The sequence below is a fragment of the Streptomyces sp. NBC_01689 genome, assembly GCF_036250675.1.
Classification (GTDB): domain Bacteria; phylum Actinomycetota; class Actinomycetes; order Streptomycetales; family Streptomycetaceae; genus Streptomyces.
The window spans coordinates 8,952,996-9,010,462 of sequence record NZ_CP109592.1 but is presented as its reverse complement, the minus strand read 5'-3'; the positions used below and the strand labels follow the sequence as shown (position 1 = coordinate 9,010,462).

Sequence of the window (57,467 nt, the reverse complement as noted above, 5' to 3'; positions counted from 1 at the left end):
CCTTCCGTCTCCGGACCCGTCAGGCGGGGACCTCGAAGACCGTTTCGAGACCGTCCTCTTCGTCCCACTGTTCTCCGGTCTTCACGAAACCGAATCCGGCGATGGTGGCGAGGGACGCGACGTTGTCCGGGCTGATCGACACCCGCGCCGTCCTGACGGCGGGTTCGGCGGCGGCACGGCGCAACAGCCCCGACAGGATGGCCCGGGCGAAGCCCTGGCGCCGGTACTCGGGATCCACGGAGTACCCGATCTCCACCATGCCCGCGTCGTCCGGCGGCCCGTGGTAGCCCGCGTACCCGATCACCTTTCCTTCCGGTTCGGCGACCACGGCCCGCGTGATCCACTCCGCGCTGCCCGGGTCCGCGGTCACCTGCTCGGTCCGCAGCCTCCAGAGCCCGCGCGCCTCTTCCGTCACGAAATACGGGGTGAGGGCGATCCCCGCTTCCGCGCCGGCCCGCGAGAGATCACCGTCCGACAGCGCGGTCATGGCCGCGCGCGTCAACTTCACGAAGCGCGGGTTCCTCGCGGGGGGCGTCTCACGGTCCACTTGAAAGGTCATGGGACCGATGGTCACCGCGACCCCTCCTGGTCTGTCCACTCATTTTCGTTCCGCCGCGGCGGTACAACAGCGGTGCACCGGCCGGTTCGCACCGGGCGACGCGTGGTGGCGGTGACGGCCGGCGGGTCGAGCGAAGTGCCGTTCCGGCGTCGATCCGCATGCCGGGGAGGCGAGCGGCGTGGGCCGGCGGTGAGCGGCGGCAGCGAGCGGTGCGCGGCGGCGGTGCCGACGCACGGGAATCACGGGGCGCGTCGCCCGGAGGCCTTCCTCGTTCGCCGGGACGCGCCACAGGTAACGTGCGCGCCTGGGATACCCGGGGCCTTGAGGGGTATGCGGCGGGAGACGGAAGCGGGCACACATGGACGAATCATCCGGGGGCTCCGGCGAGGGACGGCCCTGCGCCGCCCCGGAGTTGGAGACCTCCCTCGCGTTGGACGGCGACGGCTCCCGGATCGCCGAGGCCCGGCATGTCGCGGCCGCGTTCCTCGCGAAGGCGGGGGACGAGTGCGGGATACCGGTGGCGGCGGACACGGTGCAGATCGTGCAGCTCATCGTCAGCGAACTCGTCACCAACGCACGCAAGTACGCTCCCGGACCGGCTCTGCTGCACCTGCGCATCGCCGGTCCCTTCCTGCGGGTGGAGCTCTGGGACAGCGATCCCGTCCTGCCCGCCGCGAAGGCTCCGGACGCGTCCCGGGTCGGTCAGCACGGCCTGGAGATCGTCGCGGCCCTCGCCCACACCGTCACCATGGAACAGACGCCCGTCGGCAAGCGCATCACCGCCGAGGTCCCGCTCGGCCCGCAGCGCCCGTGACCGGCCGTCGGACGGCGCCGCGCCCGACCGCGTCGCCGGCCCGGGAGGCCGACGCGCAGCGCCCGGTGGTCCGGTCACCTCACATCGCGTCGGCTTCGACGAGCGCGGACGCTCCGGGGCGCGGACGCAGGATGCCCGCCGTGCAGGCCGCGACCGCGCAGAAGGCCACCGGGAGGAAGAAGGTGACGTTCAGCGGGACGAGCCCGGCCAGCGGTCCGATGACGGCGGGACCGGCGAGCATGCCGAGGTAACCGAGGCCCGCGACCCGCGACACGTTCGCTCCGGCGGCGTCCCGGTCCGCGTGGCCCGCCGCGCTGAAGAGCTGGGGCACGCAGCCCGACAGCCCGACCCCGAACACGGCCCAGCCGACGAGTGCCACCGGGACCCGGTCGGAGAGCGCGGCCGCGGTGAGCCCGACGGCCGCGGCGGACGCTCCGTACCGCAGGACGGCGACGGGGCCGAAGCGCCCGGCGACCCGGTCGGCGAGCAGACGTCCGACCGTCATCGCGGTGGCGAAGGCGCCGTACGCGAGGGCGGCGGTGGCCGGGGGCGCGTCGAGGACCCGGCGGAGGTGGAGCGTGCTCCAGTCGTTCGCCACGCCTTCGCACAGCATGATCATCAGTGCCAGCGCCGCCAGCATCCAGATGTGCCGGGGAGTCCGGCGCCCCGGGCTCGGGGCGGCCTGCGCGGACCCCGCGGCCGGCTCGCGGCCGGACGGGAGCAGTGCCGGGGCGGCGAGCGCGGAGACCACCAGGCCCAGGGCCGCGACCGTGAGGAGCGTGGCGGCGGGGCTCCAGCCCCAGCTGAGCGTGCGGGCGCCGAGCAGCGCCGCGAGGACCCCGCCGACGGAGAAGGTGGCGTGGAAGGCGGACATGACCGGGCGTCCGTACGCATGCTCCACCTGGACGGCGTGGGCGTTCATGCTCACGTCGAGACAGCCGTTGCCGACGCCGAGCGCCAGCAGCGCGGCGCCGAGGGACCAGACGTTCCCCGCGAGGCCCGGCAGGGCGACCATGGCGCTGCACAGGGCCGCGCTGAGCGGCACGACCTTACGGGCCCCGAACCGGTCGGCCAGTGGTCCGACGGCCTGCATGCCCGCGAAGGCTCCCGCGCCGAGCAGCAGCAGGAGCCACCCCAGGGTGGCGTGGCCGATGCCGACACGCTGTTCGACGCTGGGGATGTGCACGATCCACATGCCCAGGAGGAAGCCGTTGAGGACGAAGTAGGCGACGGTGGCCAGCCGGGCGGCCCGCAGTTGTCTTTCCATGATTCAAACATAACGAACAGTTCTAACTTTCGAAAGCTTGCTTTTCGAACATTCAAAATGTTCAATGTCACCATGGCTACTGACCGACTGAGGCAGATCACCGAGGCCGTGCGTGAGGCGGGTCGAGCGGGCGTCGCGGAACTGGCCGAGCTGACCGGCGCATCGGAGATGACGATCCGTCGCGACCTGGAGGTCCTGGCAGCACAGGGCGTGCTGGAGCGCTACCGCGGCGGTGCGCGCAGTCTGCTGCTGCGCGGCGACGAACCGCCGTTCGCGCTCCGCTCCCAGGACGGACTGGAGGCCAAGCGGCGGATCGCCACCGAGGCCGCCCGGCTGATCGCGGACGGCGAGTCCGTGGTGGTCGACAGCGGTACGACCTGCCTGGAGGTGGCCCGCGCCCTCAAGGACCGGCGGCTCACGGTGATGCCCCTGTCGTTGCACGCGGTCAACGCGCTGACGGACGGCCCCCAGTTGACCCTGCTCGTGCCGGGCGGCAGGCCGCGGCAGGGAGAGCTGGCGCTCACCGGCCCGCTGACGGAGGCGTCACTGTCGGCCCTCCGCTTCGACACCGCCGTCATCGGATGCTGCGGGCTGACCGCCGAGGACGGCCTGACCGCCTACGACCTGGACGACGCCGCCGTCAAGCGTGCCGCGATGGCCTCCGCACGGCGTGTCATCGCCGTGACCGAGGGATCGAAACTGTCCCGCACCGCCCTGGCCCACGTCGCGCCGGCCTCGACCCTGCACGCGGTCGTCACCGACCAGGACGCCCCCGAGGACCAGATCGACGCCCTGACCGCACAAGGCGTGACGGTACGTCAGGTGTGAGCGGGGACAGGGGACTTCGGGACCAGCGGGTCGTCCGCGTCACGGGGTGCCCGTACCGCACACCGTCCGCGCCACCGACGCGAGGGGAAGTGCGCCGCGTCGGTCACCGGGGACGGGCCGCGCCTCCTGGCAGCAGCTCGGACCCGAGACCGTCCGCCTCGGTGCGACGGCCGAACCAGTCCAGTATCAGGACCGTCGCGTCGTCCTTGAGACTGTCCTGACAGGCTTCCAGCACCGCCCCGGTGAGGCTCCGGACGGCTTCCCGCGGGTGCAGCGCGCGCGTGTCCCGGACGACCGAAGCCAGGTCGACAGCCGAGGCACCCCGCTCCTGCATCCCGTCGGTGACCAGCACCAGACGGTCCCCGGGGAGCAACTGCATCTCCTGCACACGGTAGTCGGTGGGCGCGGCGACGCCGAAGGGCAGATTGACGAGGAGTTTGACCTCTTCGACGACGCCGTCGCGCAGCCGCAGCGGCCGGGGGTGGCCCGCGTTGACCAGTTCGGCCAGCCCGGTTTCGAGGTCGACGCAGAGCAGTTGTCCGGTGGCCAGGCCACGACTGTGGCTCAACAGGGCCTCGTGGGCATGTCTGGCCTGCTCCAGGGCGTCGCAGCCGCTGCGCCGGGCCCGCCGCAACGCGCCGACCAGCAAGGTGGCCAGCAGGGCGGAGTCCGTGTCGTGGCCCATGGCGTCGGTGATCGACAGGTGCAAGGTGTCGCGGTCGAGCGTGTAGTCGTAGGTGTCGCCACCGATGTCGTCGGCCGGGACCAGCCCGGCGGCCAGGGTGAACTGGGCCGCCTCGCAGCAGGGGGCCGAAGGCAGCAGCTGATGCTGGATCTCCGCCGCCAGGCTGGTCTCGGTGGTGCGGCGGCCCAGGTGGTAGAGGTCGGTGAAGCGGCCGTCCGTGACGATGATGTACGCGAGCGCGTGTGCCGCGTCGCGGACCTGTCGCAGCACGGTCTCGTCGGCGCCCGGCAGGGTCACCTCCAGCACACCGATGCGGTCACCTCGGTTGCTCACCGGAGTGATCACGCGCTGCGCGCCCCGGCCGTCCGGCTCCACGTGCTGACGCTGGCTCCGCAGGACCCCGTCGTAGACGCTGCCCCGCAGGTCGATCGGGCCGCCGTCGTCGGCGGCTTCACCGCCGGTCGCGACGAGACGTACCAGCCGTCGGCCGATGAGGTCCACGAACAGAAAGGACACCCGTTCGGCGCCGAGCCGCTTCCGCAGGTCGTGCGCCACCACGTCGACGGACTCGCCGGGCGGGGCCGCTTCCGCCGCGGCGAGCAGCTCGCCAAGTTCCAGATCTCCATCCTTCACGACAACCTCCCGTCGGTTGCCGCATCTTGTGCCCCGAGTCGGCGCGACCTCACCTGATCGCGCCGTTCTTCCTGTTCAGGGCGGTGCGGACGCGACGTGCGGAGATCCGGGCAGCCCGTTTGCCGAACGAGCGCTCCCCGCCGGTCCGCCGCCGGTTCCGTCGCGGCTCAGCCGGACGGCGCGACCGGGGACCGCATGCCGAGCCACTGCTCGGCGCCCCAGGCCTCGAACCGTTCCACCTCGGTGAACCCAAGCCTCGCGGCCAGCCGCATCGAGCCGATGTTGGCGGTCTGGGTGGTGAGCACCACCGGCTGGGCGGGAAGCGCACGGGCGAACCAGTCCAGTGCCGCCCTGCACGCCTCGGCCGCGTACCCGCGTCCCCACGCCTTCGGCAGGAACAGATAACCGAGGTCGGCCCTGCCCGCGGCAGCCGGGCGCCGGTGCCCCGTCGCCCTCCTGAGCAGGATCTGGCCGATCATCGCACCGTCGAGTTCGACGACGAAGCTCCCGGGCCACCGCTCGGGCACCTCGGCCGTCCGCCGCTCGACCTCGGCCCGCGGTGGAGGGCCGCCGAGGAAGGTGTGCACCTCCGGCGAGGCGAGGAGTTCGACGAACGGCGGGCGGTCCCGGGGCTCGGACCCTCGCAGCACGAGCCTCTCGGTCCTGATCGGTTCGGGCGGCCACGTCACGGGTCCCAGATCATCCATCCGCGCACGCTAACAGGCGGCTGGGCCGCCCGCGGCCCGGGTGCCTGAGGCGGTCGGGAGCTTCCCAGATCCGGGCCCGTGCACGGAGCCGGACGCCCGCCGGACGGACCGGGCCGGCGACCGGCCGGTACCTGAGCGACGCCTCGTCCGCTCGCCTCGCACGCTCGCCACCCGCGCACCCCGCCGGTGCACCACGTCGGGCCGTCCCGGAGATCGCTCCGGGACGGCCCGTTGTCCCGTGACCGGCGTCCGCCGCCCGCGTCGGCGGCGCGGCATGACCCGCGGGGGGATCAGGCCTCGGTGCCGTCCTCCGGGGCGAGCAGCACGGCGGTCCGGCTCGCGTGCGCGACGGCGTCGCTGACGCGGGGGTTGAAGAGGGCTTCGACGGATCCGCGGTGATGGGGGTTCAGCACGATGAGGTCGGCGGCGAACTCCTCCGCCGCCTCGGAGATGGCGGTGGCGATCTGGGTGGTCAGTGCGTGGACGAGAGCGGCGTCCGCCTTGACCCCCTTGTCGCGCAGGGCGGCCAGGGACTCGTCGACGATCGCCTTCGCCTGGGCGTCGTCCTCGAGCGGGACGACGGCCGCGAGGGTCGCCGCGGAGGCCGCGACGTGCACGACCCGGACCTGGGCGTCCGTCAGCCGGGCCAGGTCACCGGCCAGGCGTACGGCGGAGAGCCGGGTGGGGCTGGGATCGACGGCGACCAGGATGCGCTGGAACATGGGATCTTCTTTCCCGTTCTGGAAGATACGGACGATCTTCGCTGTGATCTGTGACGCCGGAGCACCGGTGTCACAGAGATCAACGTCCGGCACGCCGCGAGCCTTCCCGATTCACCCGAGAGGTGTTCCGTCGCCCGTGGTGGTCCGCTGCCGGTCCCCCGGTGCCGGGCGGCACCCCGACACCGTCCTGGCCGCCGTCGGTGCGCTTCACTCGACCGGCGACAGGACCCGGGCCAGCCAGCCGTCGCGTGTCCGGCGCGCTTCGGCCGAGACGTGCGCCCGCGGAGACAGCGCGTCGAACCCGTGGCAGCCGCCCGCCCAGACGTGCAGCTCCGCCTGGCCGCCGGACTCCCAGATCCGGGTCGCGTAGGTGACGACCTCGTCGCGGAACACCTCGGCCGAACCGGCGTCGACGTAGGTGGTCGGGAGCCCGGACAGGTCCTCGGCCACCGCGGGTGAGACATGGCCCGGGACCTCCGCGCCGGGGAGTCCGCCGAGGAGCGAGCGCCAGCCGAACTCGTTCATCTCACGCGTCCAGACACCGGGGCCACCAGAGTACTGGTGACTCGACGCGGTGTCGTTGCGATGGTCGAGCATGGGACAGACGAGCATCTGGGCGGCGACCGCCGGGACGCCCCGGTCGCGTGCCATCAGTGTGACGCCCGCCGCGAGTCCGCCTCCGGCACTGACGCCCGCCACCACGATGCGGGAGCGGTCGACGCCCAGTTCCTCGGCGTGCTCCTCGACCCACAGGAGGCTCCGGTAGCAGTCGCCGACCGGCGTCGTGCCGCCGGCTTCGGGTGCCAGCCGGTACTCCACGGAGACGACGACGGCGCCGAACCGGTCGAGCCACTCCAGCGGTATGTCGATCTGTGAGAAGCGGTCTCCCATGACCATCCCGCCGCCGTGCATCCACAGGACACAGGGCGCCCCCGCGGCCGGCCGGTCACGGGCCGCACCGGCGGCAGCGTCGGCACCGGACGGGCTGAAGACCGACAGGGTGATCCGTGCACCGCCCTCTCCGTCCACGGTGATCTCGCGATGGTCGATCCGGCGTCCTTCGAGGAGGGCTTCGACCGGCGCCGACGGCAACTGCCGTAGCTGGGCGAGCAGTTCGTCGTCGAGGTGGGTCATGAGCGGCATGTCGGCGAGCAGTGCCCGCAGTTCGGGGTCCAGAGCCGGTCGTACGGAGGTCACAGGAGGGCCTTTCGTCAGGGTGTACCGGAGGTTCGTGAAAGGGGGCCGGGCGCCGGGCCGGTGCCCGCGGGGGCCGGGCCCGGTACCGCGCGGTGGGATCTCAGAAGGCGGCCTTGCCACGGACCGGTACGTGGTCGGTGTACTCGGGCTCCTGGGCCAGCATCCCCTCGATCCGGCGCACGATGGCCTGCGCCGCCTCGCCCGCGAAGATCCGGTGGTGGTCCTCCTCGCTGGTCCAGCCCTCCGTGACATGGACGACATCGGGGTCGGACGCGGAACGACAGACGAGGTAGACGACGCAGTACTCGCTCGCGCCGGGGTTGCCGTCACTCAGGCCGGTCAGCAGGAGGTCGGTCAGCTCCCCACCCGTTCCCGGCTTCGCGGTCAGGGTGGCGCTGAATCCGTAGGGGGCGTTCATGACTGCCTTCTCTCATGGACGATGGATGACGGGCTGTTGTCCTCAGGTGGAGGTCGTGCCCTCCCCTCGGGATTCCAGTGGTTCCATTGAATCGCCCTGAGCTGCCGAAATGGTAGAACGATCGCTTCTCCTACTTGCACGATCCTCTCGCACACGGGAAGGCCGAGCCTCGTGTGTGCTGCAATGAGGGCATGTACCTCGACGAGCTCCGAACCCTGCTGGACCGGCATGTGCGGCCCGACTGGACCACGGCCATCGACGGTGTCCTCATCTCGAAGGTCGAGCGGTCCGACCCGCCGGCACCCTCGATGTCCGGCACGGTGCTGGCGGTCATCGCCCAGGGCGCCAAGCGCCTCGCGCTGGGGGACCGGATGTTCGAGTACCGGGCCGGGCAGTACCTCGTCGCGTCGGTGGACCTGCCGGTCACCGGTCAGTTCGTCGGGGCCTCCCCGGAACGTCCGGCACTGGGGTTCGGCCTGACGCTGGATCCGTCCGCCGTCGCCGAACTGCTGCTGCAGGCAGGGTCGGCGGACGCGCCCCGCTCCGGCGGGGGCGCCCTGCCGGGCATCGCCGTCAGCGACGCCCCGGACCCGCTGCTCGACGCGGTGGTCCGGCTGCTGCGCCTGCTCGACGAGCCGCGTGACCGTACGGTGCTCGCCCCGATGGTCAAGCGCGAGATCCTGTGGCGCCTCATCACCGGCGAGCAGGGCGGCATCGTGCGCCAACTCGGGCTCGCCGACAGCAGTCTCAGCCACGTCGCGCGGGCCGTACGCTGGATCCGCGAACACTACGCGCAGCCGTTCCGGGTCGAGGACGTGGCCCAGCTGTCGGGGATGAGCGTCTCCGCGTTCTACCGCAACTTCCAGGCGGTGACCGCGATGAGCCCCATCCGGTTCCAGAAGCAGATCAGGCTGCAGGAGGCCCGGCTGCTGCTGGCCGTCCATCCCCACGACATCACCGGGGTCGGCCATCGCGTCGGGTACGACAGCCCGTCACAGTTCAGCCGGGAATACCGCCGCCAGTTCGGTGCTCCCCCGAGCCAGGACGCCGCCCGTCTGCATCACAGCGCGGGCACCACCGCGGGTGTCCTCCCCTGACCGCCCTCGCGACGGCGCTCACCGCCGGCCGCCGTCCCCGGTCCCGTTCACGCACGGGCAATGGGGCCGGGCGGTCAGGTCCGGTCAACTCCCCCTTGGCCACTCCCCCTTGGTCACTCCCACTCGGTCACTCCCACTCGGTCACTCCCTCTCGGTCACTCCCCCTTGCTCACCGCCGCGTCGAGCAGCGGACCGAGCTCCTCGGACACCACGGTCAGCGCGCGTACGTCCCGTTCGGCGCGGGCCACGAGAATCGCCCCCTCCAAGGCGCTGATCATGAGGGTGGCGAGGGCGCCGGCCCGCCCCACGGGCACGCCCATGTCCACCAGGGCGCGTGACACCGCGCCGGCCCAGGCCGAGAACGCGTCGGCCGCGGCCTCCCGGGTGGAGACGGCGGACTCCGCGCGGTCCACCGTGGCCGCGGCCACCGGGCAGCCGCCCGCGAAGCCGGCGGTCCGGTACTCCTCGGTCCACTGGCCGACCATCCCGGCGAACAGACCGCTGGGCGTCGGGTCGGGCAGCGCTGCGAGGAAGCGCGCGACACGGTTGCCGGCGTACCGGCCCGCCCAGCCCACGGCCTCGTTGACGAGCTGCTCCTTGCCCCCCGGGAAGTAGTGCTGGAGCGACCCCCGCGGCGCCCGGGCTCGCGCGGCGACCTCCCGCATCCCCGCGGCGGCGACGCCTTCGCGCCGGATGAGCTGGGCCGCGCTGAAGACCATCCGCTCCCGCGGCCCCCGTTCGGGCACCGTTGCCATCCCCGACCTCCGCCACCGTTCCGTGAACCGACCGGAGACCACACTATGACCGCCGTCATAGAACCGGCTACTATGACCGCCGTCATAGTCCTTGACGCCGACGGTGCGCCGAGGTGTCGGCCGGCTCGGCGCCCGCGGCGGCCCGACGACGCCCACGGCGGCTCGGCGCCCGCGGCGGCCCCTGCGCGGTGGAACGGAAGCGGTGACGCATGGTGTACACGGGATTCGTCGGCCTCGGGGTCATGGGACAGCCGATGGCGCTCAACCTCGCCCGCGCGGGGACCCCTCTCGTCGTCTGGAACCGCACCGCGGCCGCCTGCGATCCCCTGCGCTCGGCCGGCGCCGAGGTCGCGGCAGGTCCCGGTGAGGTGTTCGACCGGGCCGACACCGTCATCCTCATGCTGGCCGACGAGACCGCCGTCGACGCGGTACTGGCGCGCGGGACGGCCGACTTCGCCGCGCGCGTCGCCGGGCACACCGTCGTGCACATGGGCACGGTGTCACCGCAGTACTCGGCGGGCCTGCGGGACGACATCAGGTCCGCGGGCGGACGGTACGTCGAGGCCCCGGTGTCCGGCTCCCGGGTCCCCGCGGAGCAGGGGCAGTTGGTGGTCATGCTGGCCGGTGACGACGAGGACGTGACGGCCGTGCGCCCACTGCTCGCGCCCCTGTGCCGCGAGCAGTTCGACTGCGGCTCCGTCCCCGACGCGCTGCTGATGAAGTTCTCGGTGAACCTGTTCCTGATCACCCTGGTCACCGGTCTGACCGAGGCCTTCCACTTCGCCGACCGGCACGGGCTCGACCAACGCCTGCTCCGGAACGTCCTGGACGCGGGCCCGATGGCCAGCGCCGTGTCGCGCGTCAAGGCACCGAAGCTGCTCGCCCGGGACTTCGCCGTCCAGGCCGCGGCCACGGACGTCCTCAAGAACAACCGGCTGATCGCCGAGGCCGCCCGGCAGGCCGGTCTGGCCTCCCCGCTCCTCGACATCTGCCACACGCTCTTCGGCGAGACGGTCGCCCAAGGCCACGGCGGCGAGGACATGGTGGCGGTCCTGCACGCGCTGGAGAGCCGGACCGACGGCGCGCCCGGGCACGGTTCAGCGGGCGGCCGGCTCGGAGACCGGCCGCGCCCCGAGCCCAAGGGAGCGGTCTCCTCACACCCACGCTGACGCGCGGCCCCTGGCCACCACCGGAGGGGAGTCGACGGGCTCACCAAGACACCGAGGGCACCAAGACACCGAGGGCACCGAGGGCACCGAGCGGGGTCTCTCCCCCGGTACGCGCCCCGACCGTTACCAGGTCACCGGCAACGAGCGCGGTCCGTAGACAATCGCGTCCCGGTGGTAGAGGAGTTCCTCCGCCGGTGCGGCCTGCCGCAGTCCGGGCAGGCGCCGGAGCAGCGTGGCGAGGATGATCTGGAGCTCGACCCTCGCCAGCGTCTGGCCCAGGCACTGGTGGACTCCGTGCCCGAAGGCCAGGTGCCGCCGCGCGTCCCGGGTCACGTCGAACTCCGAGGGGCAGGTGCCGCCCTCGGTCGCGAACACCGCCGGGTCACGGTTGGCGGTGGACAGCATGCAGATCACGCCGTCACCCGCCTCGATCGTGACCCCGCCCACCTCGACGGAGCGCGTCGCCGCACGGCCCAGGCCGAGATGAATGATGGTGAGGTGGCGCAGGAGCTCCTCGACGGCCCCGCGGACGCGCTCCGGATTCTCGCGCAGGAGCGCGGCCTGCCCCGGGTCGCGCAGCAGCGCGAGCACACTGATGGCCGCCATGTTCGCGGTGCTCTCGTGACCGGTGACGAGCAGCAGGAATCCGAGGGACGCCGTCTCCTGGGGCGTGAGGTCGTCACGTACCACCAGGCGGCTGAGGATGTCGTCCGCCGGACGGAGACGTTTCCTGTGGGCCAACTCGACCAGGTACTTATTGAGTTGGGCGTGCGCCTGCTCGGCGCGCCGGCGGCTCGTCCGGGTGTCGAGCAGGGTGCGGCTGAGGGACTGGAACAGTTCGTGATCCTCGTAGGGCACTCCCAGCATCAGACAGATGACCGACGAGGGGACGGGCAGGGCGAAGTCGGCGACGAGGTCGGCCGAGGCGCGTCCGGCGGTCATGCGGTCCACGGCCCCGTCGACGATGCGCTGGATCGCGGGACGCAGTTCCTCGATGCGCTTGACCAGGAAGTCCTTGGTCACCATGCGGCGCAGACGGGCGTGTTCGGGGTCGTCCATGCGGATGAAGCTGGGCTTCGCGGTCGCCAGTTCTCGCTGCCCGGCGGAGAGGAACGGGAAGCCGGGGGCGCGCGCGTCGGCGCTGAAGCGGGGGTCGGAGAGAACGGCGCGCACCTCCTCGTGGCCGGTGACCAGCCAGCACCTGGCGCCGTTCGGCAGAAGGGCACGGGTGACGGCGGCGTCCCGGGCGGCGGCCGTGTAGGCCGGGGGCGGGTCGAACGGACACCTTCCGTACGGGGCGGGGAGGTCGAGAGCGGATGCGGGTGCGGGTACGGGTACGGGTACGGGTGCGGGTGCGGTGGTGGTCATGGTCGGGTCCGGCTCCTGGTCGGGGTCATGGGGTGTCCCTGAGGGTGAGGGCACCGCCGCGGCACGGGCGTCCGGTACCGGTGTCGTCGGCGGGGGTGCCAAGGACGCCGAGGGTGGTGCACATGGCGGCGGTCTGTCCGGCGAGGATCAGCAGCTCGACCAGTTGCTCCGGACCCAGGAAGCGCGTGAGCCGCTGCCAAAGAGCTTCTGGTACTGCGGTGTTGGCGGCGAGCAGGTCGCAGGTCTCCAGCAGGGCGAGCTCCTCCTCCGGCCAGGGATGGGTGTCCTGGTCCGCCGCGACGGCCCTGATCTCCCCCGTCGTCAGTCCGGCCCGTGCCGCCTGCGTGCGGTGACGCTCGTGGACGAAGGTCCCGCCGAGCCGGTGGGCGGTGCGCAGGACGACCAGCTCGCGTCGGCGGTCGCCCAGCGTGCCCTCGTGGGTGAGCACCCGGGCGAGGGAGAGCCACGCGTGGGCCAGGGCGGGGTGATGGGCGAGGGTGCCGAAGAGGTTGACCCGGCCGGCACCGTCCTTCTGGGAGTCCGCCAGGAGGGCGCGGAGCGGAGCGGGCCACTCGGACGGCGGGAGGGGCGGGACGCGGGGCGCACCGGGCGCCCGGCCGTCCAGGGGTGACCGCTTCATGAGCATGCCCTTCCCATGGTTCGTACGGAGTCGGAGGACGTGGGGATTCCGGCGGCGGCCGGAGTACGCCGGTGGTCACGGCGCGCACCGGTGGACGCGGTGCGCCCGGACGCGTGCGGTGTGTCGCGGTGCCGTCGTCTCACCATCGGCAGAGGACCACTCCCGCGCTGGCCCCGCTCGCGAAGCCGAACATGCCCACCAGATCGCCGCGTCGCAGGCGGCCGCTCTCCAGTGCGGTGGCCAGCTGGAGCGGGATGGTGTTGGTCGCCACGTTGCCGTGGGCGGGGAAGGTGGCGAGGATCCGGCCGGGGTCCACTCCCACCCATGCGCAGACGACCCGGGTGAACGGCACCGAGGGCTGGTGCACGCAGACGAGGTCGAGATCGGCGCTCTCGACCCCGAACTCCTCCAGCGCCCCGCGCACCTTGGCGGGCAGTCCCTCGAACGAGTCGACCAACTGGGCGGAGTCGATGCGGAGTCGGCCGAGAGTGCGGTGCTGCGCGTAAGGGTTGGGCAGCGTCGCGGCCCGCCAGCCCCAGGAGTTGGCGAAGAAGCGCGTGCCGAGGATGCCGGGCCGGTCGCTCGCCGCCACCAGCAGGGCGGAGCCCATGTCGCCGGTGCTGAGGCTCGGCAGCGCGGTCAGGACCTCCGCCGGGTCGTCGACCTCCCAGCGACTCTCGCGAGTGCTGACCTCGGCGGTGGTCACCAGCACCCTGCGGTACCGGCCGCCCCGGATGAACGCGTCGGCGACCTCCAGGGCGTTGAGGACGCCGTTGCAGGCGTTCTTCAGGTCGAGCACGGGACACCCGAGACCCAGTTTGTCGGCGACGACATGGGCGGTGGCGGGCTCCTCCATGTCGGCGAGGATGCCCGCGTAGAGGAGCAGGTCGAAGTCGGCCGGATCGGTGTCCGTGTCCGCGAGCAGCCGCTGCGCCGCGCGGACTGCCAGGTCGGAGGGCTGTTCGTGGTCCGGGGCCACGGTGCGCTCGGCCAGCCCGTACATGCGCTGGAGCACTCCCCGGGACAACGGGATCGTGGGGCTGGCCGCCCGGAACCGGTCCTCCACGGCGGCCACGCTCTGCCGTCCCTCCGGGATGTGGACGGTCACGTGGACGATGCTGCTGTGCACGGTCATCGAATACGGTCCTCCGATCGGGCCTCGGTGAAAAGCGGCAGTCGGCCCTCGGTGCGGGCCGGTACGACGTCATGCCCGTCGATCCCGGAGGACCGGCTCAGCGCGACGTGGACGCGCCGGGGTCCTTGAGTTCGGGGCCGGTCGGCGCGGTGGAGCGACCTCGCGGGATCCCCTTCCGGGTCGCCTCCCGGCCGACACCGGCCGGGGTGATCAGCCCCCGGCCGGTGATCGGAACCTCTCTCTGACGGGACGTCATGCGTGGCCCTCACGGGCTCGCTTGGCGTTCAGTGCGGCGACGAGCCCGCCCACGGTGCTGTGCGCGGCCGCCTCGTCCTCCTCCACCCGGATGCCCAGCCGCTGCTGGAGGACGAGGGCGAATTCGGCGAGCGCCAGGGAGTCGAGGTCGAAGCTCTCCAGGGTGGCGTCCGGATGGATGCTCTCAGGGCGGACCTCGAACTTCTGGGTCAGGACGGCGGTGACGGCGGCCTGGACAGGGGACATGGAGATTCCTTTCGACACCACCGGCGGCGGTGGCGGAGACGAGGACAACGAGAGCTGCGGGAAGGGGACTTCGAGGGAAGAGGGGGCAGGAGGTCGAGGCGGCGACGGCCGTCACCGGCGGAGCGACGCCGTCACGGCGCGGCGCCGCACGGCAGGGAGCTCCGGCCGCACCGGCGCGGCCGACCCTCAGGCCGGTCCGGCACCGGACGCGGTCAGCGGTACGCGCCCTCAGCCGTCGACCGGGTGACCAGGACGCGCCGAGCCGCCGACGGGATCGCCGAGGGAGCTTCGGTGCGAGGGAATTCGTGGGTCACACACGCCTCGAAGGGGAGTGATCTTGAGCGAGCGGCACGACTGTAGATCGGATCAAGATCACCTCGCCACGCGACGCGATTCGAACGAAAGAGCCATTCGGATCGAGTGACGGAAAAAGGCCAGCTCAGGGGCAGGAGCGCAGAATCGTTACGGCCATTGGGCCGGTCGTGCGCCACCCGAAAGACGGCAAAAGAGAGCGACTGTTCGAAACGTGCCGCACGCATGAACAGCGTGTACACGTGCCCACCGCACCCTTCCGAACCCGTTCGAACGCACCCCGCCCTCCACCACGGGTCTCCGGCCCGCCCGACCACCGGTGAACGCGGCCACCCCCGTCGTCCGTGGCCGCGTCCGCGACCACCACCACGTCCCTCGAACGGGAGGCCAGAAGGCGCGGGTCACCACATGGGTCCTTGTGGTCCACGGACACCAGGCGCTGAACCGCCGTTCGGGGACGTGACCGCGCCGGGGCCCCGGACGGCCGGAGTCCCGACTCCCAACAGTCGCCGCCGGGCTCCGACCCGTTCAACTCCTCCTGCATCGAAGCCAATTCACAGACTCCTTTGCTTCATCTCTTGACGACTTTGGTTCAGACCTTTAAGTTCCCGATCACCACGGCTCCATGAATGCACCTGTCATTCAAGAACGTGAACTCTCCCCCACCATCAGCCTCACATGAAGGGCTGTGATCCCCCCAGATGACCAGCCAACCCCTCACCCGTTCCACCGTGTTGCGCGCCGCGCTCACCACCTCGCTGCTCGCGCTCTCGGTCGGTGCCCTGAGCGCGGCGCCCGCCTCCGCCGCCACCGGCACCATCACGGGCCTCGCGGGCAAGTGCCTCGACGTGGCCGGGGCGAACTCCGCCAACGGCACGGCCGTACAGCTCTACGACTGCAACGGCACAGCCGCCCAGCAGTGGACGGTCGGCTCGGACGGGACGGTACGAGCCCTCGGCAAGTGCCTCGACGTCACCGGCAACTCGACCGCCGACGGCGCCCGGCTCCAGCTGTGGGACTGCTCGGGGGGCGCGAACCAGAAGTGGACGGTCTCCGCGGCCCGCGACCTCGTCAACCCGCAGGCCAACAAGTGCGCCGACGTCACGGGCAACACCTCCGCGAACGGCTCCCCGATCCAGATCTGGACCTGCACGGGCGGCGCCAACCAGAAGTGGACCGCCCCCGCCGCGGGTGGCGGCGGCACCAATCCCAGCGCGCCGATGGCCGTCGCCCCGTACCTCTACAACGGCTGGGGCAGCCCGCCGAACCCCACCACCGTCATGAACGCCACGGGCGTCAAGTGGTTCACGCTGGCCTTCGTGCTCAGCAACGGCTACTGCAACCCGCAGTGGGACGGCAGCCGTGCGTTGACCGGCGGCGTCGACCAGCAGACGGTCAACACCGTACGAGCGGCCGGCGGCGACATCATCCCGTCGTTCGGCGGCTACAGCGGCAACAAGCTGGAGAGCTCCTGCTCGAGCGCCGGAGAGCTGGCGTCCGCCTACCAGAAGGTCATCAACGCCTACGGACTCAAGGCCATCGACATCGACATCGAAGCCGACGCCTACAGCAACCCGACGGTCCAGCAGCGCACCGTGGACGCCCTCAAGACCGTCAAGGCCAACAACCCCGGTATCAAGCTGTACGTCACCATCGGCACCGGGCAGAACGGCCCCGACACGAGCCTCATCAACCGGGCCGCGTCGTCCGGTCTGACCGTCGACAGCTGGACGATCATGCCGTTCGACTTCGGCGGCGCCGGTCAGAACATGGGCACGCTCACCCAGCGGGCCGCCGAGGGCCTCAAGACCGCCCTCAAGAACGCCTACGGCTACAGCGACGACCAGGCGTACCGGGACATGGGCATCTCCTCCATGAACGGCATCACCGACCAGAACGAGACGGTCACCGTCGCGGACTTCCAGACCATCCTCGGCTACGCCCAGCAGCACCACCTGGCGCGGCTCACCTTCTGGTCGGTCAACCGCGACCGCCCCTGCACGAGCGGCGTCGCCGACAGCTGCTCCGGAGTGGGCCAGCAGGACTGGGACTACACCCGCGTCCTCGCCAAGTACACCGGCTGACCCGCCCCGACCCCCCACCACCGCAGGAGAGCTCCATGCCTCGACCGACAAGACCTTCCGGTCCCCGCCGGATACCGCAAGCCCTCGCCGCGGTCGCCCTGGTCGCGACCACGGTCTCGGGCCTGACGGCCGCCTCACAGGACCGGGCGACCGCCGCGACCACCGCTGCCGCCGCACTGCCGACCGGCTGGGCCACGGTCGTCAACGCCGCCAGCGGCAAGTGCGTGGACGCGCGCGCCGCCGCGACGGCGAACGGCACCGCCGTCCAGCAGTACGCCTGCAACAGCAGTCAGGCCCAGCAGTGGCAGCTCGCGGCCACCTCCGGCGGCTACTCCCAGGTCGACAACCGGGCCGACGCCACCAAGGCCTGGGACGTCACCGACGTCTCGACGGCGGACGCCGCGCCGGTGCAGCTGTGGACGTACAGCGGCGGCAACAACCAGCAGTGGCAGGCCGTCGCGGACTCCGGTGGCTCGTACCACTTCGTCAACCGCAACAGCGGCAAATGCCTCGACGTGCCCAGCGCGTCCACCGCGGACAGCGTGCAGCTCCAGCAGTACACGTGCAACGGCACGGCGGCCCAGTCGTTCTTCGTCAACCCCGTCGACACGACGCCGCCGCCGGGGACCCCGGACCTCGGCCCGAACGTCACCGTCTTCGATCCGTCGACGCCCGCCGCCACCATCCAGAGCAGCCTCAACTCGGCGTTCTCGCAGCAGGAGACCAACCAGTTCGGCACGGCCCGCAAGGCCTTCCTCTTCAAGCCGGGCACCTACGACGCCAACGCCAACGTCGGCTTCTACACCCAGGTCGCCGGCCTCGGTCTCTCTCCCGACGACGTCAACATCCGCGGCGCTGTGCACGCGGAGGCCGACTGGTTCCAGGGCAACGCCACCCAGAACTTCTGGCGTTCGGCGGAGAACCTGTCGGTGACCCCGACCGGCGGCTCGGACCGCTGGGCGGTGTCGCAGGCGGCCCCCTACCGGCGGATGCATCTGCGCGGCAACCTCGCGCTGGACGACGGCGGTTGGTCGAGCGGCGGCTACATGGCCGACACGAAGATCGACGGCCAGGTCAACTCCGGTTCGCAGCAGCAGTGGCTGTCACGGAACACCGAGTGGGGCAGCTGGACCGGCTCCAACTGGAACATGGTCTTCGTCGGCTCCAAGAACGCCCCGGCCAACAGCTTCCCCAACCCGCCCTACACGACGGTCACCCAGGCACCGGTCACCCGTGAGAAGCCCTTCCTCTACGTGGACTCGGCGGGCGCCTGGAAGGTGTTCGTGCCCTCCGCCCGCACCAACACCACCGGCACCACCTGGGGCGCGGGTACCCCGGCGGGCGCGTCCCTGCCCCTGTCCGACTTCTTCGTCGTCAAGCCGGGCGCGACGGCCGCCCAGATGAACGACGCGCTCGCCCAGGGCAAGAACCTGCTGGTGACCCCCGGCGTCTACCACCTCTCCCAGACACTGAAGGTGACCCGGCCCGACACCGTCGTCCTGGGCCTCGGCCTGGCCACGCTCATCCCCGACAACGGAATCACGGCGATGACGGTCGCGGACGTGGACGGGGTCCAGCTCGCGGGTCTGCTGATCGACGCCGGGACCACCAACTCCGCCCAGCTGATGGAGATGGGACCGAGCGGCTCCTCCGCCGACCACAGCGCCGACCCCAGCTCCCTGCACGACGTCTTCTTCCGCATCGGCGGCGCGGGCGTCGGCAAGGCCACCACCAGCCTGACCATCAACAGTGACGACGTCATCGGCGACCATCTGTGGCTGTGGCGCGCCGACCACGGCAGCGGCGTGGGCTGGACCAGTAACACCGCCGACACCGGCCTCGTCGTCAACGGCGACGACGTGACGATGTACGGCCTGTTCGTCGAGCACTACCAGAAGTACCAGACCGTCTGGAACGGCAACGGCGGCCGCACGTACTTCTACCAGAACGAGATGCCGTACGACCCGCCCAACCAGGCCGCCTGGATGAACGGATCCACGCAGGGATACGCCGCCTACAAGGTGGCGAACTCGGTGACGAGCCACCAGGTGTACGGCTTCGGCAGTTACTGCTTCTTCAACGTCAACTCCTCGGTCGCCGCCGAGCACGCCATCGAGGCACCGAACACCGCGAACGTGAAGTTCAAGGACATGGTGACGGTCTCCCTCGGCGGCACGGGAACCATACGGCACGTCGTCAACGACCGGGGCGGCCCGTCCGACTCCGGTACGAACGTCGCCAACCTCGTCAGCTACCCGTGACCCGACCGGAGAGGACCGATCAGCCGATGCACACCACCGGATTCCGACCGAAGCGCGCGATCCTGCGGGTGCTGCTGCTGCTGGCGACGCTGCTCGCCGTGGCGGCACCACCCGCCGCGCAGGCGAGCACGACGGCGGCCCCGTTCAAGGTGCTCGCGCTCTACAGCGGCACCTGGGACGCGGCGCACATCGACTTCGACAAGGAAGCGAACGACTGGTTCCCCAAGCAGGCCGCCGCCAACGGCTTCACCTACACGGCCAGCACCAACTGGGACCTGCTCAGCAACGGCGGCGTCAACACCTACCAGGTCGTGCTGTTCCTGGACGACCTGCCGCAGACGTCCGCCCAGCGGAGCGGCTTCGAGCAGTACATGCGGAACGGGGGCGCCTGGATGGGCTTCCACGTCTCGGCCTTCACGACCAGTGCCTCGGACTGGCCCTGGTACCACAACCAGTTCCTCGGCAGCGGGAACTTCCAGTCGAACACCTGGGGTCCGACCACGGCGGTCCTGAAGGTCGAGGACCGTACGCACCCCGCCACCAAGAACCTGCCGGCCACGTTCACCTCGGCGGTCAGCGAGTGGTACAGCTGGTCCAACGACCTGCGGCAGAACCCGGACATCAAGATCCTGGCGTCCGTCGACCCCAGCAGCTTCCCGCTGGGCACGGACCCCAACCAGAGCTGGTACAGCGGCTACTACCCGATCCTGTGGACCAACACGAAGTACAAGATGCTGTACGCGAACTTCGGTCACAACGCGATGGACTACTCGACCAACACCCGTCTGTCGTCGACGTTCGCGAGTGAGACGCAGAACCGGTTCGTGCTGGACGGCCTCAAGTGGCTGGGCGGGGCGGGCGGCACGACCCCGCCGGCCGACTCGATCTCCGAGACCACCTGGTACTCGCTGACCAACGCCGGGAACGGCACGTGTGTGGACGCGCGCGCGGCGGCCACGGCGAACGGGACCGCGATCCAGCAGTACGCCTGCAACGGCACCCAGGCCCAGCAGTTCCAGTTCCGCTCGACCGACAGCGGCTACCGGCAGGCGGGCATCCGCGCCAACCCGCAGCAGGTCATCGACGTGACCGGCGTCTCGACCGCCGACAACGCGCCGTTGCAGCTGTGGAGTTACAGCGGCGGGCAGAACCAGCAGTGGCTGCCCGTCAAGGAGAGCACCGGGCGCTACCACTTCAGCGCCCGGCACAGCGGGAAGTGCCTGACGGCGGCGAGCGCCGCCACCAACAGCGTGCAGCTCACCCAGCGCGCCTGCGACGGTTCGTCCGCGCAGAGCTTCACGCTCACCGCACAGCCCTGACCGACCGGCACGGGGGTGCCCCCGTCCCACCGCACGCCGACGGTGGGACGGGGGCTCCGCCGTGTCCGGCCCGGCGGGGGTGGCGCACACGGAATGGACCGTGCAGGCCGGGGCACACGGCAGGGGGAGCCTCGTCGCCCCCATCCCCGTGGCGGCGAGGCTCCGCGCCGGGCGCGGCACCACGGAAGCCGCGGAGAGCACGGAGAACACACAGAACGCGGAGAACGGGGCGAACGGGGTGAACGGGGAGAACGGGGAGAACGGGGTACGCGTCCGCGAAGCCGAACCCCGTAGCCCGTCGAATCGCTCGCGCGGCGCCGGTTTGCGTCACCCGCCCGGCGGCCACACGGTGAGGAAAGGTGCGTCGCCTCCGCGGGAACGCACCGCGGCGACTCGAGTGAGAAGGCGATCGTGATGATCAAGGGAAACGCGAAAACGAAACAGATCACGGGCCGGCTGCGGGAAACCCTGGGAAAGGCCCTGGGAGACAAGTCCATGCAGCGGCAGGGACGCAGCGAACAGCTGCGGGGCAAGGCCCAGGAGATGACCGGGAAGGCCGCGGACCGCGTGCGCAGGGCGACCAGGCACTGAGGCCGCGCGCGGACCGCGGTCGGGAGCGCGCCGCCGCACGAAAAGGGTGCGGCCGGTGCCGCGGCCCCGGCGGACGCAAGAACGTCATGGGCGTCATGGGCGTCGCGCCGCACCCCGCGCGCGACGCCCCGGCCCGCCGCCCCGGGCCTGTCGCCCCAGGCCACTGGAACGGGCGCACCGGGTGGACCGCCAAGCCATGAGGAGAGCACAGAGGATCATGACCATCGAGCACCCCGCCGACCGTGGTGGCGACAAACGCGGCAGATTCGAACGGTTCGCCGAGTCCGCGTCGAAATTCACCAGCTCACCGGTCTTCTTCGTGTTCTGCCTCGCGCTGGTCTCCCTCACCGTCGCGCTGCACATCGTCGGCGTCGAAGTGACGTGGCTCCTCTTCGCCGGCGAATCCATGACCGCGGTGACCCTCATGCTCCTCGCCCTGCTGAAGAACTCCGAACTGCGGGCCGACCGCGCGATCCAGCGCAAGCTGGACGCCATCGCCGCCGCCCTGCTCGAAGCGCAGAATGGCACCCCGGGAAAGGCGCACGAGAACCTCAGGAAGGTCATTCGGCTGGAGGACGAGATCTGATGTCGAGGACGAGAGATCTCACCCGGCCGGAAAAGACCTGGGCGGTCACGAGGCAGGAGAAGACCTGGGAGGTGCCTCGGCACCCCTCAGGTCGTCTCCTTGTTCTCACCTTTTTCTCACCCGAGGCGTTTCTCACCCGAGGTGCTGAGTCTTGCCTTCCGGCGAAGTGCCGCGCGGGAGCGCGACGTCACCAGTAGTGCCGCCGGCCGCCGACCGCGTGTCCGATGCCTCCCAGGATCCACAGAACGGCTCCGATGATGACCAGGATGACCCCGATGGTCCATAGGATGCTGATGCCTGTCACGAGGCCGATGACGAGCAGAATTACTCCGAGGATGATCATCTTTTCCTCCGGTCGGGGAACTCTGACCCCCTGATCGCCGAGTCCCCGCAAATATTCGGCCGCAAACACGCGGGGGACGGGTCGGCTCCGACCACCGTCGTACCGGACCTCCGCGACCGTCACGTCCGCTCCTCGGCCGGAAGTTCGAGGCGCAGTTCGTAGCCGCCGTCCGCCGTGGGGCCGGCCGTGACGGTGCCGCCGAGGAGGGCCGCGCGCTGGCGCAGGCCGACCAGTCCGTGGTGCGCGCTCGGGAGCGGGAGCGGGGGCCGGGTCGGCGCCGTGTTGGTGACCGTGGCCCGGACGGCACCGTCGTGGTGGCGGATGTGTACCGTCGCGCTCGTTCCGGGGGCGTGCTTGCGTGCGTTGGTCAGCGCTTCCTGGACGGTGCGGTAGATGGCGCGTTGCACGGTGGGCGGCAGGTCCTCGGGCACGTCGGTCTGCAGCTCGGTCTCGATGCCGCTGTTGTCCACCAGCCGTTCGAGGTCGGCCAGGGACGGCTGCGGTGTCAGTTCCGTGGGCCGCCCCCCGGAGGCGCGCAGCACGCTGACCATGTGCCGCAGCTCGTCCAGGGTCTGCACACTCAGCCGCCGGATCGTGGCGGCCGCCTCCTTGACCTCGGCGTCCCGGGTACCGACCTGGAGCGCTCCCGCCCGCACCGCGATCAGACTGACCTGATGGGAGACCACGTCGTGCATCTCCCGGGCGAGCTGGGCGCGTTCCTTCGCCAGCACGCTCTGCGCGGTCAGCAGCCGCTTGTGGTCGCGCGCCTCGGAGATCTCGGCGAGCTGTCGTGACAGATCACGCCGGGCCTGGACGAGCTGGCCGAGGAAGACGGGCGCTGCCGCGGTCGCCGCGGTGTACCCCAGGGTGATCACCGTCGCCGTGTTCGTGAAGTCGTAGCTCAGGGACGGCCAGCTGGTCATGTCGCAGATCGTGAAGGCCGTCACGCAGACCGCGAGCAGGGTGCGGTGACGGGTGAAGGAGGCGAGGGTGTACAGCGCGGCCAGCGCGGCGAAGACGGCGTCCGACACCAGGACCGCGGGCAGCGTGAGCAGGAAGGTGAGCAGCGGCCGACGACGTCTCAGAAAGAGGGCGAAGGCGGCGACCAGCGCCCAGGACAGGCGGAGCGGCTCGTCGATGTGGACCTTGACCCAGACGTCGAGGAGCGACGCGGCGACGAGGGCGGTGTCCAGCAGTGGTGCGGGCGGTCTGCGGAGATTCATCCCCCCTCCCCACCCCGCGGCTCCTTCAGCAGACCGGCCCGTTCGGCGAGCAGAGCGGCCTGGACACGGCCGTCCACCTCGAGCTTGCCGAGGATCGCGCTGACGTGGTCCTTGACCGTGCCCGTGCTGAGGTGCATGCGCGTGCCGATGTCGGCGTTGGACAGCCCCTCGGCGACGAGGACGAGGACGGCCCGTTCGCGGTCGGTCAGCCGGGCGAGGCTGTGGGCCGCGGCGTCACGGGGACCGGTGTTCAGGAATCCGTCCACGACCGTCCGGGTGATCTTGGACGACAGGACGGTGCCGCCGTCGGCCAGGGTCCGCACCAGGAACGGCAGCTCCTCGGGGTCGGTGTCCTTGAGCAGGAAGCCCGCCGCGCCCGAGCGGAGCGCCGTCGTCACGTATTCGTCCATGTCGAATGTCGTGAGCATGGCCACCACTGGGGGGTGGGGCAGTCGCCGGAGACCGGCGAGCACGGTGAGGCCGTCGACGTCGGGCATCCGGATGTCGAGGAGGACGACGTCGGGGCGCATGTCCTGAGCGGTCTGGAGAGCCTGGCCGCCGGGGACCGCGGCCGCGACCTCGATGTCGTGCGCGGCGTCGAGGATGTGCTGAAAACCCGTACGGATCATGGCTTCGTCATCGACCACCAATACCCGGATCACAGGTGCTCCACTCGCCGTCGGACCACTGCCCGATTCGTACCATGTCGAGCACGGCGCGGGGCTGTCCGACACCGGGTCCGGCCGGGCGGCGGGGACGCGCCAGCCACTCGGCGGGGCGGTTCCGGACACCTGCCGGATGTCCGCCGGGACGGGTGTCTCCGACCCTGGAGCGTATGACGCACGACGTGGCGGAGACCGTACCGCCCGGGGCCGGGCCCGCGGGGCGGGCCTCCGCCTCTCGCGGGCGCGCCCCTCTGCCGGCCACGTCGTCCCCCGGCCCCGCGTCGACCGGACGGCTGGTCGGCCTGGACCTGGCCCGCGGTCTGGCGGTCCTCGGCATGTTCGCGGTCCACATAGGTCCCGACCCCACGGTGGGCGGCCCGCTCGGCTGGCTCATGGAGGTGGCTCGCGGCCGCTCCTCCGCCCTGTTCGCCCTGCTGGCCGGGTTCACCCTGATCCTGCTCACCGGGCGCCCGCGGCCGCGTACCGGCCGCGCGGGGCGCGAGGCCGTGGTCAGGGTGCTGATCCGCTCCGTCGTCCTGATCGCGCTCGGATACGCCCTGACCGGTCTGGGCACCGGTATCGACGTCATCCTCCCCGCCTACGGGGTGATCTTCGCCCTCGCCCTGCCTCTGCGCAGACTGCGGGCCGCCTCCCTGGCCGCCGTCGCCGGGGCGACCGCGCTCGTCCTGCCCCAGGTCCTGTATCCGCTGCAGGGCGCCGTCCAGGACGGGGGCTGGGCCGACACCGTCGTCGCCCATGACCCCCTGGCCAGGGTCACCGGTTCGGGCGGCGTCGTCGAACTGCTCGTCACCGGCGCGTACCCGGTACTGACCTGGCTGCCGTTCGTCGTCGCCGGGATGGCGCTGGCCCGGCTCGACCTCACCCGGCCGGGCGTCCGCGCCCGGATCGCCCTCTGGGGCGCCGCGCTGGCCGTGCTCGGTCACGGCGGCTCCTGGCTGGCGCTGCGCCTGGTCACGGGTGCGCGGGCCGCCGTGAGCGCGGCGACGGGCGGTGGTCCGGCCGCCTCCGCCTGGTGGTCCGACGCCGTGGGCGATCCCACCAGCCGTACCCCCGACTGGCTGCTGGTGGCCGCGCCGCACAGCCAGACCACGGGGTCGATCCTGGGCAGCACCGGTGTCGGCCTCGTGATCGTCGCCTGCTGCCTGCTCGCGACGGAGCGCTCGGCCCGCTTCCGGCGGCTCGCCACGCCGGTCGTCGCGGTCGGCTCGATCTCCCTGACCACCTATGTCTGCCATATCGTCGCCATCAAGGTGCTGGGCGTCGGCGACCTGCCGGACTCCGCCGCCCTGCCCGCTCTCGTCGCCTTCGCGGCGGCCGCCGTGCTGCTGGCCGTCGTCTGGACGCGCGCCTTCGGACGAGGGCCGCTGGAACGCCTGCTGCGTCTCGTCACCCTGCCCGCCCGTCTGATCGGCCGACCTGCCAAGGGCCCGAACCAGGCCCAGGCGGGTCGGCCCCCCGGCCGCCGTCACGGTCCTCGGCCGGCTCACGACCTCCGGCGTCCGCGCCGGGCCACTTAGGAGGTACGCCGATGTCGCTCCGCCTGACCTTCATGTGCGCGTCAGCCACGGACACCACGAGGGACGCGGTCTTCGGTGACGGTCCCCCGAGCGAGGACGGCCTGCGTGCGGCACGGGCCGTCGGCGGAACGCTGCCTCCGTACGCTCCGCTCGTCCGGGCGCCGTCGGTCCGGTGCGCGCTGACCGCCGACGCGCTCGGACTGGACGCCACCCCCGAGCCCGCGCTGCGCGACTTCGACTACGGGACGTGGCGGGGCCGTACCGTGCGTGAGATCGTGGCGGCGGACCCGTACGGCTACGCGAGCCGGCTCACGGACCCGGACGCGACGCCGCACGGGGGCGAGTCCGTGCGGCAGCTCTGCCGGCGTGTCGCGCACTGGCTGGGAAACGTGCCGCCGTTCCTGGACCAGGCACTGATCATCACCGAACCGGCTGTCGTCCGGGCCGCGCTCGTCCACGCGCTGTGCGCACCGGCGACGGCCTTCCGGCACTTCGAGGTATCGCCGCTGTCGACGGTCTCGCTGACCCTGTGCGAGGACGGTTGGACGGTGCGGCCCGGCCGGGTGGCCCCTGAACGGGCCGGGACCGGTGGCGCCGCGCCCATGCCGCCGGACGCACCGCAGGGCCGTACGGTCCCCCGGTGGGGCGACGCGCGGAGCGACGAGTGGTACGACCTCGTCGCCCGGGTGACGCCCTCGGACCCCGTCGGACGGACCGCGACGCCGCGCAGGCTTCATGTCACGGAGAACAGGGCCGGCGGTGCCGTCACGGCGGGGCCGGCGGGACGGGCTCTGTCCCCTCGGGGGCGAGAGCCGCTGGACGCGGGTGAGCATCGGGTGTGCGGGCGGTGCCGGGTCCGCCTGCACCCGCGGACCGAGCGGGAGCGATGAGGACCGCCCGCCGGCTCAGCCCGGAAACCCGCCCTGGTTCCGGCGGCCCTGACGGGGCTGCGGGCGGCCGCGGACACCGGACCGGCGCCGCGACGGCGCGGCGGGAGCGTCCGCGCTGTTGAAACCCGGTCCGGTGGGGGCGCTGAAGCCTCCGGGGACCGCCGGTGCGGTCGTCGGCTCCGCGTGCGCGGGCGTGCCCGCCGCCGCGGGCGCCTCACGTGTCCGCGGGAGTGCGCGACCGACGACGCGGGTGTGCGTCATCAGCGGGGCGCACGCGGTGCAGACCTCCAGCAGTGTCCAGACCTGCCCGACCGCCGGGTCGTGACGCAGGACCAGGACCACTCCGCCCGCGCAGTGGGTGTGCGTGCCCTCATGGGCCGCGCACTGGGTCTGACGGCAGGCGCAGGCGGCATCGGGACGCACCGTGGCAGCACGGGCGTGTGCCGCGGCGTGGGCCTCGGCGAAGCGGCGGAGTGCCGTCAGGTCGCGGGAGCGGGACGGCATTCCGCACGACGAGGAGCACGACACCGAGGCGGTACGGTCGCTGTGGCCGGAGACCCGGATGATCCACACCCGTCCTGGCCGGCGTGCGGCGGGTGTTTCGGGGTACGCGAGGTCCAAGACCGGCAGTCCTTCGGTAGTGGAGGCGGGGTGCACGTCGGTGCTGGGCACCACGTATACCTGTACCCCGTTCTCCTGCTGGTCATTTACCGGTTGCGCCGGGGTCCTCGGAACACGACTCCCCGCACAGCGTGCCGACTTCCGGCAAAAGCGACTGCGATCATGCCATGGGCGCGGTCGGGCGGGGACGGCACGGCAGGGCGGACGGCAGGACCGACAGCAGGGCGGACGGCAGTCGGGCCCGTATCCGCGGCGTGCGACGGGACGCTCCGCGAGGCTCAGCCCCAGGCTCACGCGGCGCGCCCCGGGCGACCGCCCCGGCTCCTGAGGGTGGACGTCGGGTGCGACGCGGTGCGGTGAGCGCCATCGGAGCATGGAGGGTGAGGGCTCTCCCGGAGACCCCGGGGTGGCCGCTCTCCCGGGCACCCCGCCTCAGAGTTCGCGGTCGATACCGGTGTCGATGCCGGTCACCACGGCGGCCCCCAGCATCGCGTCGGTCTCGGCGACACCGCTGTCGCGCAGCGCGCCGGACACCAGCCGCACCGCCTCGTGCTCGGCGCTCGACCGGTCCGCGGCCTCGACCTCGACGCGGGCGGCGAACCGGCCGTCCTCCTCCACCGTGAGCAGACTCAGCTCCTCGTTCTCGCCCAGATCGGTGTTCTTGGGGTCCTGGGGCCGCAGCCTGCGCTCGATGTCGGTGCGGGCGCCGTCGGACATGCCGTGGACGAAGGTGCCGGGGACGGTGATGACGTACGTGGTCACGCGAACTCCTCACGCAGAAGGACCGGGGCGCCCCCTCGCCCGCCGGATCACCGGCATCACGGGGTTTCCCGAGGTGCATGCGGTGCGTCTTCCCCGACTCGGGCCGGGAACACCGGCGACCGCACGACCGGCCCCCGTGACCTCACCCGTCCGGCTTACCGGCGCCGTCGGACCGTGTTGACGGGACCGGCCCGGCACCGCGGGCATCCGCGGCCCGGCGCGCCCCACGGGTGACGTGCGCCGAAAGACTTCGGCCGGATTCATGGCCGGAACTCGCCCTCGGCACGACCGGCACGTCACGGCTGGGTATCCCTCCGGCAGGTACATCGGTGCACGCGGGGTGGGAGGAGCCGACCCGGGTGGCATGGAGGGGACCAGAGGCCGAGAAGGGACCGTCACGCCGCAGCCGGCGGCGACTCGCGATCCGTGCACTGCGCGACCAGGGGCGTTACGGGCCCGGCCTTCGCGAGGTGCTGCCCGCGCTCGCGGGAGTCGTGATGACGGTGTGCGGGGTGGTGGCGGGCGTCGCCGTGGCGTACCGCACGCTCGGCGTCGGCGTGCTCGTGGCCGCGTCGGCGCTCCTCGCCGTCGCGACCCCGGTCGCGGTCCGGCATCACCGTCCCCTCGCCCGTCGCCGTCTGGGGCACTACACGCCCGAGGAGCTCGCGGATCTGGACACGGAGGGACTCGTCCTGGCCGTGTCCCGGATGCTGCGCCGGGACGGCTGGCTGGTCCTCCCGCCGTCCACCGTTCAGGACCGGCCCCGGGTGCGTGCGCGCAACGGCCAGGGACACCGCATCGAGGTGGCGTTCCGTCCCGTGGCCGAACCCCTGCCCGACGAGGACGCGCCAGCGCGGTCGGGGCGCCGGACGGGAACCCCCCTGCGACTCGTGGTGCACCGGGGGACCTTCAGCCACCGTGACGTCCAGTGGGCCCGGCGCCAGGGCGACATCCACCTCATCGACGGCCCGCGCCTCAGGAGCTGGGCGCACGGCACCCCCCTGCACCGGCTGACCGATGCCTCCTGAGCGCCCGACGCCTGCCGGGACCGCGCGGCGGGCCGAGGCCACCGGCACCAGGGAACCCGCCGCGACCCCTCGTCCACCGCCGGATCCGCCGGGCGGCGCCCCGCCCGGGACGCCGCCGTGACCCGTACGACCGACCGTCCCGAGGACCGGAGAGCCGCCGAACACATGTTCCCCACACGAAGCCCCCGTCCCGCCCACCACAGCCATGACAGCAGCAACACAGGAGGTCAGAGCCCTGTACACCGTCCGACCAGGCACTTGAGGCAAAGCCCTTTGCACTGCCCGGCCCGCCGAATAGCGTGCGAGGACCCGAGCAGCCCGCCCCTCCTCTTCGCGCGGTCCATGTCCGTCGGTACCGAACCCGCCAGGAGACCCGGAATGTCCTACGACAGCTCCGCCTCGAACTCCGCCCGACCCCACCACGGACAGCACTCCGCCTCCTCCCCCGCGCTCCCGGACCCCTCCGGGGAACCGTTACGCGGTGGGACGGCCCCTCGCCCCTGGACCGGACACCACCGCGACCTGCGCGTCCTCCGCCGCGCCTACCGCCGGCAGCGATGGCTCACCACCCTGACGGCCCTCGGCTACTTCTCCCTCTTCCTCGCCCTCTCCGTCGGGCGGCCCGACATCATGGCGCGACCGGTGACCGGCGGCCTGTCGACGGGCCTGGTCCTCGCCCTCACCCAGATCCCCGTCACCTGGCTCGCCGTGGCGCTGTACGAGCGCACCGCCCGCCGTTACGTGGACCCGTTGGCGCGCCGGGTGAACCGGCAGGCGCCCTGGGCCGGCGGCGAACAGGAGCGCGAGCGATGACGGACTTCAGCGACTCCGCACGGTCCTGGTCCCTCGTCGCCTTCTGCATCGCCGTCTCCGTGACCCTGCTGCTGTGCGTGCTGACCGGCCCCGACAGCGACGACCTCGAGGAGTTCTACACCGGATACCGTTCGCTGTCCCCCGTACGCAACGGCCTCGCCATCGCGGGCGACTACATCTCGGCCGCGACCGTGTTCACCATCGGCGGGGTCATCGCGCTCTGCGGGTACGACGGCGTCGTCCTGGCCCTCAGCACCCTGCTGTCCCTCCTGTTGCTGATGTTCCTGTTGGCCGAACCCCTGCGCAACACCGGCAAGTTCACCATGGGTGACGCTCTCGCCCGGCGGATGCCCGGGCGTTCGGTGCGCATCACGGCGTGCGCGGTCACCATCGTGGCGCTGGTACCGATGATGCTCGTCCAGCTCGCCAGCACCGGGCAGCTGCTGGCCTTCATCCTCGGTTTCTCCGACAGTGCCATGAAGACCGGCTGCATCGTCGGGGTGGGCGCCCTGATGATCACCTACGCGGCCATCGGCGGGATGCGGGGAACCGCGCTGATCCAGACCCTGAAGATGGTCGTGCTGCTCGGTTCCGGAGTGACCGTAGCGGTCCTGATCCTGCGGACCTTCGACTGGAACCCGGGGACGCTGTTCTCCGCGGCCGCCGACCACAGCGGCGCCCGGGACCGGTATCTGCACGGCGGCCTGGAGTTCGCCGGCGGTCCGCATCCACACCTCGACATGCTCAGCACCCAGTTGGCCATCGTGCTCGGCGGGGCCTGCCTTCCCCACGTCACCATGCGCATGTACACCGCGAAGAGCGCGCGCCAGGTGCGGCGTTCGATGTCGTGGGCGGTGTCGTCGGTGGCCCTGTTCGTCGCGGTGGCCACGGTCATCGGGATCGGCGCGACGGCGCTGATCGGCCGGGCCGGGATCGCGAAGGCCGACCCGTGGGGGCACACCGCCTATCTGCTCAGTTCCCGGGCGGCGTTCGGTACGGACATGTCGCGGGCGGAGACCCTCATCTTCACCACGGTCACCACGGCGATCTTCCTGACGCTGCTCGCCTCGGTGGCCGGCATGACGCTGGCGTGCGCCAACTCCCTCGCCCACGACGTGTTCGCCGCCCGGGGCTCCGGCATGGCCCCGCACCGCGAGACGATGCTCGCCCGGATCTCGGCCGTGGTCGTCGGGACTCCGATCGTCGTCCTCGCCGCCCTGGTCCAGCACCGCAGTCTCCAGCCGCTCGCGACCCTCTCCTTCTGTCTGGGCGCCTCGGCGATCGCCCCGGCCCTGATCTACAGCCTCTTCTGGCGCAACTTCACCCGCGCCGGCCTGTTGAGCACGCTCATCGGCGGCACCCTCTCGGTCCTGGTGCTGATGCCCGGCACCAGACTCGTGTCCGGTTCACCGACGTCGGCGTTCCCTCACGCGGACTTCAACTGGTTCCCGTTCACCACCACGGGGCTGGTCTCCGTCCCCCTCGGGTTCGCCTTCGGGTGGCTCGGCAGCGTGCTCTCCGGACGTCGCAGGGCCGCCCGCGAACGCCGGCGCTACGAGGCGGTCGAGAGCCTGATCCTGGCGGGGCCGAGACCGGAACGCTGACGGGCGGGAGCCCCTGGACCCTTCCGATGACGGGGGGCACCGTCCGCTTCCGGACGGTGCCCCCCGTCATCGGCGGCCGCCGCCGTCGTCAGTAGTTCAGGCTCGTCATGTAGGCGCACTCGGTGTAGATGTAGCCGGGCCTCAGCTTGGCGGTGTCGGAGGCGGGCGACTTCCCCGTGCCGGTCCGGGACTTGTGGACGAAGTAGGTGGTGCCGACCGGCAGCCGGATGGTCCGCTGCGGGTAGTTCTTCCCGCTGTCGTGACACGGCGAGAAGCCGGACAGGATCGTGCTCGTGAAGGAGTAGGTGGTGCAACTCCCGCAGGCCTTCAGGGAGAAGCTGCCGGTCACCGGCCCCGTGTACATCACCGTGATGTCGTCGGGACTGTCGTTCTTGACGGTGACGGCGATGCTGCCGCCGGACGCCGTCGTCGGCAGACTCCGGCCCGCCGCGGGCACCGTCTGGGCGACCTCCGCCGCGATGGCGATCTTCTGCGCGCGGGCCCGGTTCTTGGCGTGCGGGTTGCTCTTGACGAACTCGTTCATGGTGGTGAGGGCATCACCGAACCGCTTGTCCTTGTACTGACGCACACCGCAGGCGTACGTGCCCGAGTCCGCGTTCGTGTCCGCCCGGTCGGCGTCCCTGCCGAGGGCCGCGGTCACCCCGGCGTCGTCACCCGGGAGCGCGGTGACCTGAGTGCTGAGACTCCTGAGGTGCTCGACCGCCGAGCAGGGGTCGCTCCCGCCCACCTGCTTCACCGCCCGGTCGACCTCCGCGCTCACCGCGGGTTCCACCTTTCCGGCCGGCCCGGACCGCGGGAACGTCGACAGGAGGTCGCCGAAGTGTGTCGTCCAGTCGGCGTCACCGCGCCCGAGCGCCTCGGACGCGCACTCGTACAGCGAGGTCGCCAGCCGGTCGTCCGGCCAGGTGGACAGCGACCCGAGCTGTTTCCTGCCCATGGTTCCCGGGACCGTCCGCAGGTACTTCAACGGCGCTATGGCGTCGCAGTAGTTCTTCTGGGCATAGGGCGAACCCACCGTGCTGTAGAAGGTCTTGAGCCGGTCGGGCACCCGGTCGGCCGCCTTGGAGCCGGGATGGTCGTCGCGCAGACCCCGGTAGGCGGCCAGCGCCCGGCGGTAGTCGGACTCCGCGGTCGTGAACGACTGCTTCCCGGACTCCCGGACGAGCTTGTCGGCCCGTTCCAGTCGCTCCAGGAGCATCGCCTCGGTCGCCCGGTCCCGCGCGTCTCCGTACAGGACGACACCTCCCGCGGGCACGGCCAGGAGGACGACTCCGAGTGCGATCGCCAGCCACGCCCGCGGCGGCCACAGGAGACGGGTCCGCAGGCCCAGGAACGCTCCGTGGACGGCGGCGAGCCCGAGAAGGACCGGATAGAGGACGACCGCCGCGCCGGGGACGCCGTCCGGATCGGCGGGCAGGGCCACCACGAGCAGCAGCGCGGTCGCGACCCAGCAGACCGCCATCAGGCCCCAGCGACGCATCAGCGCATAACCCAGGCCCAGCCCGGAGAGGTTCAGCACCGCCACCGCGACCGCTCTCAGGCCGTCCGTCGGGGCGGGTGGCGGTGCGGTGGGCATCGGCGGGACGACGAACCCGCCGGGCAGGTCATTGTTGTTCCAGGACATGACGGCTCCCCCAGTCAATCACGCCCGAATCCCTATGAGTTGTCAGTGTACGTTCAGTAGCGGGCGAGCGACAGGGGAAAAGTCCGTCACTTGATGGATCGTCAAGTACGGCTCGTGGGCGGCTCCGCCTTCGCGGATCACGCCGCCTCCGCGGATCGCCGCGGCCCGGTGGAGCGGACCGCCGCGGGCAGCGGCGGGGCTCCCGGAGCACGGCACCGCACCGGGAGAGGCGGCGGTGCCGGACACGGCCGATCCGTGCGGTCCGGTTCCGGGTGGGTCAGTGTGTACGGCGTCCCGGTCGCCGGCTGAGGAGTACAGCGGCCGCACCGGACGCCAGCGACGCGCCGGCGATCCCGCCGAGTCCGGCCATGCCCCGGCCGCTCCCGGCGACACCGGTGTTCGCCAGTGCGGGGCGGTCCGACCCGGTCGCGGACGCGCCGGCCGCCTGGAGGATCAGGTCGGCCACCGCGTCGGGGTGGGCGATCAGGGACACATGACAGGAGTTGATCTCCACCGTGTGGGAGTGGGCCCGTTCGGCCTCGAAGCGTTCCTGTGCGGGGTTGATCGTCATGTCCTGGCGGCCGACGAGGGCCCAGGAGGGGATGGTCTTCCAGGCGGCGACCTTGGCCGTCTCCGAGAACGCGGTGGTGGCCGCGGGCCGCTGGGTGACGGCCAGCAGGTTCGCCTGGCTCTCGGGCAGGCAGGCGGCGAAGACCGAGTGCACCTTGTCCCGCTTGAGATACAGGTCGGTCCCGCTGACACCGTTGCCGGCCTGATAGGGCACGGAGTCGGTGGCGGTCCCGAGGGCGCTGGGGAACCGGGCGCCCAGCGACATGCCGCTCTCCCCCACGTCCGGCATCAGCGCCGAGATGTACACCAGGGACTTCACCTGGGGGTTGCCCTCCGCGGCGGTGCTGATCACGGCACCGCCGTAGGAATGACCGGCGAGCACGATCGGGCCCTTGACGCTCTTCAGCACGGAGGCGATGTAGGCGGAGTCGCTGTACAGCCCGCGCAGCGGGTTGGCCGGCGCCATGACGGTGTAGCCATGGCTTTCGAGCCGTTCGATCACCCCGTTCCAGCTCGAGCCGTCCGCGAAGGCACCGTGGATCAGCACGATGGTGGGTCTGGTGCCGCCGTCCGCGGCGGCCGGAGCCACCCCGGCCGTGCACAGGGCGGCGACGGCACAGCCCGCCGCCGCGGTGCGGGAGCGCCGTATTCGGCGTCGCGAGCCAGAATCCGCAGATGTCCGCATGCCGTTCTCGCTTTCTCTGGATGCCTACGGCACCAGATCGTTCACGCGCAGGAGCCGCCCGGCTCGGTCACACGGTCCAATCGGGTGAGACGCGTGCGGCACGGGGGTGACAACTGCCCTGTGTCCGTGAACGGGAGTGGAGACGGCGCACGGGAGACCGGCGGGCACGCCCGTTCGGGCGAAAGCGGCGGGAACCCGGCCTGGGAGCCGGACGCGGGAGGCGAACGGAGGAACCGGACGGGGGATTCCGCCCATGGATCCGTGGGCGCGTGTCCGGCCGTTCGTCGCACGGGCCGGCAGGCGGTCAGGCCCTGCCGACCCCGTTGAGGAACATGTCGACGACCAGATCGGCCGCCCGCGGGGGCTCGATGCCGGGGAACCGGTGCGCGGCGCTGTCCACCAGGTCGTCGAGGAGGCCGCGTGCCCATGCCTGCGGGACGTCGGCGCGCAGGAAGCCTTCGTCGGCGGCGCGCCGGAGGAAGTCGTCGAGCCGCCGGCTCTGTTCCTCGCGCGGGTCGCGGGCCTTCGGGTCCGCCTGCATCATGCGGCGGGTGTCGACGGGCCACTCCCGGCTGACCGGGATGATCCCCTCGACGTAGCGGTGCAGGGCGACGGCCACCGGAGCCTCGGTCAGCCGGGCCTCGTCGAGGACTCGCGAGGCGGAGTCGAGCTTCGCCTGGAACACGGCGTCGAGCAGCGCCTCGCGGGTGGCGAAACGGCGGTGGACGGTGGTGCGGTCCACGCCCGCCGCCGCGGCGATGGCCGAGATCGAGGTGCTCGGGTCGTCGGCGAGAAGGCGGGCCCCGGTGCGCAGGACCGCGGCCAGATTGCGTGCGGCGTCGGCTCTCATGATGGGTCAGTGTATCAATCAGTCGCAGTTGGTCCGTTTTCCTCATCCGCGAGGGCGCGACAGGCTTGTGTATTGCGATACCTCTGCTGCACTTAGAGCACGAAAAGCGGACGGGGGACGTGCGAAGGCAGGACCGTCGACGCCGATGCCCCGATCACCGGGGGTGCGGCCTCGCGTCCTTCCGGCCGGCCCGCGATTCCCTTGGGTCGGTTCCGGGTGGGGCCGGGGGGTCGGCCGGTTCGGACGCCACGACGACCACCTGGTCCTCGGCGTCCCATACGCGCCGCTCGCCCTTGTGGGGGTTGAGCCGGACGCCCAGGTCCGGGAGCGTCGCGCGCCGGTCGTGACGACGGTATCCGAGGGCGCACTCGCCCCGGTCGCGCGCCGCGGCCACCACGGTGGCGAAACTGGCCTCGGCACCCGGGCGGACGTAGTGCCCGGCGGGCCGCAGACAGATGGTGCTGCCCTCCGCGGAGAACAACTCGTCGAAGACGGCCGCGAGGTGCCGGTTCTGTGCGATCTGCGCCATGAGCAGTCCGGTCAGTTCGCCGCTCACGATGACGTCGGAGCCGGGGTTGAGAGGTGCCAGCGGCCGGTTGCGGTCGTCGACCAGTTCGGTGACCACGCGCATCTCGCGTCCGGTCCGGTCCTCCAGCAGTCGCACCGCCAGCAGGGTGACGAGGGTCCGGTCGTCGGGCCGTTCGGGTCCGTCGCCCGGATCGGGTCCGAGGACGACCATCCCGTCGTACGGGGCGAGGTCGAGCCCGAGCAGGGTCTCGGGCCGCGACAGGTCGGCGGACTGGAACCGCACGGTCAGCCGGGCGGCGGCCGCCGTCTCCGGTTCCCGCGCCGGTCCGGGTACGGCCCGGTCCGTGATCACGTGCAGTACGGAACCCGGGTGGGCCGTGCGCCGCAACTGGTCCACGACGAGCGGCGCCCGCCGGTTCCAGCCGAGGAGCAGCAGGTGGGCGGCGGCGTCCGCCGGGGGCGGGCCGGTGACGACGGCCGCGTGGTCGACGAGATGCCGGCAGTCCTCCAGCCGGGTCGTGTCCTCGTCGCGCGCGAGGACGATCAGGCGGCTGCCCGGCACGACCACGGTGTCGGTGGGCGGGTTCAGCAGCGTATGTCCGCCGGGCGTGAGCAGTCCGATCACGCAGGAGGTGGCGTGCCCCAGCAGGACCGTGCCGAAGGTGCTCCCGTGGAACGCGGAGCCGTCGGCGAGGTGGAACTCGTCGCCGGCGAAGTCCAGCAGGTCACGCAGGACCAGGGAGAGGCCCGGCCGGCCGACGCACTGCGCGATCAGCCGCGCCGTGACGGTGTCGGACTCCAGGACCGTGCCGCGTGGCCCGGCGGCCAGCCGGGCCGGCGCACGGTAACGGTCGTCCCGGACGGCGGCCAGCACCGGAGGGCCGTCCGGGCCGTCGCCCAGCACCGCGCGCAGCGCCAGCAGTACGCGCAGGACTTCGGCGTCGGCCGTCGGCTCGCCGGAGGGCAGCACCAGTACGGTGCTCGCCGTGCGCGGGCTGACCAGCGCGAGGACGTCGGGGTCGCTCGCCGGGCCGCTGCGGCAGATGATCCGGGCCCGCGCCGGCGGACCGACCAGGAGGGCCAGCGTCCGCTCCATCTCCGTCTTGTCCCGGTCGGCGAGCAGGACGATGGCCCGCGGCCGGTGTCCGGCCCGGGCGGCGAGCAGTTCGCCCACCACCGTGCCCACCTGGTCCGACCAGCCGAGCACGACGGCGTGGCCCTCCTCGATCACCGTCGACCTGCCGCGGCTCAGTTCGGCAAGGCGGTCGGCCAGGCCGGTGGTGATGACCCCGACGAGGGTCGACACGCACAGCAGGGCGACCAGTCCGAGCACGGCGGAGAGCAGCATGCGCAGCGGGGTGCCGGTCACCGCGCCCAGGCGCAGTGTCTCGGCGCTGGTCCGCCACACCGCCGACAGCCGCCCCGGCAGCGAACGTGGGGAAGCGGGGTCCGTCCAGACCAGGAGTGCGCTCACCGGGACCACGACGGCCAGACAGGTGATCACCAGCCAGCCCATCAGGGTGCCCGTGCTGCGGGCCAACGTGCGGTCGAACCGGTAGCGCGCCCGTTCCTCGAGGGAAACCGGTCGCGGCTCCTCCAGCCGTTCCAATCCCACGCCACCCCTTGTCCTCGTACCCCGGTGCCCGTACCGCCGTCGCCGTACCGACAGTGAGGTCTCCGGCGGCGGGACACGCGGGAATCGGGAGCCGATTCATTCTTTCGGGCAGGTGCTGGGGTGAGGTGCGTGAAGGCGGTCGTGAGCTGGGCGGACACCGATGACGGCCGGCTCGGGGCGCGCCACCGGTCCGGTCATCGCCCGGCGACCGGCCCATGACCGGCCCATGACCGGGCCATGGCCGGCCGGTCGCCGTCCGGTTCCGCCGCGGGCCGTGGCCCGCGGCCGGGTCAGGCGGAGGCGGTCCAGCCCGGTGCCGTCCTGGCCCAGGCCGCGTCCCACTCGGCCAGGTTGCGCCGCCGCAGGACGAGGTCGGTGGCTCCGTACGCGAGCCCTCCGAGCAGGGTGACGGCCAGGGCGCCGGTGAGCGCCCAGCCCATGCAGCGGCTGCGGATCTGGTCGGTGGTCAGCGGCGGCCCGGTGAGCCGTCCCCGCGGGTCGGACCAGAGCCGGAGGGTGCTGCCGGCCGTCAGCCCGGGGCGCGCCTCGGTCTTCGCCGTGCGGGGGTGCCCGGCGGGGTCGGTGAAGCGGACCCGGACTGGATAGAGGGTCTCCTTCTCCTCCGTCGAACCGGGCTCGGGATGGCGCGGGACGTCCTGGAGGAGCACCGCGACGACCGGCTCCCTCACCTGGCGCTGACGCTCGGCGGCCCGCGTGTAGTGCCGGTACGCGGTGTCCCCCACGAGGAAAATGGCCGCCGGGGCCGCCGCCAGGACGGCCAGCAGCAGGCCGATGCCGACCCAGGCCTGCAGCAGGTCGCTGCGGCGGCGCAGTGGACTGGCGCGCAGCCGCCACAGCATGAGGCGCGGGAGGTCGTCGGGCGGGGGTTCCGGGTGGTGCGGAGGTTCCGTGGGTTCCAGGTGATGCGCAGGGTCCGTCGGGTCCAGGTCGTGCGCGAAGTCCTTGGGTTCCAGGTGGTGCGCGAGGTCCTTGGGCCCTGCGGATTTCTCGGACCCGTGGGATTCCGTGGGCTCCATGAGGTTCCTGGGTTCCGGAGGCTCCTCAGCGGGCGACGATGCCTCGGGAGTGCCGCCTGCCATGGTGTCCTCCCTTCCCCGGCCGGGCAGCCGGATCGTGGTGTGCGGTGGTGTGCGATGGTGCGGGGCGGATCTCGTGACGCGGGGTGCGCACGGGCCGGGGCCGGGCCGGGTCATGCCCGGTCCGCCGCCGCCGGGGTGACGGATCCGGTCACCGAGGGATGCGCGTGCGCCGCTTGCAGGACGGCCGCCGCCCCGCGGACCGCGGCGGTGTGCGGCGCCGCGACCGTACGCAGGGGCGTGCGCAGTCCGCGGGTGAGGCGGTAGGTGATCTCCGGGCGCAGGGCACCTCCACCGGCCAGCAGCGCGCCCCTGTCCAGGGCGTCGAGGGTGAGCGACGTACGGTCCTGGCGCAGCATCGTGGTCACCATGGACGCCACCGCCTCACCGATACGCGACGCCGGTGCGGTGTCGAGGTCGCCGGTGCCCAGAGCGGTGCGGTGCGCGTCGACGACGCCGCCGTCCGCGAGGAGCACCACCTCGGTGAGGTGGGCGCCGACGTCCACGACGAGCAGCGGCCGGGACAGGTCGGCACCCGCGCCCAGCGCGATGGCGCGGGCACCGGGGACCGTGATGACCCCGTGCGGCCGCAGCACCTCCAACGCCGTGCGCGCCGCCGCCCGGTAGGAGACTCCGTCCAGGACGGGGGTGGTCACGACGATCAGCGGGCGCGCGCCGCCGGGCAGTCGGTGGCCGAGCAGCCGGTCCAGCATCCGGGCCGCTCCCGCGGTGTCGACGATGGTCCCGCGCTGGACCGGGTACACGACACCGGCCCCCGGGAAGGTGACCGTGGGGACGTCGAGGACCAGTCCCCGGCCCGCGATCCAGGCCCGGGTACGGGCGCTGCCCATGTCGAGGGCGATCCCGCAGCACTTGCGGCACAGGGGCCAGGGCCGGTGCCGGGCGGGGCGCGCTCCGGCGCGCAGTCGGCGTGTCCTGTTCACCGGCCCGCCTCCCTGACCTGCTGGCAGGGGGTGCAGTAACGGGCCTGCGGCACGATCGCCAGCCGCTCGCTCGCGATGGGACGCCGGCACAGTCCGCAGGCGCCGTACCCGCCCTCGTCCATGCGCGCGAGAGCGGCTTCGACGTCGGCGAGCACCATACGGGCGGACGCGGCGAGTTGGACGCGGACCTCGGTCCGCGAGTCGTCCCGCTGCCGGAGCGGCGCGTCGGCACGGTCCGTGGCGGCGATCTGCCGCAGCTGTTCCAGGCGGAAGAGACGCTGTTCGAGCAGGTTCTCGCGCAGCGCCGGGAGATCGAGGTCCGCGGGCGCGGTTCGTGCGGCGCGGACGCCGAAGATCTGGTTGTTCACCACTTCACCCCTCGGGCAGGACAGTTGACGGGTGTCGGAACAGGGACGGGAGAAGACGGGGGCGGGGCTGGGGACGGGGGTGTGGGCGCGGTGGGACACCTGGGGAGAGGCCGGCGGCGGGGGCGGGACGGACGGCGGTCAGGTGGCCCGGCGTCGGCAGGTGACGCAGTGGCGTGTGTACGGGAGGATCTCCAGGCGCTCCGCCGGGACGGGCTTCGCACAGCCCAGACACGCTCCGTACGTGCCGTCCTCGACCCGGGCGATGGCCGCGTCGATCTCTTTGAGCACCTGTTCGATGGAGTGCTTCTGCGCGGACGTCAGGTGGTCGTCGGTGGTCTGCCCGCCGCCGGTGAGCGCGCGCAGCTGGATCAGCCGGGTCCCGCGGGCGTGGTCGAGACGCCGGCGGGCCTCCTGAGCCGTCGGTCGGTCGCGGCGCGGTTCGGTCCGGGTGGTCTCGAGCGGCATGGTGCGTTCCTTTCGCGGGGCCTGGTCGGCGGAGCGGTGCGACATGCCCCGAGCCTGGTCGTCCGGTCCGCGGAAACCTATAGGGGCCAGGCTCCATTTGCGCGGGGTCGGGGCATCCACGCCGCGCGGACACCTGTGGACGTGGGTGGGGCGGGCCGCGGGAAATGGGCGCTGGACCCCATGGACCCGGCGCGCGGGGGACCGCAGGCTGGCGGCAGGCCTGATCCGGCGCAGGGGCCGCACCTCGTCCGAGGTGCGCGATGCCCGCCGTGCGGGCCTCGTCGACGAAGGAGGCTCCACCCCGATGTCCCTGTTCTGGCGGATCTTCGGGCTCAACGCCGTGGTGCTGGGTACGGCCACCGCGCTGCTGCTCTGGGCTCCGGTGACCGTCTCGGTTCCGGTCGTGCTCACGGAGGCCGTCATCCTGGTGGGCGGTCTGGCCGTCATGCTGGTCGCCAACGCCGCGCTGCTGGGCTGGGGGCTGGCCCCACTGGTCCGGCTGACCGGGCTGATGACCACCGTCGACCTGCTGCGTCCCGGTCAACGGCTGCCCGCACGGGGCGGGGGCGAGGTCGCCGAGCTGATCCGCGCCTTCAACGCGATGCTCGACCGGCTCGAACAGGAGCGGGCCACCAGCAGTGCCCGCGTCCTGCTGGCCCAGGAGGCCGAACGGCGCCGTATCGCGCACGAGCTGCACGACGAGGTCGGGCAGAGCATGACCGCGATCCTGCTGGCCCTCAAGCGCGCCGCGGACGACGCGGACGGACCGCTGCGCGACGAGCTGCACCAGGCCCAGGAGATCACCCGGGGAAGCCTCGACGAGGTCCGCCGTCTGGTCCGCAGGCTGCGCCCCGGCGTCCTCGACGACCTCGGTCTGGTCAGCGCGATGACCTCGCTGACCCACGACTTCGCCACGCACACCGGGCTGCGCGTGGTGCGCCATTTCGACGCCGACCTGCCGGCCCTGGAGCCGGAGACGGAACTGGTTCTCTACCGCGTGGCACAGGAGAGTCTGACGAACGTGGCCCGCCACGCGGACGCCGAACGGGCGGAGGTCAGCCTGCGCCGCACCGACGGCGCCGTGGTGCTCGCGGTCGCCGACGACGGCCGCGGAATCGAGGCCGCCTGCGAGGGTGCCGGGATCCGCGGTATGCGCGAGCGTGCCCTGCTGATCGGCGCCGCCCTGGACATCACACCCGCGGCCCGTACCGGTACCCGGATCCGACTGACCGCGCCGGTTCCCGGGAAGCGGCCGTGACCATGACCGGAACCGCCCCGATCCGCATTCTGCTCGCCGACGACCACGCGCTGGTACGGCGCGGAGTGCGGCTGATCCTCGACCGCGAACCGGACCTCGAAGTCGTCGCCGAGGCCGGGGACGGCGCGGAGGCGATCGAGATGGCCCGCGCGCACGACATCGACCTCGCCGTCCTGGACATCGCGATGCCCCGTCTGACCGGGCTGCAGGCCACCCGCGAACTGGCTTCGCTCAAGCCCGGACTGCGCATCCTGATGCTCACGATGCACGACAACGAGCAGTACTTCTTCCAGGCCCTGAAGGCCGGAGCCTGCGGGTACGTCCTGAAGTCCGTCGCGGACCGGGACCTGGTGGCCGCCTGCCGGAGCGCGATGCGCGACGAGCCGTTCCTCCACCCCGGCGCGATCACCGCCCTCATCCGCAACTACCTCGACCGTGTCCGCCACGGCGAGGAGACCTCCGAGCAGGCCGTGACACACCGTGAGGAGGAGGTCCTCAAGCTCGTTGCGGAGGGCTACTCCTCCAGGGAGATCGCCGACCTGCTCTTCATCAGCGTCAAGACCGTCCAGCGGCACCGCGCCAACCTGCTGCACAAGCTCGGCCTGCGCGACCGTCTTGACCTCACCCGCTACGCCATCCGCGCCGGCCTCGTCGAACCCTGACCGGCCCGGGCCGCGCCACCGGACACCATCACGAAACGAGGACGGTGCATGCACGACGCCTCGCGCCCCGCCCGTCACGTGACCGGTGGCCGGCGCCGCGCCACCGGGTCCGGGGCCGTCCTGACGGCCGTCGCCGTCCTGTCGGCCCTCCTGCTCGCGCTGTTCACCACGGTCACCGTGAGCGGTCCACCGACGGGTCGGACGGGCCAGGTCGGAGACGGTGCGATGGCGGCCGGCCTCCCGGCCCGTACGGGTGACGCCACCGACGACCGTCCTGGTGCCGTCCCCCTGGCCCACGAGGAGTGCGCCGCGGTCTGCTCCGTCAGGGCGGGCGGCCGCTCCGCGTCCGGGGCCGAACGCCCGGCGCCGCCCGTTCACCAGGCCACCACCGCCGACAGGGCGGCCGTCCCCGCGCCCGTCCCCCTCCACACACCACCCGGCACCGAATCCGCGCACCGCTCCCCCGGCCTTCCGGTCCCCGACCGCGGGCGGGCACCTCCCGGGCCATCCGGCAGCTGACACCCGTCCCGTTCCCCCTCGTTCGCCGCGACCGCGCCGACCGCGCTCGCGGTGTGCCCGCCGGAGGCCCACCGTTGATCCGCTCCACCCGGGTGAGGGCGCTGCTCGCCCTCGCCGTGATCGCCCTGTCGTCGTACATCGCCTGCACCGTGCCGGTCCGTCTCGGACTCGATCTGCGCGGCGGCACCCAGATCGTCCTGGAGACCCGCTCCACCCCGTCGGCCGAGGCGGGCCGTGAGGCGACGGACCGCACGCTGGAGGTGCTCCGCGGGCGCGTCGACGCGCTGGGCGTCGCCGAACCCACCCTCGTCCGCTCCGGCAGCAACCGGATCATCGTCGAACTGCCGGGAGTACGGGACCCCGAGGAGGCGGCCGGTGTGCTGGGCCGTACCGCGCAGCTCACCTTCCACCCGGTGCTCGGCACGGCCGACGGCCCGGCAGACCGGCGCGGGAACGCCCGGGAACGCGTCCTGCCCGACGAGTCGGGACACCGTCTGCGCCTCGCCGGGAACAGCGCCCTGACCGGAAAGGACGTCAAGGGCGCCGCCGCGCGCTTCGACCAGGAGACGGGCGCCGGCTGGCACGTGACCCTCGACTTCGACCGCGCGGGCCGTGACCGGTGGACCCGGCTGACCGGGGAGGCCGCCTGCCGTCCGGCCGGTGACCCGGCACGCCGCGTCGCGATCGTCCTCGACGACAGGATCATCTCCGCTCCGCAGATCGACCCGTCGGTGTCCTGCGGGACGGGCATCCCGGGCGGCTCCACCCGGATCACCGGTTCCTTCGACGACGCCGAGGCCCGGGAGCTGGCCCTGCTCATCAACGGCGGCGCGCTTCCCGTTCCGGTCGAGACCGTCGAACAGCACACCGTCGGACCCACCCTGGGGGCACGCGCCATCACCGCAAGTGCCTGGGCCGCGGTCATCGGCACCGCCCTGACCTCGCTGTTCATCATCGGCGTCTATCGGGTGATGGGATTCCTGGCCGCGGTGGCCCTGCTCTGCCACGGCTTGATCTCGTACGCCGCGCTGGCCGCCCTCGGTGCCACGCTGACCCTTCCCGGCCTGGCCGGATTCGTGCTGGCGATCGGCATGGCCGTGGACGCCAACGTGCTCGTCTTCGAACGCGCCCGCGAGGAGTACACCACCCGGCGCCGGCCCAGTACGCGCTCGGCCCTCACCGCCGGATTCCGCAACGCCTTCAGCGCGATCGCCGACTCCAACATCACGACGCTGATCGCGGCCGTGCTGCTGTTCTTCCTCGCCTCGGGGCCGGTCCGGGGCTTCGGTGTCACCCTCGGCATCGGTGTCGTGGCGTCGATGTTCAGCGCGTTGGTGGTCACGCGTGTGCTCGCCGAGCACGCCGCGTCCCGCCGGTGGGCGCGCCGCCGACCGGGCGTGACGGGCGTCGCGACACCCGGCCGGGTCCGGGAACGTCTCCTGCGCCGGGGACCGGGTCTGATGCGCCGACCGCGCCGCTGGCTGGCCGCTTCCGCCGCCGTCCTCGTGCTCGCCTCGGCGGGGATCGCGGTGCGCGGCCTGCAGTTCGGCATCGACTTCACCGGCGGACGCCTGCTGGAGTACACCACCGGCGTCCCCGTGGACCCGGAACGCGCCCGCGCCGACCTGGCCCGCGCGGGAGTCGCCGGAGCCGTCGTCCAGACCTCCGGGGACAGCGGACTCACCGTGCGCGCCGGGGAGTTGACCGTGGCCGAAGCCGCCGCGGTCACCCGGACCGTCGGCGCGCTCGGCGATGGCGCGGACAAGGTGCGCGACGAGCTGATCGGCCCCAGTCTCGGCGAGGAACTGCGACGCAACGCCCTGATCGCGCTGGCCGTGGCGCTCGGTGCCCAGCTGCTCTACCTCGCGGCCCGATTCCGCTGGCTCTTCGGCACCGCGGCGGTCGCGTCCCTCGCGCACGACGTGCTCATCCTCGTCGGTGTCTTCGCCTGGCTCGGCAAACCCGTCGACGGCGTCTTCCTGGCCGCCCTCCTCACCGTCGTCGGCTACTCGGTCAACGACTCGGTCGTCGTATTCGACCGGATCAGGGAGTTGCGCCGGCGCGACGCCGGGAAGCCGCTGGCGGAGGTCGCCGACCGCGCGATCCTGCAGACACTGCCGCGTACCGTCAACACGGGCATGGGTGCGGCCCTCATCCTCACCGCCCTGGCGGTCCTCGGCGGGGATTCGCTGACGGACTTCGCGCTCGCCCTGCTCATCGGGCTCGCGGTCGGCACGTACTCGTCCGTCTTCACGGCGGTGCCCGTGGCGGTGGAACTCCACCGTCGTGGCCTGCCCCGGCCTCCCGCGCGCCGTCCGCGCGAGGTGGACCATGTGCGCGTTTCGTCGTCAACACCGGTGCTCCCGCCGGAGAGACCGCCCGGCCGGTGAGGTGACGGGCCGCCGGGGTGACAGGCCGCCGGGGCGGGTTTGGCGCGCGAGCGGGGCGGGAAACCGTCAACGTTCCCCCAGGCGGCTGGGCCGGACCTCCGGCTCGGCCGTCCGTGGGTGCCGGCTCAGGGAAGGAGCGCCAGATGCCGGGAGCCTTTCGGCGCGCGGGAGGCAGCCAAAGGCCTCGGAGACGCCCGGAAGCGAGGTGCGCATGACGGACCCCTCCGACGCGCCGCGGCCCGGACGGCCGCGGCGCCGGACCCCGAGAGCCGTCTGGCACGACTCGGCTCTCGGCCGCCTCTGGCAGCACGGCGGCGAACTGGAGCTGCTGCACCGGGCCATGGGGTTCGCGGCCCTGAGCCTGGTCACCCTGACACCGCTGCTGATCGTCGTCGCGGCGGCGGCCCCGTTCGAACACCGTGGGTTCGCCCTCTGGGTGATCGACGGCATGAGCCTGTCGGGACACCCGGCGGACGCGGTGGAGAAGCTGTTCTCCGCGCCACGGAGGGTGCTGAGCACGACCAGCGCCTTCAGTGTGCTCGCCGTCGCGCTGTTCGGGGTCAGCTTCGCCGCGAGCGTCCAGAACGGCTACGAGAGGATCTGGGAGATCCCCGCGGGGCCGTGGCACCACGCGTGGCGCCGCGTGGTGTGGCTCGCCGCCCTGACCGCTTATCTGTTCAGCGAGGCGGAGAGCGGCGCGGTGCTGGTCGGGGGGCTCACCGAGACCATCGTGCGGGTCGCGCTCACGGTCTTCTTCGGCGTCCTGTTCTTCTGGTGGGGGCAGCACTTCCTGCTCGGCGAGCGCGTGCCGTGGCCCGCGCTGCTGCCGGGGGCGGTGGCCACGATGGCGGGCCTGGTCGGCCTGCGCGGGTTCTCGTACGTCGTGTTCTCGCCGCTGATCGTGAACAACGCCATCAGCTACGGGACCGTCGGTACCGTTCTCGTCGTGCAGTCGTGGCTCATCGGCGTCGGATTCGTCGTCTTCGGCGGAGCCCTGGTGGGCCGCCACATCCACGACGCCCTGGAGCGGCGCGCCCCCACCCCCTGACGGCCGTTCACCGGCGGTGGTCCCCCACCCGGCCGAGGGCACCGGCCCGGTTCCGTGGCCGCGCCGTCATGGTGACCGCGGCGACCCCGGTCGCGGCCAGGACGGCTCCCGCCGTGCCGAGAGCGGTCTGCGCGGCGTCGCGGGAGGTGCCGTCGCCGGCCAGGTACACGCCTCCGACCACCGCCACGCCGAGGGTGCCGCCCGACTGCTGGACGGCGTTGAGGAGCCCGGCCGCCGAACCGGTCTCCTGCGGGCCGACGCCGCTCAGCGCCGCGGTGAAGAACGGCGGGGTGAACAGACCGGTGCCCAGGCCCGCCACGACGAGCGCGCGCGGCAGCGCGTCCGGGTACGTGCCGGGTGGGGCGGCGCGGTAGGCGAGAACGGCACCGCCGAGCCCGACGGCGAGGGTGGCGACCCCCGCGTGCATGACACGGGTCCCGTAGCGCGGGACCAGGTACGCGCCGGCGGCCCACGACACGACGGCCAGCCCGGCGGACCACGGCAGCAGGGTCAGCCCCGCGGTGAGCGGACCGCGACGCAGCCCGAGCTCCAGCTGGAGGACCACGGTGATCATGACGCCGTTCATGACCGCGAAGAAGAGCGTCGAGGTGGCCGGCACGGCGGGGAGCACGCGGCCGCGCAGCAGGGCCGGTTCGACCAGGGGAACACCGCCGCGGCGCACGCGACCCGTGCGGTCCCGCGTACCAACTCGGTGACGACGACCGGCTCCTGCCGGCCGCCTTGCGCGACGACGCGCGGCTCAGCTGTCCCGACCCGGCACCGGTCGAGGCCCGGTGACCGGCCGGAGCGGCTCTCTCGGCCTGCCACGTCTGCTCACCGCGGCGCTGCCCCCGCCGGCCCTGTGCGTCGCGGTGGGCGTCACCGACGGCGTGGGCCGCCGTCCGGCCCCGCTCGTCCGGCTCCTGGTACTGGCCCTGAACTGGTTCTCCGCGGGGGCGCTGCGTGACACGGACCCGGCGCCGGGGGACGACCGCTGAGGGGTGTCGGCCGCCCACGACGGAGTTCGGGCCCTCGGAGGCGAGGGAGCAGGGCGCCCCGGCCGGCGCGCCGTGCCCGTCGGCCCGTACCACGGAGACGGCGGGGACCGCGGCACACCGGCGACGGCGCCGGGCCGCGGGCCGGTTCCCCCGGCAGGCCCTCGGCCCGACGCCGCGGGTCCTCGCCCTCCCCCACCCGTCCAGGACCCGCTCCCGCGCCACGGGACGGCCGGTCAGCAGATCGGTACGGCTCCGGTGTGGAAGGCCCCGTTGCCGTCCACGAATTCCCCGTAAGTCCATCCCGCGCTGAACAGTTCGACCCCGTTGCCGGCGTAGCCCCGCAGGTCCACCACCCGGCGGGCGGGCAGTGCGGTCACCTCCTCGTCCAGGCCCACGATCCGGCCGTGCCAGATGCCGAGACCGTGGGCGACCGGACGGGACGGGTCCATGGTGACGAAGCGCGCGTTCGTCAGTCGCGTACTGAGCATCCGCCGCGGTCAGTCCGCCCGCTCCATGCTCTCCACCAGGCTCTTGGGCCGCATGTCGGTCCAGTGGGTCTCGATGTGTTCCAGGCATTCCTGGCGCGGTCCCGGACCGTGCACGACGGTCCAGCCGGCCGGCACGTCGACGAAGTCGGGCCACAGGCTGTACTGGCCCTCGTCGTTGACCAGCACGGAGTAGACGCCGTCGGGGTTCTCGAACGGGTTGGTCATCAGGAGTTCCTCGTCATCTCTCGGTGAAACAGGGACATCGTGGGACCGCGGACCGCGGAGGATCAGGAGGAGCCGGGGCCGTCGGACGGGCGCGCGGAGCCGGGCACCGTGCCGGCTCCGCCCCGGATCACCAGGGCCCGCAGTGCGCGGAACCAGGTCTCCGCCAGGTCCCGCACCGACTCCTCGGGCAGCACACCGGGAGCGAAGGTCCAGTGTGCGGAGAGTTCCGGGCCACCGCGCAGGTCCTCGGTGAGGGAGTTGACGGTCAGGGCGTGGGACAGCGGCATCAGCGGGTCCCCGTCCAGGTCCGCCGCGCCGTCCTCGGGGGCGTACGACCAGTCGGTGGCCTCGGGGACCCCGAACCGGCCCATGTAGTTGAACTCGATCTGGGGGGTGGCGAGTCGGGCGAGCCGCGGGCCGGTGACGGGATTGAGGTGGCGCAGCAGGCCGTGGCCGACGCCCGCCGTGGGAAGGGTGCCCAGGTGTTCCCGGATCCGTGTCAGGGCCTCGTCGAGTGCGGGGCCGCCCGCGAAGGCGTCGGTCAGGTCGACGGGGCCGGGGTCGAGCCGGACGGGGACGACACTGGTGAACCAGCCGACCGTGCGCGACAGGTCCGCGTTGCCCGCGAGTTCCTCCTCGCGGCCGTGGCCCTCCAGGTCCACCAGTACGCCGCCGCCGGTGTCCCCGGTCCCGCCCCGCCGCTCGCGCCAGTCCGCGACGGCCAGGGCCAGCGCGGTCAGCAGCACCTCGTTGACGGTCGCTCCGAGGGTGCTCGGCACCTGGCCCAGCAGGGGTGCCGTGACGTCCGCGGGCAGGGTGAGGGAGAGGCTCCGTGAGGTGGCGGTGACGTCCAGCCCCGGGTCGAGTGCCCGGAGGAGCGGGAGTTGGGGCGCGTCGGCCAGAATGCCTGTCCACAGCGGCAGTTCGTCCGTCCGGACCGGGTCCACGGCCCGTGCGGCGAGGAGTTCGGACCAGCGGCGGAACGACAGGTCGACCGGGGCGAGGGCCGGGGTCCGGCCCGCCGCGACGTCCTGCCAGGCGGCGGCGAGATCGGGCAGGAGGATGCGCCAGGACACGCCGTCGACGACCAGGTGGTGGACGAGCAGCAGCAGCCGTCCGGGGGTGTCCGGTCCCGCGTCGAACCAGACCCCCTGGACCATCCGTCCGCCGTCCGGGTCGAGTCGGGCCTGGGCGGCGCGGGCGTGTTCGCCGACGGCGGCACGCAGCGCGGGCTCGTCGGCGCCGGTCACGTCCACGCGTTCAAGCCAGGACGCCCTCTCCGCGTGGCCCCGCGCGGGCACCTGGAGCGACCACCGTTCGGCTCCCGGGGCGCCGGTCCGCTCCAGGCGGGCCCGCAGCAGGTCGTGCCGGTCCGTGACGGCCCGGAGGACCGCGTGCAGCGCGGGGAGGTCGAGTGCGGCGGGCGTCCGGACGAAGGCGGCCTGGTGGTAGGCCGCGATCGGGCCGCCCAGTTCGCGCAGCGCGTGCATGATCGGTGTCAGGGGCACGGTGCCGGATCCGTCGTCGTGGGCGGGGTTCTGTGTGTCCGGCCCGAGTTCCACGGCGACGGCCGCGAGCGCGGCGACGGTGCGGTGCTGGAAGACCTGGCGCGGGGTGACCCGCAGCCCGGCGGCGCGCGCCCGGCTGACGAGTTGCATGGCGACGATGCTGTCGCCGCCGAGCGTGAAGAAGTCGTCGTCGGCGCCGGTCCCCGGCAGCCCCAGCACCTCGGCGAAGTGGGCGCACAGGGCCCGTTCCCGGTCGTTCGAGGGCTCGCGTCCGGCCGTCATGCGGGTGAAGTCGGGGACGGGCAGGGACGTGCGATCGAGCTTGCCGTTGGACAGGAGCGGGAGTTCGTCCAGGACCAGGACGGCGGCCGGGACCATGTACTCCGGCAGTACGGCGGCCACATGGGCGCGCAGGGCGGCCGGATCGACGGCGGGGGAAGCGTCGGCGGGGACCGCGTAGGCGATCAGTCGCTTCACCCCGGGGCGGTCCTCGCGGGCGACGACGACGGCCTGCCCGACGTCGGGATGGCGGGTCAACGTGGCCTCGATCTCGGCGAGTTCGATGCGGAAGCCGCGGATCTTCACCTGGTCGTCGGCGCGTCCGAGGTAGTCGATCCGTCCGTCGTCGCTCCACCGTGCCAGGTCTCCGGTGCGGTACATCCGGGTGCCGGCGGGACCGTACGGGTCGGGGACGAAGCGGTCGGCGGTCAGGTCGGGCCGGCCGAGGTAGCCGCGGGCCAGTCCCTCGCCCGCGAGGTACAGCTCGCCCGTGACGCCGGGGAGTACGGGCCGCAGGGCCGCGTCCAGCACGTAGGCGCGGGTGTTGCCGACCGGGCGGCCGACGAGGGGGCGGTCGCTCTCGCCGACGCGGCAGACGAGGGCGTCGACGGTGGCCTCGGTGGGCCCGTAGAGGTTGAACGCGGCCGTGGACTCCCACGCGGCCAGCTCGGTCCAGAGCGCGTCCGGCACGGCCTCGCCGCCGACAGCGACCACCGCGAGCGGGCAGACGCCGTCCTCGACGAGGCCCGTGTCGGCCATCTGGGCCAGGAACGAGGGCGTGACCTCGATGAAGTCGATTCCCTGGGCGCGGATCGCGTCGGCGGTCAGCTCCGGGTCGCGGCGGGTCTCGTCGTCCAGGATGTGCAGGGCGTGTCCGTCGAGCAACCACAGCTGCGGCTGCCAGGAGGCGTCGAAGGAGAACGACCAGGCGTGTCCGACCCGGAGCCGTCGCCGGCCCGTGCTCCGCTTGGCCAGGTCGTGGAGCGTGCGCCGGTGGCTGTGGAAGAGGTTGACCACACTGCGGTGGCAGACCACAACCCCCTTGGGGCGGCCGGTGGAGCCGGAGGTGTAGATGACGTACGCCGGGTGCTCCGGGTCGGGCGCGGTCGTGGGCCGTTCCGCCGACCGGGCGGCCAGCCGTGCGACGGTCTCCTCCGCGTCCAGCGCCAGCCGGGGAACCGGCCCGTCCGGGAGGCGTTCCGCCAGTGCCTCGGTGGTGAGGACGAGCCGGGGCCGGGCGTCGTCGAGCAGCGCGCGGACCCGGTCGGGGGGCAGGTCCGCGTCGATGGGCAGATAGGCCGCTCCCGCCTTCATCACCGCGAGGATCGCCGTCATGAAGTCGGCGGTGCGCGGCAGCGACAGGGCGACGATCTCCTCGGGCCCGGCGCCGTACTCGGTCAGCAGCCGGGCGAGGCGGTTGGCGCGTTCGTCGAGTTCGGCGAAGGTCCAGGTGACGGGGCCCGCGACCACCGCGACGGCGTCCGGGGCGGCGGCTGCCTGTGCCTCGAACAGCGCGGGGAGGGTCGCCGGCGTGCCGGGGGCGACGGGCAGGGCGGTGTCGTTCCACGTCTCCAGGACGGTGTGGCGCTCCTCGGGGGTGAGGAGGTCGACGCCGCCGACGGGCTGTCCGGGGTCGGCGGTCATGGCCTCGAAGAGGCGGACCATCGCCGCGGAGATCCGCTCGACCACGGCCGGTTCGAACAGGTCGGTCCGGTACTCGGCGGTGAGGGTGAGCCGGTCGGCCGGCTCGACGGCCCAGGTGAACGGGTAGTGGGTGGAGTCCTGGTGGTCGCGCACCCGCGTGCGCAGCCCGTCGTCCGCGCCGAGGCCGGGGCCTCCGGCGTCGGGGTAGGACTCGAAGACGACGAGCGTGTCGAACAGCTCGCCCAGTCCATGGGCCCGCTGGATGTCGGAGAGGCCGACGTGCTGGTGTGCGATGAGCCGGGACTGTTCGTCCTGGAGGCGGTCGAGGAACGCGGCGAGCGGCTCCCGGTCGTCGATCACGGCCCGTACGGGCACGGTGTTGATGAACAGGCCGATCATCGACTCCGCGCCGTCCAGCTCCGGCGGCCTTCCGGACACGGTGGCGCCGAAGACGACGTCGGTACGTCCGGTGAGCCGGGACAGCAGGATGCTCCAGGCGCCCTGGACCAGGGTGTTGACGGTCAGACCGCGCGAGCGGGCGAGCGTCGTGAGGGCCCGGGTCAGTACCGGGGACAGCCGTGTGGTGCGGGTGCCGGGCACCGCCGGGTTCCGCTTGGGGTCGGCGGGCACCAGGTGGGTGGGCTCCGCCAGACCGGCCAGCGCGGCCGTCCAGGCGTCCGCGGAGGCCTCGGCGTCCTGACGGCCGAGCCAGGCCAGATGGTCGCGGTACGGCGCCGGGGCGGGGAGTTCCTTGCCCGCGTACAGCTCGGACAGCTCGCGTGTCAGCCGCGGAACCGACCAGCCGTCGAGCAGCAGGTGCTGGTGGGACAGGACCAGCCGATGTGCCCGGGGTCCGGCCTTGACGAGCGTCAGCCGCAGCAGGGGCGGCTCGGCCGGGTCGAACCGTCGCCGTTCCTCGGCCAGGCAGCGGGTCCAGCGTTCCTCGCGGGCGGTGGGGTCCAGGTCGGAGAGGTCGATCAGGCGCCAGGGCAGTGCGACGGTGCGCGGCACCACGGCGACGGGGCGGCCCGAGGAGAGGTAGCGGAACCCGGCCCGGAGGTTGCCGTGCCGGTCCAGGAGAGCCTGACCGGCACGGCGCAGCCGGGTGGGGTCCAGCGGGCCGTCGAGGTCGTAGGACACCTGCACGGTGTAGACGTCGGGTCCGTCGGCGCCGGAGTCGAACGAGGCGTGGAAGAGGAGACCCGTCTGGAGCGGTGAGAGCGGCAGGACCTCGGCGGCGCCGAGCGCGGAGATCTCCGCGCGCTCGGCGTCGGTGAGCGCCGCGAGGAGACCTGTGTCGGACGAGTGGTCCGCGCCGTCGTCGAGGTCCGCGGCGACGGCGGCCAGACCGGCCGGCGACTTGTGCCGGAACACGTCGCGCGGGGTGATCACGAGGCCCGCCGCGCGGACCCGGGCGACGAGTTGCATCGCGACGATGCTGTCTCCGCCGAGGGTGAAGAAGTCGTCGTCGGCTCCGACCCGTTCGAGGCCTAGGACGGACGCGACCAGGTCGCACAGGGTCGCCTCGCGCGCGGTGCGCGGTGGCGAGTCGGTGGCCGCCGCGGCGAAGTCGGGTGCGGGCAGGGCCTTTCGGTCCAGTTTGCCGTTCGGTGTCAGCGGCACCGCGTCGAGGGTGACGAAGGCGGCCGGGACCATGTGCTCGGGCAGCACGGCGGCGGTGTGGGCCCGCAGTTCGCCGGAGTCGGGGGTCCGGCCCGGGGCGGGGACGACGTACGCGACGAGTTGCTGTCCGCGGGCGACGACGGAGGCGTGGGCGACCGTCGCGTGCCGGGTGAGCACGGCTTCGGTCTCGGCGGGTTCGACGCGGAAGCCGCGGATCTTGACCTGGTCGTCGGTACGTCCCAGGTATTCGACCGTGCCGGACGCCGTCCAGCGGGACAGGTCGCCGGTGCGGTACATGCGCGCGCCCGGTTCCCCGTACGGATCGGCGACGAAACGCTCGGCGGACAGGGCGGACCGGTGGAGGTAGCCCCGGGCCAGCTGGGCGCCGGCCAGGTACAGCTCCCCCGCCACGCCGGGCGGTACCGGCCGCAGCGCGTCGTCCAGGACGTACACGCGGGTGTTCCAGACCGGACGGCCGATCGGGACGGTGACGGTGCCGGGGCGCACGCGGGCGGCGGTGACGTCCACGGAGGCCTCGGTCGGGCCGTACAGGTTGTGCAGCTCGGCCGGGAGGAGGGTGTGGAAGCGGTCGGCCAGGGCGGCGGGCAGTGCCTCACCGCTGCACAGGACGCGTCGCAGTCCGGTGCAGCCGGCGGCCGACGGCTCGTCCAGGAACGCGCGGAGCATCGAGGGGACGAAGTGCGCGGTGGTGACGCCCTGTTCCCGGATCAGCGCGGCCAGGTAGGCCGGGTCCCTGTGTCCCTCCGGGCGGGCCACGACCAGGGTCGCCCCGCTGATCAGCGGCCAGAAGAACTCCCACACCGACACGTCGAAGCTGGAGGGTGTCTTCTGCAGGACGCGGTCGTCCGTCGTCAGCCCGTAGGCGTCCTGCATCCACAGCAGACGGTTCACGATGCCCCGGTGCGGTACCACGACGCCCTTGGGGCGGCCGGTCGATCCGGAGGTGTAGATCACGTAGGCGGGGCCGGACGGGTCGTAGGAGGAGGGGAGTTCGTGTTCCGGGCCCTGCGGCAGCGCGTCCTCGACGGCGTACACCGGGCGGGCGTCCTCCAGCATGAGCGCGCGGCGCTCCGGCGGGTAGCCGGTGTCGACCGGGAGGTAGGCCGCGCCGGTGCGCTGCACCGCGAGCAGGGCGACGACAAGGTCCGCGGAGCGCGGCAGCGCGACCGCCACCGTACGTTCCGGTCCCGCGCCCAGTCCGGCCAGGACGCGCGCGGTGTGTTCCACCCGGGCGTCCAACTCGGCGTACGTGAGCTGTTGTTGCTCGAACACGAGGGCCGTCGCGTCGGGGGTCCTGGCCACCTGGGCGCGGAACAGTTCCGGCAGGGTCGTGCGGGGCACCTCGTGTGCGGTGTCGTTCCACCGCTCGACGACGAGGGCGCGTTCGTCCGCGTCCAGGATGTCCAGGTCCCGTACGGAGCGTCCCGGGTCGGCGGCCACCTGTTCCAGGAGCCGGACGAGCCGGTGGGCCAGGCGCTCGGCCGTGCCGTGGTCGAAGAGGTCGTCGCTGTACTCGATCCAGCCCTGGATGCCGGCCCCTTCGCCCTGTTCGATGAAGTCGAAGCTCAGGTCGAACTTGGCACTGTGCCGGCCGAGCGGCTCCCGCCGCACGGTCAGGCCGGGCAGGACGGGGACGCCGCCCGGGTCTCCGAGGTGGACGACCATGACCTGGAAGAGCGGGTGGCGGGCGAGGGACCGCTCCGGGTTGAGTGCCTCGACCAGCCGCTCGAAGGGCAGGTCCTGGTGGTCGTAGGCCGCGAGGTCGGTCTCCCTCACCCTGCGCAGGAGTTCGGTGAAGTCCGGGGCACCGGACAGGTCGGTCCGCAGCACCAGCGAGTTGACGAAGAAGCCGACCAGTTCCTCCAGTGCCTCGTCGCCCCGCCCGGAGACCGGTGCTCCGAGGGGGATGTCGTCGCCCGCGCCGAGCCGGTGGAGCAGCGCGGCGACGGCGGCCTGGGCGACCATGAACATGCTGACGCCCTCGCCGCGGGCCAACTCCCGCAGAGCGCGCTCCAGTTCCGGGGAGACGGTGAAGCCCACGGTGCCGCCCGTGTGCCCGGACTCGCGGGGGCGCGGCCGGTCGGTGGGCAGTGTCAGCTCATCGGGGAGGCCGCGCAGCCGTTCCGTCCAGTGGGCGAGGAGTTCGTCGCCGCTCCGCGTCAGCCGCTCGTCCTGCCAGAGGGTGTAGTCGGCGTACGTCGCGGGCAGCGGTGGCCAGTCGGGGGCGTGGCCCGCCGTGCGGGCGGCGTAGGCGGTGCTCAGGTCGGCGAGCAGCGGCCGGTCGGACCATTCGTCGGTGGCGATGTGGTGGAGCAGGAGCAGCAGGAGGTGCTCGTCGGGCCCCGTCTCGAACAGCGTGACGCGCAGCGGCGGTTCGCTTGCGAGGTCGAAGGTGTGGGCGGCGGCCTCGGCGAGCTTTTCGACGGGTTCCGTCGCGATCGTGACCTGTGCCTGTCCGGGTTCGAGGACGTGCTGGTACGGCAGTCCGTCGGCGCCGGCCGGGAAGACCGTGCGCAGGGTGGTGTGCCGGGCGACGAGGTCGCCGACCGCCGCTTCGAGGGCGGCACGGTCCAGGACGCCGGTGAGCCGCCAGGCGGCCGGGACGGTGTAGGTGTCGGTGGCGCCGTCCACCTGGTGGAGCAGCCACAGCCGCCGCTGGGCGGAGGAGAGGGGCAGCCGTCCGGGGCGTGCACGGTCGGCGGTGAGCGCCGGCCGTGCGGCCGTCCGGGTCTCGTCCAGGCGGGCGGCGAGCCGCGCCACCGTCGGCGCGTCGAAGACCGTGCGCAGGGACACCTCGGTCTCGAGGGTGGCGCGGACCCGGCTGACGAGGCGCATCGCCAGCAGCGAGTGGCCGCCGAGCGCGAAGAAGTCGTCGTCGATGCCGACGCGGTCCGCGCCCAGCACCGCGGCGAACAGCTCGCACAGCACTTCCTCGCGGGGCGTGCGCGGCAGCCGTCCACCGGCCGTGGCCGAGGTGTCGGGTGCGGGCAGGGCGGTCTTGTCCAGCTTGCCGTTGACCGTGCGGGGCAGCGCGTCGAGCGGGACGAAGGCGGCGGGGATCATCTGCTCGGGCAGTCCGGCCGCGAGGTGGGCGCGGAGCGCCGCCGGGTCGGTCGTGCCGGGTCCGGCGGGGACGACGTAGGCGACGAGCCGGCGTGCGCCCGGGGTGTCCTCGCGGACCACGACGGCCGCCGCGGCGACGGACGGGTGGGAGGTGACGGCGGATTCGATCTCGCCGGGTTCGATGCGGAAGCCGCGCAGTTTCACCTGTTCGTCGGCGCGTCCGAGGAACTCCAGGGTGCCGTCGGCGCGGCGCCGGGCGAGGTCGCCGGTGCGGTACATGCGCGCTCCGGGCGCGCCGTGGGGGTCGGCGACGAAGCGGCCGGCGGTGAGCGCCGGCCGGCCGAGATAGCCGCGGGCGAGGCCTTCACCGGCGAGGTACAGCTCACCGGGCGCGCCCACGGGGGTGGGGCGCATCCGGTCGTCGAGGAGGTGGGCGCGGAGGTTGTCGAGGGGGGCGGCCCAGGCGGGTCGGCCGGTGTCCCCGGCGTGCCGGCCGTATGCGTCGACGGCGCACTCGGTGGGGCCGTACAGGTCGTGCACGGCGGTGCCGGGCAGGGCCGCGAGCCGTCGCCACAGGGCGGCGGGGGTGGCCTCACCGCCGACCGCCAGGACGGCGGGGACCCGGCTGCCGGGGGCGAGGAATCCGTGGTGGAGCAGTTCGCGCAGATACGTCGGCGTGAGGTCGACGAAGTCGATCTCCTGGTCGTCGAGGGTCGCGAGCAGCGCTGCCGGGTCGAGCATGGTGGTCTCGTCGGTGATGTGCAGTTCGTGTCCGGCGAGGAGCCACAGCAGTGGCTCCCAGGACCCGTCGAAGCTGAACGAGGCCGCGTGGACCGCGCGCAGGACGTCCCGGCCGGTGTCCGCGACGGCGGGGGCGATCAGGTCCCGCAGGTGCGCGGCGAAGAGGTTGCTCAGCCCGCGGTGGGTGCCGATCACGCCCTTGGGGGTGCCGGTCGAACCGGAGGTGTAGATGGTGTACGCGGCGGCGTCCGGGTGGTGGGTGCGCGGGGGCAGCCGGTCCCCGGACGGCAGCGGTCCGTCGAGCAGCAGCCGTTCGACCCGGTCGGTCCGTGGCATCCTGCCGGTCAGCGTGGTGGTGGTGAGCAGACAGACCGGTGCCGCGTCGTCCAGCATGAACTCCAGGCGGTGCGGCGGGAGATCGGGGTCCAGCGGCAGATAGGCGGCGCCTGTCCGAAGGACGCCGAGGATGGCCGGGACCATCTCGTGGCGGGGCAGGGCCAGCGCCACCACGGTGTCGTCGGCGGCGCCGTGCGCGAGCAGCAGGGCGGCCACGGCGTCGGCGCGGGCGGAGAGTTCACCGAAGGTGTGACGGCCGGTGGCGGTGACCAGGGCGGTCCGCCCCGGGTGTGCCGCCACGGCGGCGGCCAGCAGTTCGGGCACGGCCCGGGTCTCCGGCGGACGGCCGGTGGCGTTCCACGCGCCGGTCGCGGCCGACCGTTCGTCCTCGGTGAGCAGGTCGAGCGCGGCGAGCGGGAGATCGGGGGCGGCCGCGGCTCCGCGCAGCAGCAACAGGAGCCGTTCGGCCAGGAGCGCGGCGGTGTCCGGGTCCACCAGATCGGTGGCGTACTCCAGGAGGAGGGTGACGCGGCCGTCGGCGCCGCCGTCGACGAAGGTGAAGTCGAGGTCGAACTTGGCGGTGCCGGTGTCCATCTCGTACCACTCGGTCGGCAGGCCCAGCAGGTCCGGGTCGCCGTCGGGACGGTGGTGGTAGCCCAGCATCACCTGGAACAGCGGGTTGCGTCCGGCCACCCGGGGCGGGTTGAGGGCCTCCACCACCCGGTCGAAGGGCAGGTCCTGGTGCTCGAAGGCCGCCAGGTC

49 protein-coding genes (1 of these 49 only partly in view) are annotated in these 57,467 nt (G+C 72.6%); 20 read left to right on the top strand and 29 right to left on the bottom strand.

Features of this window, described 5'->3' with window-relative positions:
* Positions 1-19 precede the first annotated feature (19 nt).
* Positions 20-559, bottom strand: coding sequence for a GNAT family N-acetyltransferase (locus tag OG776_RS38630; RefSeq protein WP_261994885.1), 540 nt, complete (start codon positions 557-559; stop codon positions 20-22).
* 358 nt (positions 560-917) lie between these two features.
* On the opposite strand from OG776_RS38630, the gene OG776_RS38625 reads away from it, so the two are divergent.
* A complete protein-coding gene (locus OG776_RS38625) occupies positions 918-1,373 on the top strand; it encodes an ATP-binding protein (RefSeq protein ID WP_329323407.1) in 456 nt (151 codons plus the stop codon).
* 79 nt (positions 1,374-1,452) lie between these two features.
* On the opposite strand, the gene OG776_RS38620 is transcribed toward OG776_RS38625, so the two are convergent.
* Positions 1,453-2,640: an MFS transporter gene (locus OG776_RS38620; RefSeq protein ID WP_329323406.1), complete on the bottom strand. Its 1,188-nt coding sequence runs from the start codon at positions 2,638-2,640 to the stop codon at positions 1,453-1,455.
* 72 nt (positions 2,641-2,712) lie between these two features.
* On the opposite strand from OG776_RS38620, the gene OG776_RS38615 reads away from it, so the two are divergent.
* A complete protein-coding gene (locus OG776_RS38615) occupies positions 2,713-3,468 on the top strand; it encodes a DeoR/GlpR family DNA-binding transcription regulator (protein ID WP_148012664.1) in 756 nt (251 codons plus the stop codon).
* 103 nt (positions 3,469-3,571) lie between these two features.
* Here OG776_RS38615 and OG776_RS38610 read toward each other — a convergent pair whose 3' ends face one another.
* From OG776_RS38610 to OG776_RS38590, 5 genes are all read right to left on the bottom strand, one after another.
* Positions 3,572-4,786, bottom strand: coding sequence for a PP2C family protein-serine/threonine phosphatase (locus OG776_RS38610; protein ID WP_148012663.1), 1,215 nt, complete (start codon positions 4,784-4,786; stop codon positions 3,572-3,574).
* Between the two features lie 167 nt (positions 4,787-4,953).
* Entirely contained in the window at positions 4,954-5,493 is a 540-nt protein-coding gene (locus tag OG776_RS38605) for a GNAT family N-acetyltransferase (protein WP_329323405.1), read from the bottom strand.
* Between the two features lie 290 nt (positions 5,494-5,783).
* A complete protein-coding gene (locus tag OG776_RS38600; RefSeq protein WP_148012661.1) occupies positions 5,784-6,215 on the bottom strand; it encodes a universal stress protein in 432 nt (143 codons plus the stop codon).
* Positions 6,216-6,422: 207 nt separating this feature from the next.
* Entirely contained in the window at positions 6,423-7,412 is a 990-nt protein-coding gene (locus OG776_RS38595; RefSeq protein ID WP_329323404.1) for an alpha/beta hydrolase, read from the bottom strand.
* A 100-nt stretch (positions 7,413-7,512) separates the two neighbouring features.
* On the bottom strand, positions 7,513-7,830 hold the full coding sequence (locus OG776_RS38590) for a putative quinol monooxygenase (RefSeq protein WP_148012659.1): 318 nt from the start codon (positions 7,828-7,830) through the stop codon (positions 7,513-7,515).
* A gap of 191 nt (positions 7,831-8,021) precedes the next feature.
* Here OG776_RS38590 and OG776_RS38585 point away from each other — a divergent pair, with 191 nt between their 5' ends.
* Complete coding sequence (locus OG776_RS38585) at positions 8,022-8,927, top strand: AraC family transcriptional regulator (protein ID WP_329323401.1); 906 nt, start codon at positions 8,022-8,024, stop codon at positions 8,925-8,927.
* A 155-nt stretch (positions 8,928-9,082) separates the two neighbouring features.
* Here the strand turns inward: OG776_RS38585 and OG776_RS38580 are convergent, their stop codons facing one another.
* Positions 9,083-9,682 carry a TetR/AcrR family transcriptional regulator gene (locus tag OG776_RS38580; RefSeq protein ID WP_329323400.1) on the bottom strand — a complete coding sequence of 200 codons (600 nt, stop codon included), beginning with the start codon at positions 9,680-9,682 and terminating at the stop codon, positions 9,083-9,085.
* 209 nt (positions 9,683-9,891) lie between these two features.
* Between OG776_RS38580 and OG776_RS38575 the strand changes: the two genes are divergently transcribed.
* Positions 9,892-10,851 carry an NAD(P)-dependent oxidoreductase gene (locus OG776_RS38575; RefSeq protein ID WP_443077320.1) on the top strand — a complete coding sequence of 320 codons (960 nt, stop codon included), beginning with the start codon at positions 9,892-9,894 and terminating at the stop codon, positions 10,849-10,851.
* Positions 10,852-10,974: 123 nt separating this feature from the next.
* Here OG776_RS38575 and OG776_RS38570 read toward each other — a convergent pair whose 3' ends face one another.
* The 4 genes from OG776_RS38570 to OG776_RS38555 all read right to left on the bottom strand — a co-directional run bounded on the left by OG776_RS38570 (position 10,975) and on the right by OG776_RS38555 (position 14,495).
* Positions 10,975-12,219, bottom strand: a complete 1,245-nt coding sequence (locus OG776_RS38570; RefSeq protein ID WP_329323399.1) for a cytochrome P450 — start codon at positions 12,217-12,219, stop codon at positions 10,975-10,977.
* 25 nt (positions 12,220-12,244) lie between these two features.
* Positions 12,245-12,859, bottom strand: coding sequence for a carboxymuconolactone decarboxylase family protein (locus OG776_RS38565; protein WP_329323398.1), 615 nt, complete (start codon positions 12,857-12,859; stop codon positions 12,245-12,247).
* 139 nt (positions 12,860-12,998) lie between these two features.
* A complete protein-coding gene (locus OG776_RS38560; RefSeq protein ID WP_329323397.1) occupies positions 12,999-13,994 on the bottom strand; it encodes a 3-oxoacyl-ACP synthase III family protein in 996 nt (331 codons plus the stop codon).
* 252 nt (positions 13,995-14,246) lie between these two features.
* A complete protein-coding gene (locus OG776_RS38555; protein WP_329323396.1) occupies positions 14,247-14,495 on the bottom strand; it encodes an acyl carrier protein in 249 nt (82 codons plus the stop codon).
* 1,013 nt (positions 14,496-15,508) lie between these two features.
* On the opposite strand from OG776_RS38555, the gene OG776_RS38550 reads away from it, so the two are divergent.
* From OG776_RS38550 to OG776_RS38530, 5 genes are all read left to right on the top strand, one after another.
* A complete protein-coding gene (locus tag OG776_RS38550; protein WP_148012656.1) occupies positions 15,509-16,891 on the top strand; it encodes a ricin-type beta-trefoil lectin domain protein in 1,383 nt (460 codons plus the stop codon).
* Positions 16,892-16,926: 35 nt separating this feature from the next.
* A complete protein-coding gene (locus tag OG776_RS38545; RefSeq protein WP_329323395.1) occupies positions 16,927-19,152 on the top strand; it encodes an RICIN domain-containing protein in 2,226 nt (741 codons plus the stop codon).
* Positions 19,153-19,178: 26 nt separating this feature from the next.
* Complete coding sequence (locus tag OG776_RS38540; RefSeq protein ID WP_329323394.1) at positions 19,179-20,471, top strand: ThuA domain-containing protein; 1,293 nt, start codon at positions 19,179-19,181, stop codon at positions 20,469-20,471.
* A gap of 414 nt (positions 20,472-20,885) precedes the next feature.
* Positions 20,886-21,062 carry a CsbD family protein gene (locus OG776_RS38535; RefSeq protein ID WP_329323814.1) on the top strand — a complete coding sequence of 59 codons (177 nt, stop codon included), beginning with the start codon at positions 20,886-20,888 and terminating at the stop codon, positions 21,060-21,062.
* 217 nt (positions 21,063-21,279) lie between these two features.
* Positions 21,280-21,648, top strand: a complete 369-nt coding sequence (locus tag OG776_RS38530) for a low affinity iron permease family protein (protein ID WP_148012653.1) — start codon at positions 21,280-21,282, stop codon at positions 21,646-21,648.
* Positions 21,649-21,835: 187 nt separating this feature from the next.
* On the opposite strand, the gene OG776_RS38525 is transcribed toward OG776_RS38530, so the two are convergent.
* The 3 genes from OG776_RS38525 to OG776_RS38515 all read right to left on the bottom strand — a co-directional run bounded on the left by OG776_RS38525 (position 21,836) and on the right by OG776_RS38515 (position 23,876).
* Positions 21,836-21,991: a DUF6131 family protein gene (locus OG776_RS38525; RefSeq protein ID WP_187285904.1), complete on the bottom strand. Its 156-nt coding sequence runs from the start codon at positions 21,989-21,991 to the stop codon at positions 21,836-21,838.
* Positions 21,992-22,110: 119 nt separating this feature from the next.
* Positions 22,111-23,214, bottom strand: a complete 1,104-nt coding sequence (locus OG776_RS38520) for a sensor histidine kinase (RefSeq protein WP_329323393.1) — start codon at positions 23,212-23,214, stop codon at positions 22,111-22,113.
* Positions 23,211-23,876, bottom strand: a complete 666-nt coding sequence (locus OG776_RS38515; RefSeq protein ID WP_148012651.1) for a response regulator — start codon at positions 23,874-23,876, stop codon at positions 23,211-23,213. Before OG776_RS38515 ends, OG776_RS38520 begins: the two co-directional genes overlap by 4 nt.
* A gap of 173 nt (positions 23,877-24,049) precedes the next feature.
* On the opposite strand from OG776_RS38515, the gene OG776_RS38510 reads away from it, so the two are divergent.
* Both OG776_RS38510 and OG776_RS38505 read left to right on the top strand, forming a co-directional pair.
* On the top strand, positions 24,050-25,417 hold the full coding sequence (locus OG776_RS38510; protein ID WP_148012650.1) for a DUF418 domain-containing protein: 1,368 nt from the start codon (positions 24,050-24,052) through the stop codon (positions 25,415-25,417).
* An 11-nt stretch (positions 25,418-25,428) separates the two neighbouring features.
* Positions 25,429-26,307, top strand: a complete 879-nt coding sequence (locus tag OG776_RS38505; RefSeq protein WP_148012649.1) for a histidine phosphatase family protein — start codon at positions 25,429-25,431, stop codon at positions 26,305-26,307.
* A 15-nt stretch (positions 26,308-26,322) separates the two neighbouring features.
* Here OG776_RS38505 and OG776_RS38500 read toward each other — a convergent pair whose 3' ends face one another.
* Together OG776_RS38500 and OG776_RS38495 are read right to left on the bottom strand one after the other, a co-directional pair.
* Positions 26,323-26,979, bottom strand: a complete 657-nt coding sequence (locus OG776_RS38500) for a hypothetical protein (RefSeq protein ID WP_261994882.1) — start codon at positions 26,977-26,979, stop codon at positions 26,323-26,325.
* A 381-nt stretch (positions 26,980-27,360) separates the two neighbouring features.
* Positions 27,361-27,690: a hypothetical protein gene (locus OG776_RS38495; RefSeq protein WP_148012648.1), complete on the bottom strand. Its 330-nt coding sequence runs from the start codon at positions 27,688-27,690 to the stop codon at positions 27,361-27,363.
* 359 nt (positions 27,691-28,049) lie between these two features.
* On the opposite strand from OG776_RS38495, the gene OG776_RS38490 reads away from it, so the two are divergent.
* From OG776_RS38490 to OG776_RS38480, 3 genes are all read left to right on the top strand, one after another.
* Positions 28,050-28,718: a hypothetical protein gene (locus tag OG776_RS38490; protein ID WP_329323392.1), complete on the top strand. Its 669-nt coding sequence runs from the start codon at positions 28,050-28,052 to the stop codon at positions 28,716-28,718.
* 378 nt (positions 28,719-29,096) lie between these two features.
* Entirely contained in the window at positions 29,097-29,531 is a 435-nt protein-coding gene (locus OG776_RS38485; protein ID WP_148012647.1) for a DUF485 domain-containing protein, read from the top strand.
* On the top strand, positions 29,528-31,135 hold the full coding sequence (locus tag OG776_RS38480; RefSeq protein ID WP_148012646.1) for a sodium/solute symporter: 1,608 nt from the start codon (positions 29,528-29,530) through the stop codon (positions 31,133-31,135). Before OG776_RS38485 ends, OG776_RS38480 begins: the two co-directional genes overlap by 4 nt.
* A gap of 88 nt (positions 31,136-31,223) precedes the next feature.
* On the opposite strand, the gene OG776_RS38475 is transcribed toward OG776_RS38480, so the two are convergent.
* From OG776_RS38475 to OG776_RS38440, 8 genes are all read right to left on the bottom strand, one after another.
* Positions 31,224-32,780, bottom strand: a complete 1,557-nt coding sequence (locus tag OG776_RS38475) for a hypothetical protein (RefSeq protein WP_329323391.1) — start codon at positions 32,778-32,780, stop codon at positions 31,224-31,226.
* 277 nt (positions 32,781-33,057) lie between these two features.
* Complete coding sequence (locus tag OG776_RS38470) at positions 33,058-34,035, bottom strand: alpha/beta fold hydrolase (RefSeq protein WP_329323390.1); 978 nt, start codon at positions 34,033-34,035, stop codon at positions 33,058-33,060.
* Between the two features lie 304 nt (positions 34,036-34,339).
* Positions 34,340-34,885 carry a TetR/AcrR family transcriptional regulator gene (locus OG776_RS38465; RefSeq protein WP_148012643.1) on the bottom strand — a complete coding sequence of 182 codons (546 nt, stop codon included), beginning with the start codon at positions 34,883-34,885 and terminating at the stop codon, positions 34,340-34,342.
* Positions 34,886-35,039: 154 nt separating this feature from the next.
* Positions 35,040-37,022 carry a CASTOR/POLLUX-related putative ion channel gene (locus OG776_RS38460; protein WP_410093270.1) on the bottom strand — a complete coding sequence of 661 codons (1,983 nt, stop codon included), beginning with the start codon at positions 37,020-37,022 and terminating at the stop codon, positions 35,040-35,042.
* Between the two features lie 296 nt (positions 37,023-37,318).
* On the bottom strand, positions 37,319-38,065 hold the full coding sequence (locus OG776_RS38455; RefSeq protein ID WP_329323389.1) for an Rv1733c family protein: 747 nt from the start codon (positions 38,063-38,065) through the stop codon (positions 37,319-37,321).
* A 173-nt stretch (positions 38,066-38,238) separates the two neighbouring features.
* Positions 38,239-38,976, bottom strand: coding sequence for a rod shape-determining protein (locus tag OG776_RS38450; protein ID WP_329323813.1), 738 nt, complete (start codon positions 38,974-38,976; stop codon positions 38,239-38,241).
* An 89-nt stretch (positions 38,977-39,065) separates the two neighbouring features.
* The gene (locus OG776_RS38445) at positions 39,066-39,440 is read right to left on the bottom strand and encodes a TraR/DksA family transcriptional regulator (protein ID WP_329323388.1); all 375 of its coding nucleotides are present in this window, start codon (positions 39,438-39,440) and stop codon (positions 39,066-39,068) included.
* 135 nt (positions 39,441-39,575) lie between these two features.
* Positions 39,576-39,902: a TraR/DksA family transcriptional regulator gene (locus OG776_RS38440; protein WP_148012611.1), complete on the bottom strand. Its 327-nt coding sequence runs from the start codon at positions 39,900-39,902 to the stop codon at positions 39,576-39,578.
* Positions 39,903-40,206: 304 nt separating this feature from the next.
* On the opposite strand from OG776_RS38440, the gene OG776_RS38435 reads away from it, so the two are divergent.
* The 5 genes from OG776_RS38435 (at position 40,207) to OG776_RS38415 (ending at position 45,779) form a co-directional block, all read left to right on the top strand.
* Positions 40,207-41,160 (top strand): HAMP domain-containing sensor histidine kinase, encoded by a 954-nt coding sequence (locus OG776_RS38435; RefSeq protein ID WP_187285899.1) that lies wholly within the window; start codon positions 40,207-40,209, stop codon positions 41,158-41,160.
* A 2-nt stretch (positions 41,161-41,162) separates the two neighbouring features.
* The gene (locus OG776_RS38430) at positions 41,163-41,822 is read left to right on the top strand and encodes a response regulator transcription factor (protein ID WP_329323812.1); all 660 of its coding nucleotides are present in this window, start codon (positions 41,163-41,165) and stop codon (positions 41,820-41,822) included.
* Positions 41,823-41,870: 48 nt separating this feature from the next.
* Complete coding sequence (locus OG776_RS38425; protein ID WP_148012612.1) at positions 41,871-42,341, top strand: hypothetical protein; 471 nt, start codon at positions 41,871-41,873, stop codon at positions 42,339-42,341.
* Positions 42,342-42,415: 74 nt separating this feature from the next.
* Complete coding sequence (gene secD / locus OG776_RS38420) at positions 42,416-44,731, top strand: protein translocase subunit SecD (RefSeq protein ID WP_329326602.1); 2,316 nt, start codon at positions 42,416-42,418, stop codon at positions 44,729-44,731.
* Positions 44,732-44,942: 211 nt separating this feature from the next.
* Positions 44,943-45,779 (top strand): ribonuclease BN, encoded by an 837-nt coding sequence (locus OG776_RS38415; protein ID WP_148012614.1) that lies wholly within the window; start codon positions 44,943-44,945, stop codon positions 45,777-45,779.
* Positions 45,780-45,786: 7 nt separating this feature from the next.
* Here the strand turns inward: OG776_RS38415 and OG776_RS38410 are convergent, their stop codons facing one another.
* Positions 45,787-46,461, bottom strand: coding sequence for an MFS transporter (locus OG776_RS38410; protein WP_329323385.1), 675 nt, complete (start codon positions 46,459-46,461; stop codon positions 45,787-45,789).
* 112 nt (positions 46,462-46,573) lie between these two features.
* Here OG776_RS38410 and OG776_RS38405 point away from each other — a divergent pair, with 112 nt between their 5' ends.
* Positions 46,574-46,777 (top strand): hypothetical protein, encoded by a 204-nt coding sequence (locus OG776_RS38405; RefSeq protein WP_329323383.1) that lies wholly within the window; start codon positions 46,574-46,576, stop codon positions 46,775-46,777.
* Between the two features lie 233 nt (positions 46,778-47,010).
* Here OG776_RS38405 and OG776_RS38400 read toward each other — a convergent pair whose 3' ends face one another.
* The 3 genes from OG776_RS38400 to OG776_RS38390 all read right to left on the bottom strand — a co-directional run.
* Positions 47,011-47,265, bottom strand: a complete 255-nt coding sequence (locus OG776_RS38400; protein ID WP_329323831.1) for a hypothetical protein — start codon at positions 47,263-47,265, stop codon at positions 47,011-47,013.
* Positions 47,266-47,274: 9 nt separating this feature from the next.
* Complete coding sequence (locus OG776_RS38395; protein ID WP_148012618.1) at positions 47,275-47,490, bottom strand: MbtH family protein; 216 nt, start codon at positions 47,488-47,490, stop codon at positions 47,275-47,277.
* A gap of 62 nt (positions 47,491-47,552) precedes the next feature.
* Positions 47,553-57,467 carry the final stretch of a non-ribosomal peptide synthase/polyketide synthase gene (locus OG776_RS38390; RefSeq protein ID WP_329323381.1) on the bottom strand. Its footprint extends 12,330 nt past the window's final position, so the window shows 9,915 of its 22,245 coding nt (coding positions 12,331-22,245); its start codon lies off the right edge, out of view; the stop codon is at positions 47,553-47,555.

Coding starts and splice junctions, on each gene's coding strand:
- OG776_RS38480 (WP_148012646.1), top strand. CDS start 29,528: ATGACGGACTTCAGCGACTCCGCACGGTCCTGGTCCCTCGTCGCCTTC.
- OG776_RS38450 (WP_329323813.1), bottom strand. CDS start 38,976: ATGGGCAGCGCCCGTACCCGGGCCTGGATCGCGGGCCGGGGACTGGTC.
- OG776_RS38510 (WP_148012650.1), top strand. CDS start 24,050: ATGACGCACGACGTGGCGGAGACCGTACCGCCCGGGGCCGGGCCCGCG.
- OG776_RS38560 (WP_329323397.1), bottom strand. CDS start 13,994: ATGACCGTGCACAGCAGCATCGTCCACGTGACCGTCCACATCCCGGAG.
- OG776_RS38570 (WP_329323399.1), bottom strand. CDS start 12,219: ATGACCACCACCGCACCCGCACCCGTACCCGTACCCGTACCCGCACCC.
- OG776_RS38625 (WP_329323407.1), top strand. CDS start 918: ATGGACGAATCATCCGGGGGCTCCGGCGAGGGACGGCCCTGCGCCGCC.
- OG776_RS38550 (WP_148012656.1), top strand. CDS start 15,509: ATGACCAGCCAACCCCTCACCCGTTCCACCGTGTTGCGCGCCGCGCTC.
- OG776_RS38505 (WP_148012649.1), top strand. CDS start 25,429: ATGTCGCTCCGCCTGACCTTCATGTGCGCGTCAGCCACGGACACCACG.
- OG776_RS38630 (WP_261994885.1), bottom strand. CDS start 559: ATGACCTTTCAAGTGGACCGTGAGACGCCCCCCGCGAGGAACCCGCGC.
- OG776_RS38485 (WP_148012647.1), top strand. CDS start 29,097: ATGTCCTACGACAGCTCCGCCTCGAACTCCGCCCGACCCCACCACGGA.
- OG776_RS38395 (WP_148012618.1), bottom strand. CDS start 47,490: ATGACCAACCCGTTCGAGAACCCCGACGGCGTCTACTCCGTGCTGGTC.
- OG776_RS38475 (WP_329323391.1), bottom strand. CDS start 32,780: ATGTCCTGGAACAACAATGACCTGCCCGGCGGGTTCGTCGTCCCGCCG.
- OG776_RS38580 (WP_329323400.1), bottom strand. CDS start 9,682: ATGGCAACGGTGCCCGAACGGGGGCCGCGGGAGCGGATGGTCTTCAGC.
- OG776_RS38565 (WP_329323398.1), bottom strand. CDS start 12,859: ATGAAGCGGTCACCCCTGGACGGCCGGGCGCCCGGTGCGCCCCGCGTC.
- OG776_RS38465 (WP_148012643.1), bottom strand. CDS start 34,885: ATGAGAGCCGACGCCGCACGCAATCTGGCCGCGGTCCTGCGCACCGGG.
- OG776_RS38435 (WP_187285899.1), top strand. CDS start 40,207: ATGTCCCTGTTCTGGCGGATCTTCGGGCTCAACGCCGTGGTGCTGGGT.
- OG776_RS38555 (WP_329323396.1), bottom strand. CDS start 14,495: ATGTCCCCTGTCCAGGCCGCCGTCACCGCCGTCCTGACCCAGAAGTTC.
- OG776_RS38470 (WP_329323390.1), bottom strand. CDS start 34,035: ATGCGGACATCTGCGGATTCTGGCTCGCGACGCCGAATACGGCGCTCC.
- OG776_RS38530 (WP_148012653.1), top strand. CDS start 21,280: ATGACCATCGAGCACCCCGCCGACCGTGGTGGCGACAAACGCGGCAGA.
- OG776_RS38430 (WP_329323812.1), top strand. CDS start 41,163: ATGACCGGAACCGCCCCGATCCGCATTCTGCTCGCCGACGACCACGCG.
- OG776_RS38575 (WP_443077320.1), top strand. CDS start 9,892: ATGGTGTACACGGGATTCGTCGGCCTCGGGGTCATGGGACAGCCGATG.
- OG776_RS38455 (WP_329323389.1), bottom strand. CDS start 38,065: ATGGAGCCCACGGAATCCCACGGGTCCGAGAAATCCGCAGGGCCCAAG.
- OG776_RS38415 (WP_148012614.1), top strand. CDS start 44,943: ATGACGGACCCCTCCGACGCGCCGCGGCCCGGACGGCCGCGGCGCCGG.
- OG776_RS38600 (WP_148012661.1), bottom strand. CDS start 6,215: ATGTTCCAGCGCATCCTGGTCGCCGTCGATCCCAGCCCCACCCGGCTC.
- OG776_RS38615 (WP_148012664.1), top strand. CDS start 2,713: ATGGCTACTGACCGACTGAGGCAGATCACCGAGGCCGTGCGTGAGGCG.
- OG776_RS38400 (WP_329323831.1), bottom strand. CDS start 47,265: ATGCTCAGTACGCGACTGACGAACGCGCGCTTCGTCACCATGGACCCG.
- OG776_RS38440 (WP_148012611.1), bottom strand. CDS start 39,902: ATGCCGCTCGAGACCACCCGGACCGAACCGCGCCGCGACCGACCGACG.
- OG776_RS38590 (WP_148012659.1), bottom strand. CDS start 7,830: ATGAACGCCCCCTACGGATTCAGCGCCACCCTGACCGCGAAGCCGGGA.
- OG776_RS38545 (WP_329323395.1), top strand. CDS start 16,927: ATGCCTCGACCGACAAGACCTTCCGGTCCCCGCCGGATACCGCAAGCC.
- OG776_RS38525 (WP_187285904.1), bottom strand. CDS start 21,991: ATGATCATCCTCGGAGTAATTCTGCTCGTCATCGGCCTCGTGACAGGC.
- OG776_RS38535 (WP_329323814.1), top strand. CDS start 20,886: ATGATCAAGGGAAACGCGAAAACGAAACAGATCACGGGCCGGCTGCGG.
- OG776_RS38425 (WP_148012612.1), top strand. CDS start 41,871: ATGCACGACGCCTCGCGCCCCGCCCGTCACGTGACCGGTGGCCGGCGC.
- OG776_RS38540 (WP_329323394.1), top strand. CDS start 19,179: ATGCACACCACCGGATTCCGACCGAAGCGCGCGATCCTGCGGGTGCTG.
- OG776_RS38520 (WP_329323393.1), bottom strand. CDS start 23,214: ATGAATCTCCGCAGACCGCCCGCACCACTGCTGGACACCGCCCTCGTC.
- OG776_RS38620 (WP_329323406.1), bottom strand. CDS start 2,640: ATGGAAAGACAACTGCGGGCCGCCCGGCTGGCCACCGTCGCCTACTTC.
- OG776_RS38605 (WP_329323405.1), bottom strand. CDS start 5,493: ATGGATGATCTGGGACCCGTGACGTGGCCGCCCGAACCGATCAGGACC.
- OG776_RS38585 (WP_329323401.1), top strand. CDS start 8,022: ATGTACCTCGACGAGCTCCGAACCCTGCTGGACCGGCATGTGCGGCCC.